This is a genomic window from Parendozoicomonas verongulae, from assembly GCF_009711465.1.
In the GTDB taxonomy this organism is placed as follows: Bacteria; Pseudomonadota; Gammaproteobacteria; order Pseudomonadales; family Endozoicomonadaceae; genus Sansalvadorimonas; species Sansalvadorimonas verongulae.
Genome location: NZ_SMME01000858.1, coordinates 1 through 57,136, shown reverse-complemented (window position 1 = coordinate 57,136; position 57,136 = coordinate 1). Strand labels below are relative to the sequence as shown.

The following is a 57,136-nucleotide window of genomic DNA, read 5'->3' as shown; positions in this document are numbered from 1 at the left end:
TATGCGAAAGCAATGGTCCGGGTACTTATGTACTAATTCAAACGCCCTTCACTGGATAGCAGCCAGATCATCATGGTTTCACCGATTTCCGCCAGTTCCTTACGTGTGAGCTGGAGGTTTTCCATCAAATCAGCCGGATGATCGAGGTTGACGAAGTTTTTCTGAAAAATCCACTCGGCAGGATCAGAGCCTTCCCGCTTTTTAACGGTGTCCATCATCATACCAAGCATGCCGTCAGGGCGCTCTTCCAGCGAGACGACTATTCCATGGCGAGCTTTCCTGGGTAATTCCTTTTTCTTTGACATATCCAGAGCGATTCCTGTAAACAGCAATCGCTCTGAGGACGGGTAAGGAGATTACTCTCCCCAACGCGGCATAAGCGACTGCTCAATGCCCAGCTGGTTCAGTATACGGGCGACTACAAAGTCCACCAGATCACCGATACTCTCCGGCTCGTTGTAGAAACCGGGGCTGGCCGGCAGTATCACTGCCCCCATACGAGTTAGCTTGAGCATATTTTCCAGATGTATTTCCGAGAATGGCGACTCCCTGGGAACCAGAATCAATTGTCGCCTTTCCTTTAAAGCTACATCGGCCGCTCGCTCGATGAGATTATTACTTGCCCCCGTCGCAATAGCTGAAACCACCCCCATGCTGGCTGGGCAAATCACTATTTTGCTGGGAGCACCACTGCCGGAGGCCACCGGAGACATCCACTGTTCTGGCCCGAACACCCGAATCTGCCCCTCTCTGGCCCGATAGCGATCTGTCAGAAAACTCTCCATCAGCTGTGGCCGTGCCGGCAGGGGCACATCCGTTTCCGTGGCCGACACCAGCTGTGCGGCCTTGCTGATCATAAAGAAGACATTACGATCCGCTGCCACAAGGCACTCCAGCAGCCGCCAGGCGTATTGAGCGCCGGAAGCACCAGTCATGGCGAGGGTCACAGTTTCTCTGTTATCTGTGGTCATCTGCGTCTCTGAGAGCGTCTGTCAGTTTTTTATGAATGCCACCAAAGCCGCCATTACTCATTATGACGATATGCTCATTTGGCTTGCGGGTGGCTACCAGATACTCCACCAGCTCATCAATATCCGAGACGGAATGGCTTGGAACCGGGCTCATGGCCATTTCCTCTTCCAGAGACCAGTTCAAACCCGGAGGCTCGTACCAGATCACATCCGTAGCTGCAGCAGTGGCCTGAGCCAGCTGGCCTTTGTGAATGCCCATCTTCATGGTGTTGGAGCGAGGCTCGATCACCGCACGAATCAGGCCGCTTTCACCGATACGGGCACGCAAACCTTTCAGCGTTGTGGCAATAGCTGTTGGGTGATGGGCAAAGTCATCATAAACCCGCACACCATCTTCACATTCTGCCAGAAGCTCCATACGGCGTTTGATACCACGGAACTTGCTCAGAGCTTCACAGGCCACTTCCGGGGTCACACCTACGTGGCGAGCTGCCAGAATCGCAGAGAGTGCGTTGTTGCAGTTGTGCTCGCCGGTCATATTCCAGCTCACGACACCGGCTTCTTTGCCGTCCATAAGAATACAGAAGGCGCTGTGATCGGGTTTTATCAATTCGGCGTGAACACCTTCACCATCACCAAAACGGCACACTTCACTCCAGCAGCCTTTGTCCAGAACATCATCAATATTCTTGTCAGAAGCGGGTGCAATCACCTGCCCACTGCCGGGAATAATGCGCACCATATGATGGAATTGCTTTTTGATATCGTCCAGAGAATCAAAAATATCCGCGTGATCGAATTCAAGGTTATTCAAGATCGCAGTGCGGGGATGGTAATGAACGAATTTGGAGCGTTTATCAAAAAAGGCCGTGTCGTATTCATCGGCCTCAATAACAAAGAAAGGCGTTTCACCCAAACGGGCAGAAACTTCAAAATTACCGGGAATGCCACCAATCAAAAAACCCGGTGTCATACCGGCATATTCAAGAATCCAGGCCAGCATGCTGGAGGTGGTGGTTTTTCCGTGGGTACCAGAAGCCGCCAGAACCCAGCGGTCCGGTAAGATATGATCCGAAAGAAACTGAGGCCCCGAGGTGTAAGGCAGCCCCTTTTCCAGCATGTATTCCACCGCCGGGTTACCACGGCTTATGGCATTGCCCACCACCACGAGGTCTGGGGCCGGATCCAGTTGCTGGGGGTCATAGCCGACATGAAGGGCTATCCCCTGCTCTTCCAGCTGGGTGCTCATAGGCGGATATACGTTCTGGTCTGATCCGGTGACGGTATGACCGGCTTCTCGGGCAAGCAGGGCAAGACTACCCATAAATGTGCCACAGATTCCTAAAATATGTACGTGCATCAGCCTATTATCATTTGCCATGGGAGAGCGTTGCAACACTCACGCTAAAAACGAACACACTCACACAGCACCAACCAAAAAGTTAAAAAATCGGTAACATTTACATTTGTCAGACCATGCGAAGCCGGAGACTTTCCAGTATGATGGCAGCCATTCTGCAGCATCAATAATAAAATACATATGGAACTTAGCTGCAGGCTTTGCTGAATTTTTCAGGAGTTTGCTCGGGATGACCGTCAAAAATGCTTTTTACGCCCAATCAGGTGGCGTAACAGCTGTAATCAATGCCTCTGCGTGCGGTGTTCTCGAAGCTGCCCGGCGCCACCCGGATAAAATTGGCAAAGTGTACGCTGGCCACAACGGCATTCTTGGTGCGCTGCGTGAAGAGTTGATTGATACCAGCCTTGAATCCAGTGACACTATCGCGGCTCTGCGTCACACTCCTGGAGGAGCCTTTGGTTCCTGCCGTTTTAAAATGTCTACCGTTGAAGCCAACGAAGTTCAATATCGTCGCCTGATTGAAGTTTTTAAAGCCCATAACATAGGTTATTTTTTCTACAACGGTGGTGGTGATTCTATGGACACTGCCCACAAGGTTTCTCTCTACAGCCAGAAAATGGGTTATCCCATTACCTGTATTGGTGTTCCCAAAACCGTAGATAATGACCTCCCAGCCACCGACACCTGCCCGGGCTTCGGCTCTGTGGCGAAATACGTGGCCACCTCTATCAAGGAAGCGTCCCGAGATATTGAATCCATGCATGAAACCTCTACCAAGGTGTTCATTATGGAAGTGATGGGCCGTAATGCTGGATGGATTACCGCTGCGGCGGCGCTGGCTATGGAAGAAGAAAATGATCCACCCCATATGCTGCTGTTTCCGGAAGTGGACTTCTGTCGTGAAACCTTCCTCGCCAAGGTTGAGCGTATTGTAGAAGAGCACGGTTACTGCGTAGTCGTAGCGTCCGAAGGTGCCCACTATGCCGACGGCACATTCCTGTCTGCATCCCGGACAACCGATGCTTTCGGCCATGTTCAGCTAGGTGGTACTGCACCGATTCTGGCGCGTATGGTAAAAGATTCCCTCGGTTACAAATACCACTGGGCGGTTATCGATTACCTGCAGCGTGCTGCTCGCCACCTGGCATCTGCCGTAGATGTGGAGCAGGCCTACGCCGTAGGCAGCACGGCCGTGGAAATGGCCCTGAGCGGTAAGAACGGCGTGATGGCCACTATTGTCCGTGAAGAGAGCGAGGGCGATGAGTATGTATGGAGCATTGGCAGCGCACCACTGGAAATGGTTGCCAACGTGGAAATGAAGATTCCGGATCACTTCATTGCTGGTGATGGCCTGCACATTACCGAAGAGTGCCGCGAATACCTGAAGCCTTTGATTCAAGGAGAAGACTTCCCTCCTTTCAAAAATGGTGTTCCTGTTTTCGCCAGGCTGAACAAGCAGTTTGTTGAAAAGAAGTTGGAAGCCTTTGATGTTTAACCAGTAATCGCATCCGGCAGGATATTTTCTCCTGCCGGTTTTAACGAATAAGAATAGATCCCACCACTGCTCCCCGAGTACAGCATCAATATCCCCGTTCTGTTCGCCCTGCAAATAAAAGACCACTGTCGTGTGACCCTTGGTACAGTAAGCTTCCCAGCAAAAAAAATTCGGCAAATTTTACGACAACCTTCTAGTATTCGTGCTCTTTCTTTGAGCAAATAGTGAGTCCTCTTTGAAGACTCCTAAGCACCCGAACTATTGCATTCTCATAATGATGGTGAGTGGATTTTTTCCCCCTTACTTAACTACCGCCCCTTCTTTAAGACGGTATGGCTATGACCACCCTTCGATTTCACTACATTACCTTTCTGTCACTCTTTTTGCTGAGTATTTTTCTGGTTATCCAGACTGTATACAGCGCTGAATATGAGACCTTTTCTGTACGTTTTGCCAAAAGGACACCAGGGGGGATGGAGCAAAGGGTATTCCCGGCTATTTCCGAACATCACCCCGATAAGGGTTACTTTATTGGCCCTCTGTTCATGGACAACGACCAGTCAACGCTCGCACTGGAAGTTACCCCCCACCAGGATGGCATTCTTGTCATGCTCAGAGTCTTGCCAGTAGATGAGCACACCCTTGCAACGATGCAAGCAGGAATACCAGTTACGGGGCTCTATCTGAAGCAGGACAAAAATAAAGTCAGATACCAGCCTGTTGATCTGTATGAACGTCTAACAGGCGAAAGAAAAGAAATTCATATTGCCACGGAGTATCAAGGGGCAAAACTTGCTGCAACAGCAGTCGGCAGACAAAGCACCATAGTGCCGGACCCAATAGCCGTGCTGAACTATCTGATTGAAAATCACAAAAGACGGGCCTTTGATGACACTTCGGTAAAGGATAAAGCTATTGCCGACTTTGGAGAGACGGCAGGAGACATGGTTGATGCTTTGGATACCATATTTTCTCAACAACCTTCTTCGGGTGAAGAGTTGCTCACCTTCCTTGCTGAAGGTGAGCTGGAGACGCTTCAGGTAGATGGCCACTACGTCCTGCCTGTACGTCATTTTGACTCCTCTTTGGCTAGTCCTGCTATTCAACAGAGAGATATAAGCCCACAGCCCAACAGATTGAACCCCACACCCAGAAAAATCATCACAACCTATTCACGTGATGATATGCCTGACCTGGGCCACCTGACCTCGTCTTTCAGTATTGAGGGCCCGGGCGATATTATGTTCTTTCGCGAAGATGGCACTTCCGCTCAGGGAGATCAGTACTTTTTCCAGGTCAAGGAAGATACTGCTAACAATGGGCTGGTTGTTGCCCTGCATCGTCTGCACCGTCCAACGGTTGAAGAGTCTGCAGAGTTTCAACCTGCAGACAGGGCACCCCTCTATTTATACATAAATGAGCACGGTGCCATCCTGAAAGGGCTTGATGAAAAAACCCATGATTCCATCATATTCAACAGGCCTTTCAGTAAGCTTCGTGAGGCAGTCACTTTCATCAATCAACTTGAAACCATTAACTACGTTCCCCTCGCCAATATGATGTCAGAGTGGGTGGCAACGCTTCAGGAACAGAAAAACGCGAAGCCTCCGGTTCTGGACGAAATACTGCTGCGGTACTGCTTTAGTGGTGGTTTCACTTCAACACAGAAACTCCACACCCGCATATCCTTCGATCCCCCTCCGGAAAAGGTAATGCTGAATATGGGCTTTAAGGATTCCCGTATTCACACGTCCATGCTCACCTACCCATCGCTGCCAGCAAAAGGCATAGTGCCCCATAGCATCTATATGAAAGATGAGTTCGGAAATCTCTCCGAGTACTCCATACATGTGCGGCAATACTCATCACAGTCGTACATTGCCACCCTGCACCAATGGGATAAAAAAGGACTCATCAAAGACCACGAAAGAAATCACTCCGAGCTGTTGATGAACGGTAAGAGTGATGCTCTGGCCACCCTGTTTGTGGAATACACTGGCCCGGGCGTCATGTTTGTTCATTTGGTGGACAGGGAGAATCAAACACAGATCGCAACACAGGTTGATACCGAGTGGGATCCAGAGATCGACAGGATCAGTTTATTGCCCGTAACGCTACCACCCGATACAACAGTCCGTGTCAACCTGCCTGCTCTGTCTCTGTGCACAAATATACTGGCCCACGCCTCAAGTGGAACGTTCAAAGGGATGATTGATACCAGCCAGCTCTCACACCTGACTCATCCGCAGCCCCTAACCGGCCACTCTGATTCACTCGGGGCTTACCAGACAGCAGTCTCCCGGGAAGTGGATGTTGTACCTCACTATCGCAACGTCATATCGCGAAATCTTTTGGGTGCAATAAAAGTCCCCTTTCGCTTCGCCAAAAGGCATCCAAAAACAACCCTTGCTACCGGGGCAGGCCTCACTGCAGCACTGGCGACAGGGGCGTATATGTATCCTGAAACCGTGGCAGCCGTTATGGAGGCAGCCAGTTATGCCACTGCCGCTGCAGGAACGACTGCTTATGCCTATGCTCAAAGTCTGCTACAGCTCGGGAAAGAAGGAGAACCACAAGGCCCTGTCGTGAAGGGAGAAGAACCACAGGACCCAGGCGTCAATGAAGGATGTGTACAGAGTTTTTTTTTACATGCTGAACATTCCTGCGTGAACTGGGAATGCAAATATGACCCTGATAGTGAGGCGGTTATTACCGTAAAGTATCTTCCCACAAGTGATATCCCTGTCTTCGACTCTGAGCCCAGAAGAGATATCGATGTCGATAAGCCTGTCGTCGCCTGTGGCAACGAAACGGCCTATGTCACTAATCCCTGCCTTCGGTGGGATCCGAAATGTCGGCAGAATCCCCCCCCAAAGATAATTGCCAGGTTGAAGACAAGACTTGAGGATGGCAAAAATATCCTGAAAACAGAAGTCTTGGAGGCTCAATTCCCAAACCGGTGTAAAAATAAGAGTCCCCGAATCAGTCGGTACACGCCACCCAACACAAGTACCAGCCCTATTCCTTATGCTACAGACACAGAGAGTATGCCGTATTCTGAGTCTGAAAACTCTGGTGTACCGTCTCCATCACGTCCAACGGAATCACTGACAGACATACCGCCTATCCATACGGAAGGCTGCCCCTTCATATCAGCACTTAAGGAACGTGTACAGGCACCAACCACTGATGCTGATGGCAACCCCCTGCCACTAACACCCATCGTTTTAAGACAGACGGACTGTCCTTTTGTGAGCCGAGAATTGAAGTCTATGTCGAGCCTTCTGGAATCCGGGTCTGCAGTCAGTACCATAATGCCACAACCATCCTCTACCTCTACTTTCGATGAAATGAAAGTCGTACCGAAGGAAACCAGTGCCCTCCCCAAAGGGGTTACACCGTAAATTAACAAGCAGCCCCTCAATCCGCTCCGTTATGGGGCGGTTTGGGTACTTATTGAATCAATGCGGGCCAGTACAAGTCGCCTTTTATGATGAAGCTGCGATAGCTCTGCATCCAGAGTTTTTGAATAGACTCGTCGTAGTTCAGATAGAGCTTGTCATCCACAATCCTCCAGTGTTTGGGGTCACCTTTAACCAGATCATTTTTCACAGCCACAGCCCAGGAGCAGTGCCCGCCATACTGAGGAGCGTATTTCTCTGGGTTTTCCCTGAAAAGGTTTAAGTGCGCCGGAGAAGAGAACAACCAATTCGCCCCCTTCCATTTATAAGAGTACTCACTGTTTCCCGGAACAGCCTCTCTTTGGGTAAAGAAGGCCACTGTATCGTAGCCCCCAACAGCATCATTATTCCACAGGCTGGTGTAGATTCTGTCGTCACTGATAGCTTGCTGGGTAAACAGGCTTGTCAGTATAAACAGAAAGGCTATTAATGCGGATTTCATGACTATGGCTCCTTTTATTATTTGATACGGCGAGTCCTTTTCACCGGATTCACACTCTGTTTGTCAGTTCACTTCCCGATCTATCCAGATAGCAATCTGTTCAGCGATCCTTTCCCACCCTGGCTCCGAGTGCAGTTCATGTGCATGGTCATTGAACAAATGAAAACTGGCACCATAGCGATCAGCCGTTTTATAACAGGTGGAAACAGACGTCAGCCGGTCTTCTTTCCCTGCCACCACAAGCATAGGAATATCCGGAGTAGACTCCACACGGGTACTTTTGTGAGGATCCAGCCACCAAAACGCGATTTCGCAGGCAGCCCTGCCGGATTCAAAAACCATATCCTGGTAATGAGCCACCTGCACTTCATCTGGTTGTCTGTTAAACAAACCATAAGCTGCAGCCTTTGGGGAGGGTTTGTGAGCCGTACGCCAGAAGCCCCGCTTCATAAGGATGGCAGCAAAGGTTTTTAGAACACTGTAACGAATTGCTAATAGCCCTGCAGGTGCTGCCGGTGCAAGCAATACAGCGCCTCTCCCCAAACCTTTTCCGGCCAGAAGGAGCGCTAGCAGGCCACCCATAGAGTGCCCGATCAGCAGCGGTTTGTCCGGGAGAGACTCGATAAAGCTAGAGAGATCCTCCACATAGTCTCGTATGCTGAGACGACCAACGTCGTTCAGATTCTGCGCAGTGTGATGATGTCTGAGAGCGGGAGTATGAACTTCATAGCCTTGCTGAAGGAAGAAGTCCCGAAAGTTGTGCCATACGCTGGGGGTTCCCCACATGCCGTGTATAAAAACAATGGGCGGGCGTTTCGTCATAACAGGGCTGAATGTTGTTATTCTCTAGTCCATATTAGTGAATAGAAATACACGTCGCAACACTGTTGCCTGTAGTTCTCTTCTGGTTATTTAGTGACACCTTCCCAGAAGGCTTTTGCTTTGTCACCAAAGTCCTCACCCACTTCCCTGGCATCGGCAGCGGCTTCTTTTGCTGTTTGTGCGCCACTGGATATGGAGCAGGATACACGCTCACCAAGGCATTGCGCCTTGCAGGTTTTCAGGCCGGACTCATCGTTAATGTTTGTAATCTGACATTGGGTCTCACACAGATTCTGCTTTTGTTCACAGCTCAGAATATCAGCTCCGTGAGCCCCAAATGGCACCAGTGACATACAAACTACAAGTGCTGGAAGTGCTGCCTTCACATTCACGACGATCATCCCCTGTAATGATTAAATACCAGACAATTCTCGCATAACAACTCACGGTTCAAGTACCCTGTTATTGATCCGATTTATGTTTGGCGTATAGTTCAAACTCTCCCGCCACATTGAAATCTGTTACGGAACACCGCGTGGAATACAAAACAGTCACAATGCCCGCTACTCGTAATATTGCCCTGGTCGCCCACGACAATATGAAGCAACCACTGCTGGAGTGGGTCACGGAACACCGCGAGCAAATTGCTCAACACACTCTGTATGCTACAGGCACCACCGGTAACATGATCAGCACCCGTCTGGGGTTGGAAATTGAAAAGCTGATCAGTGGCCCTCTGGGTGGGGATCAGCAGATTGGAGCTATGATTGCAGAGGGGAAGATCGATACTCTGGTTTTCTTCTGGGACCCTCTGGAAGCCCAGCCCCACGATCCGGATATCAAGGCACTGCTGCGACTGGCCGCAGTTTGGAACATCCCCGTTGCCTGCAATCGTGCCACTGCAGATCTGCTGGTGACTTCATCTCTGTTCAGCTCATCGTTTAAGCGGGTTGCACCAGACTATGAAGCCTATAAGTCTGGTCGTCCAAACTAACTCAGCCCTCTTATGAAAAACCCGACATGGTTTCTTACTCAGTGTCGGGTTTCACAATCATTTATTTGCCATTAACAGTGGCCTTTTCCCGAATACCCGGCGAATACTCTGCCCGCGCATCAGCAGATTAGGCAGAGCCACACCAATCGCCAGACACAGAAGAATAAACGCCGTTGTCAGACCATTGCTGATAATGTTCATCAGTAATGCCTGATCCATTTTCGCGGCGCGGGTAAACTCCAGTACACCCAGCATAGTTCTGTAGGCAAACACCCCGGGCACCATGGGAATAACAGCCGGCAAGGAAAAAACAGCCGTGGGCGTATGATAAAGCCACGCCAGAACCATACCGCAGAGCCCTACACACACCGAGGCAATAAAAGAGCCTTCAATCACACTCCAGCCAATGTGCATAAGAGAGAACTTGACAGTTATACCAAAAGCCCCCAGCGCTGCGGTAGCAAGTAAAGTTCTGGCCGGGACACTGAAAAAAACTGCAAAGGCCGCAGCTGTCATTGCAGCCATGGCCGCTGTTTCCCCAGACGACAGTAGATGATTAAGCCACTCACTCATATGGAAACACCCACAATCTGCATACCAAGAAGCATGCCGCAAGAGAGGGAAAACGAGATGGCCGACCCCATTACCAGACGAGCCAGACCAATGGTCATATAGCCGTTAATCAAATCCATAATACCGTTGATCAGCGGCACCCCGGGAATCAAAAACAGCACTGAAGACGCCACAGCCAAATCACTGCTCCTCCCCAAGTGCAAGCTGGTCGCCATACCACCCAGCACGGTTGCAGTCATGGCGGAAGCCATCACCACGAGAAAGAAATTCACATTCCATTTCGTAAGCTGCATGCGCACAGACAACGCAACACTGGACGCCACAACGGTTGCTATAACAACCAGCCACTCAGCGCCCGCAATCCGTGCAAGTGCGCCACATCCCAGACCAATCATCAACAAAATGATCCACCGGGGGTAGTGTGGCAACGCTTTAATCACCTCAAGCTCCTGATAAATCTCTGCAATACTTAGTCGCTCGCTCTCCACTCTCCAGGTTAGCCGGCTGATAGCAGCCAGTGTGGAAAGGTGCACACCGTGGGCCGATACTCGACCAAACAGGGTTGTAGACTGCTTATCTCCGTGAATAGTCAGAGTCAGGCCGGAAAAGGCCACAAATATATCGGGTTCATAACCAAACGCAGCAGCAACACGCTTCAGGTTGCGGATAGTTCGCTCGGTATGAGCACCAGATTTAAGCAACAAGACTCCGATATCTATCAGCAATCTGGCAACTTCACGGGCCGAAGCCGTAGACATGAGTTGTCTCCGAATAAGGAATTATTGAGTTTAAGCTCAGGGCGCACACAATATAACTAATGCATCCCTGAGCCTTTGACGTTTATCAATGAAGGAATTTAATGGGGGCGATCTGAGATTTGAGAGGTAGGTTGTACGCTCTGGCTGAGCGGCAATTCAAAGGTTTCATAGTCGATACGGGTAATACTTTCTGCACGGCCTATGAGTAAGCCCTGTGCGCGGTCATATCCAAGGTCTTTCAGAAAGGCCAGCTGTTCCTGGGAATCTACACCTTCCGCGACAACACGCATACCCATATCGTGGGCAAGACCGGTCATAGCTTTGAGGATGCCCTCTACCCGGGAGTCCTTACCGATTTCCCGAATGTAGAGCTGATCCACTTTCACCACATCCACTGGTAATTTACGCAGGTAATTCAGGGCAGAAACACCACTGCCAAAATTATCCAGAGCCACATGCACTCCCTGCTCTCTCAAAACGTTCAATGAGTTGATCAGCTTACCGGGAATATCGTTGACAATACGCTCAGAGATTTCCAGCTCCAGCATATGCGGTGCAACACCATAATTCGCAATGGCTTTTTCCACCATATCCTGAACATCCACATCCCGGCACTGGCTCAGTGCAAGGTTTACCGCAAAGAACACATCATCCCGGGAGCCATCACTGCCTCGCCAGCTCTTGCTTTCCCGGCATACATTATCCAACGTCCAGCCGCCCAGCTGGTTCATTAAGCGCAGCGATTCCACCATTGGTAGAAAATCATCCGGTACCAGTACCTTGCCTTCATAATTCCAACGCAACTGGGATTCGTAACCGGCCACGGCTCCCGTGTCCAGAGATACTATAGGCTGATAAACAATGCTGAAGCTGCCGTTGCGTACTGCATCCTTGAGAGCATTTTCCTGTTTTGCCCTGCGTTGGCCTTCAGCTTGCATATCCGCAGTAAAGAAGCGGTAACCTTTACGCCCCGCCTTTTTAGTCACGTACATGGCGATATCAGCCGCCTTGATCAGCTCATTGGCTTCCTTGCCACACTCCGGCCATGTGGAGACACCTACACTGGTGCTGACGTGTAATTCCCGACCTGCCAGCTGGTGAGGCTTGCTGATGGTTTCCACAATTTTTTCCGCTACCATTTTCACATCATCGGCACGGGCAACATCATCCAGCACAATGGAGAACTCATCTCCGCCCAGACGAGCAATCATGTCACCCTCACGAACACACTCATGCAAACGCTCAGCCACACTGATCAAAAGATCATCTCCCACATCATGGCCCAGTGTGTCATTTATCTGCTTGAAGTGATCAAGGTCTAGGAACATAACAGCCGTTCCCCTGCCTCGTCGCTCACTGCGGGCCAGTGATGCATTTAAAAATTCCATGAACAGGGTACGGTTTGCCAGACCGGTCAGATTATCGTACTTAGCCATTTTGGTGAGGTGTTCTTCAAGCTGTACACGCTCTGTAATGTCATGAAAAACCAGTACGCCACCAGTAACTTCGCCTTTCTTGTTGTGCACAGGCGACAGGTTGAACTCAACGGGCTTGCTGTCTCCTGTCAAACGCTTCATACGGCTGGTTTGGCGATACACGGGTTCCGAGGTTTCATTCTCTTTCCAGCTCTGGATAAACGATTCCACACCGGGATCATAAAACCAGGGAAAAACAGGCTTACTTTTCAGCTCGTTTTCATCCACATCCAGAAGTTCCCGTGCTGCAGGGTTAGCAAACTCCACCACACCGTCCGGGCTGATACCGATAATGCCTTCCCCGGCACTGTCCAGCAGCAACTGGTTCTTTTCGCTTAAATCCCGCAGATTATCGGTGAGGGCCTCCATCTCCAGCCGTTGCTCTTCCAGCTGCAAAAACACTTTCACCTTGCCCAGCAGAATATCCGGATTCACCGGCTTATAGAGATAATCTACGGCACCGGACTGGTAACCCATAGTCACATGACGGTCTTCCTTACTGATTGCCGTCACAAAAATAATGGGAATCGAAGCTGTGGCCTTGTTTGCCCGCATAAGCTGGGCAGTTTCAAAACCATCCATCACCGGCATCTGCACATCCAGCAGAATAACGGCAAACCGGTTACGCAGAACCTGAGCCAGCGCCTCTTCACCGGAATTGGCTTTCACCACGTCCACATTCAGCGGTTTAAGCAGTTTGCCCATAGCCAGAAGGTTTTCCGGCATGTCGTCCACGACCAGAACCTTTGGTAACTTATCCTTGTCAGTCATTGGCGAGTTCCACTAATTTTGTCGCCAGGCAATCCAGCTCCATGGCGTTTCCCTTGTCACTTTTCCCTAATGCAGCTCTTGGCATCACCGAGACTTCCGCTGTATCCGGGTTCTGCACGAATACCCGCCCCCCGGCTGCACGAATATCCTCCGCGCCTTTCGCGCCATCGCGGCTGGCTCCGGTTAACACAACACCGACAGCCTGATCACCATAGATAAAAGCAGCAGATTCAAATAACACATCCACCGCAGGCCGCGCGTGGGAAACTGGCTCATCCATAAGCAGCTCCGCTTCCCCGTGGCCGACCAGAAGGTGGTAATCTGGCGGCGCAAGCATTACGCTTCCCGGCCGGAAAGGTTCTTTGTCTTCGGCAATATGCACATCCAGTGCAACCCGACGGTTCAACCATTCGGCAATATTCTCTTCATCACCGGATTTGTGGTGCTTCACCACAACAATCGGTAACGGAAACGAGGCCGACAGATAACCAAGCAACTCTGCCAGAGCCTTGCTTCCCCCTGCTGATGCCCCTATTACTACGATCTTCATAACAGCCGGTCCTTACTGAGGCGATAGACCTTCCAGTCTGGGTTCACCGCCTCAAAGTCATCAAATACACTGGCAAAACGCAGTGTTTCCCGAGGGCCAAGGCAGAGCTGCCCGCCGGGAGCCAGACTGTCCCGAAACAGGGTCAGCACCCGATCCTGCAGGGAACGGCTGAAATAAATCAGTACGTTGCGGCAGAGAATCAAGTGCATCTCCCCGAAAGACTGGTCTGTCACCAGGTTGTGATTGGCAAAGGTGATGTGCTTTTGCAGGCGGCGATCCATTCGCAAAGAGCCATAGCGTTCAAGAAAATAAGGCGACAGATCCCCTTCACCAGCGCTGTCTTTGTAATTGCTCTGCCAGGTTTTCAAAAGTGCGGTTTTATAAATGCCACGGCGTGCGGTTTCGAGGGCTTCTTCGTTGTAATCCGTTGCGTATATCTGGCACCTGTCCAACAGCCCGGCCTGATGTAACAAAACAGCCATAGACCAGGCTTCTTCACCCGTCGCACAGCCCGCATGCCAGATGCGAATAAATGGAAAGGTCGCCAGCCAGGGAATCACCTGCTCCCGCAGGTACTGAAAAAACGGCGGGTCACGAAACATCTCTGTTACCGGCACCGACAAACTGCGCAGCAAGTCAGCAAACGCTTGATCGTCTGAGCTGATAGTGTCTTGCAGTTGTGCAAGGCTGCCAATCCGAAACTGCTCCATATGCCGCTGAAGACGACGATTCAGGGAAGCCGGTGCGTAACCGGTAAAGTCGTAACCATACTGCTCCGTCATGGTCTGCAGCAGGTTGTTTACCTCTTCAGGAGAGGAGGATGTACTTCTCGGGATCATGCATCGTCTCCGTGTCCGTTCTGCAGCCAGACTTTCAACATGCCCACCAGTTGATCAATATCCACCGGTTTGGTGAGATAGTCCGACGCACCGGCATTGATGCACTTGTCTTTATCCTCTGCCATGGCCTTGGCGGTCAGTGCGATCACCGGGAGGTTCTTAAAGCGTTCCTGCTCACGGATTTTGCGGGTCGCTTCATAGCCATCCATCACCGGCATCATAATGTCCATCAGTACGACTTCCGTATCCGGATTTTCCTCCAGCTGTTGCAGCGCCAGTTCCCCGTTATCGGCAATGGTGATATCCATTTCAAAACGCTGCAGAGCTTTGGAGAGCGCGAAGGTGTTGCGCAGGTCATCGTCCACCAGTAGCAGTTTGCGTCCTTTCAGCTGATCATCTCCTGAAGCGGGTTTGGCGGCTGGCTTCTTCCGCTTCACAGCCGGTTTGGCAACACTGTTCAAGAACAGGGACACTTCATCCTTCAACCGCTCATGAGAAGAGGATTCGCCTTTCACCACCATCGTATCCGACTCTCCACCAAGGGACGCGTAACGCTCACGGTCGATGGATACCGACGTATTGATAATTACCGGTGGCAGATTTTCACCGTGCTCCTCCCTCAGAGATTTGAGTAACGAATCACCGGGCTCATCGGGAAGATCCAGCTCCATAATGATGCTGGTGTACGTATCGTCTTTCAGCCTGGCGCGGGCATCTGCTGCGGATGTGACTGACTCCACTTCACAGCGACCATCCATAAATTTGCGTACCTGCTCGGCAACCTCCGCGTCAGCATCAATGACCAGCACTTTTTCAAATTGTGAGGTTTTCTTCAGCTCGCCAAACATGGTTGTCAGCTGTTTTGTGCCCACGGGCTTGATGAGGTAATCCACAGCTCCCAGAGCTTTCAATGTTTCATCCTCATCCCGGCCGGAGATGATATGCACCGGAATTTCGGCTGTAGCCTTCTGGGCTTTCAGTGCGGTCAGAACCTCTTTGCCATCCATATCCGGCAGGCCAAGATCCAGAATCACCGCTCTTGGGTGATACTTCTGACACAAGGCAATCGCCTCTTTACCCGTGTGGCTCACCAGACACGCCGCACCATTTATCTTGGCGAGCCGGTATACGATCCAGGCGAACTCTTCATCATCTTCTACCACCAGAACCGGGCGTTCTCCGTTCAATGCAAAGCGGTCGTCACGCCCATCACCCGTCTCTTCCAGCTCTATGGTTTGCTCTTCATCCTGCACAGGGTTGGGGGCACTGGCAACAGGTGCTGTATAAACGGCCTGTTCAAGAACCGTTTCAGCTGGCTGCGCAGCACTAGCCTCTTCAATGTGCGCAGGCAACAGCAGGCTAAAGGTTGAGCCTTTGCCGTCTTCACTGGTGACACGCATTTCACCACCCAGCAGGCGAGACATCTCACGGGCAATGGAAAGTCCTAACCCCGTACCACCGTATTTCCGGCTGGTTGAACCGTCGGCCTGCTGGAAGGCTTCAAAAATCGCACTCTGTTTTTCTTTGGGAATACCGATGCCGGAATCTTCTACCGCAAGGCTGATGGCACCGTGCTTCTGCAATTGTTCGCTGCTGTAATCTCCACCGGGAGGCAGAGTTTCTATGCGCAGTTTCACACCGCCTTCTTCCGTAAACTTAAAGGCGTTGGAGAGCAGGTTTTTCAAGATTTGCATCACCCGCTGGCTGTCAGTTTGCAGGTTGACAGCCGTCTCCGTCTTTCTCTGAATATCGAAGTAGAGGTTGCGTTCATTCGCCAGCGGCTTGAACTGGTTCTCCATGGATTCCAGAATGTTTTCCAGAGAAGTCGATTCCAGATGCACAGAGAGCTTGCCCGCTTCCACCTTCGAGAGATCGAGAATATCGTTGATCAGGTTGAGCAGGTCGTGGCCAACCTTGTGAATCACCGTGGCAGATTCCTGCTCGTCATCATCAAGGTTGCCATCCGCATTGTCAGACAGCATCTTCGCCAGAATCAGCATACTGTTCAGAGGTGTGCGCAGTTCGTGGGACATATTCGCCAGAAACTCTGACTTGTATTTACTGACCTGCTCCATCTCCTGAGCGCGCACCTCCAGCTCTTTGCGGGATTCCTCAATCTCCCTGTTTTTACCTTCGATTTCTTCCTTCTGGTGGAACAGGGATTCACTGGTTTCTTCCAGCTCGGCGTTGGCGCGCTGCAATTCATCAGACTGGGACTTCAGCTCCTCTTCCGACTCCTGCAGGATTGTGGTCTGGTGTTCCAGCTCCTCATTGGCCACCCGCAGGTCTTCCTGCTGCTGCTGGAGGGATTCCGCCTGATGGGTAGTTTTATCCAGCAGTTCCTGTATCTGCTCCCGGGTCTGGGACGAGTGAATGGCGATGGCGATACTTTCCATGGCCGCCCCCAGAAACGCTTCCGCACGCTCGTTAAGAGGCTCCTGCAAAGCAAATTCCAGAACAGCCCGCACTTCGCCTTCATAAATCACCGGCACCACATACACACGGTTGGGCTGCTGGCTGCCAAGGCCAGATTCAATGGCAAAGTAATCATCGGGAACAGTAATGGTGAGCGCCTGTTGCTCCAGAGCAGCCTGCCCGGGAAGCCCTTCGCCCAAAACAAACGAGCTACCAATTCGTTTGCGCATAGAGAGGGCGAAGCTGCCCATCATCTGTAGACGACGCCCATCTGCCATGACATACATGGCCCCCATGGGAATATCGAGGTAACGGCACAGGCTGGTAATAATGTTGCGGCACAGCTCTGCCATAGCCTGTTCGCCACGAATCGTTTCGTTGAGGGTGGCAACACCATCCTGGTGCCAGCTGCGCTCTTCATTGTCTTTACTGACTTTGCGCAGACGCTCCGTCATGATCTGGAAGCTGCGGGACAGTTCACCGATTTCGTTGTTCTGCTTCAAAGACTCGCCATCAACAAAATTACCAGACGCCACTTCGTTTACCCAGTTGGTAATCTTGCGAATGGGGTTAACAATCCGTCGGGTAATAATGCCGGCAATAATCAACACGAAGAAACTGGTGACACCCAGCACAAACACCAGCTGATCCCGGAAGGCTGTTGCCGGTGACATGGCCATGTCGTAATCCATCTCTGTCAGCAGTACCATATTGACGCCTGCAACAGTGATATTTCTGTAAACCCCCAGTACTTTTTGGTTCTTGTAGTTTCTATAAACACCGACATGAGTTTCTTCGTTACTGGCGGGGTCTTCTTCAAAGCCCTCTTCTTCCCCCAGCTCTATTTCATCTTCATGATGGCCCCCGCCTCCATGATCATCGTGAGCCTCTTCCTCACTATGATCACCATGGTCATGACTGTGATCCAGATGGGAGTCATGGTGCATATGAAAATCAAAAGCAGCCTTATGTTTCGCCATATCCTCATGGCCCGGAATATAAGTTCCGTTTTCATCCATATGGGTGAGCCACTCATTCACCGGCCCAAGGAAAAGAGGCGTTTCCGGGAAGTTTCCCCCTTCCGGGAAAAAGCGTATACGTTTGTCTTCCCCCACCACATAAGCTTTCACATAATCACTGGTGCCTATGTTCTGCCCCAGAATGAATGACACATCATCCCGAGCCCAAATCTGGGCGGCGATAAAACCTGTGGTTTGCTCTCTGTCATCCACGAGAGGGAGAACAAAAAAGCTTACCTTTTCATCGCCAGCAGGCGGGTAAATTTCCTGATCGGAATAGAGGCGGTCGTCTTTTTCAAGGGCTTCCCGGACAGTTTGAGCGAACAGCGTTTCCTTTAACTCTCCCTCAAAGAGGTTTTCACCGAAATCACTGTAGCGCCCGACGGAATAGAGGATATTGCCTTCAGCGTCCCCAACGATGACATCGGAGTAATCGTAAAAGCGCATCAAATCAATGAAATCAATGCTGTAACGATCAGAGATCTGGTAATACTCCTCTGTCTCCAGAATCTCCCTTGCGCTTAGCCCGCTCTCCTCCTGATAGGTTTTAAAATCCAGCAGAAAATCAATGGCTTTACCACTGCGAAAATGGATGTTGACAATAATGTCGTCGAAGTAATCCCCAATCTGGCGATTGAGCATCAGATTCACGGTAGCCAGCTCTTCGTGGCGACTTTCAATGATATTGTGTTTGGTGCTCTGATATTCGATCCACCCGACGATGGTCAGAGGAAGCAGAGACAGCAGCAAAAACCAGCTGAATATTGTGCGCGCCAGACCAACACGCACCTTCCTGAGCTTTTCTTTCTTTGGAGACGCTTCTGCAGACATAAACCGGGCTTCCTGCTGGCCAATTTCGTATTCTGCACCCGGTTCGTCAGTTGATTGACGTCCACAGCCTTATCATCCGGGAACAAGGGCAGATATCTGAATTGTCATCGGCCAGAGGGGAGAGAACTGCATGACGAGATGGAATTTGTAAGTATTCCGTGAATCCATAACTCCCCCGCCACCGGCTGTTGGCCGGTAGCGTATATTATTCAGTATCATTTTCCGCACAGGCCTGCAGGTATTCACTCAGCCAGGCCGTAAGCTCCCCGCTCCAGTCACTGCCCGCACCATAGAAGTTTTTTCGCCCAACAACCGGTGAGCGAAGAATCAGTTTGGCTGGCGCCGGGGTGGTGGTGATGGCGGGTGTTTGCTTGCACTGGCAGGTTTTGAGATAACGATGCCTGCGGTAACGCCGGATATGGGGCTGAACTTCCACCTCAACAACATCGCTGTCTTCTGTGCCAAAAGGCTTGAAGGGCAAGGGCGTTGTCGCGAGGCAGGGTCTGAAGGAAGTCCAACGCAAATTTACGGTATGCACTACCGAACAGATATTTTAAGAACCCGCCGTAATCCGTATGGCTGGTGGTGTGGGAGGAGCGGAACCGTGAGGTTTCGCCCTATCCCGATTATGTCTCTCTGTGCCAGCCTGAACTTCTGCTATGCTCATGATCCAATCAAAAAGAAATAGGCAGTAGGCATGAGTTTGGAAGCCAGGGTAGAGCAGCTTGAGTCCCACTTTGACTCGCTGGATAGTGCCGTTCGTAGTCTCGTAAAGATCACTGGTGAAACACACCAAGAGATACTTGCCACAAGACAGGAAATGCGAGAGTACCAACAAGAAAATCGCCTCCGATTTGCACATCATGACCGTGAAATTTCAGGAGTTAAAGCGGATGTCTCTGCCTTAGCAGAAGCTATGCTTGCAGGCTTCAAGAAATCAGATGAACAACACAATGAGTTTGTAAAAGAAACCCGTGAACGCTTTGACCAGCAGGATCGCAGGTTTGACCAACAGGATCGCAGGTTTGACCAGCTTGAACTACTCATTCGTCAATCTCTCCCCAAGAACTAACACGTCACATAACAACCGCATAGCTGGGACACCTTCGGTGCCCCACATGCCTATCGGTTAGATGCTATACCTGCGCTCTACACGTTTCTGTATTGTTGAAGACAGGGCGCTTTTTAATGACTTTCTAGGGTTGCTTTTATCTGCGTTGCTTCTCGTTGTTCTGCTGGGCTACTGTTTTGTAATACATTCTGTAAGCGTCGTGTTGCCTCAGCTAAGAGGGCAGTGCGCCCAGAAAAAACTACATCAGCCCTGGATGTTTGCAAATTCAACCTTGCCGCTTCCAGTTCTTGTTTGATCCATTGAGGAGTCGGTGTTGCACTTATTGTATTAATCCAGCTTATCCAACTACAGGCTCATAATAAACACAGCCATCGGATTTCACCCTCCAGCCAATAATCCCATTGTTGTGGTAGTGCAACGAACCAATACCCCGAACAGCAACCAATTCCTTCACCCAAGGCTGGCGATAACCTGTTGAGTCGGTTACCCGGCTTAACAGTAAGGTGTCTTTGCCCTGCCAGTGCCATGGGAGAGAAAAACGTGTGTGGGCCTTATCCAAAACCGGACCATGAAGTGTAGCCGGTTGCCAATGATCCCCGCCATCCACGCTGACCTCAACCCGTTTTATGCTCCCCCGGCCGCTCCAGGCCAACCCTCTGATTTCATGCCAGCCCTTTTCCAGTTGGGCTGGGTAAACAGGGCTGGTAATTACGGAGCGGGCATCCATGACAAAACTGAACTGGCGCGCCGTATTGTTTAACAGTGGTTCGGTATATTTGGCTGTTTCCTCTCTGGTCATCCAGGGCTTGTCGCCCACCTCAAGGCGCCTTAACCACTTCACACAACTACTGCCTTCCCAGCCGGGTAATAGCAGCCGAACGGGATATCCCTGTTCTGGCCGTATCGCTTCACCGTTTTGGGCGTAACAGATCATGGCATCATCCAATGCTTTCCCTAAAGGAATACTGCGGGTCATCAGTGCGGCGTCTCCCCCTTCGGCCAGCAACCATTTAGCCTTGGATTTGAGGCCGGTTTCCCGCAGCAGGGTGGGCAGAGCGACACCTGTCCATTCACTCTGACTGGTTTGTCCTGCCAGCTCTTGTGGTGTTGTTTGCGGGCCTTTTTTGAAATAGTCCTGACAGTTTCCCGAACACTCCAAAAAGGTGATGCGGGAGCAGCTGGGAAAACGTTTCAACTCCGCTAATGTGAATGTGAGGCTGTTTTCTACAAGTCCATGGATGAGTAGTTTGTAGCTGTCGGGAGATATTGCAGGTGTGCCGGAATGGCTTCTCTCAAAGTGCAGGTCGGAAGGTGTCATCATACCGTGCAGCTGATGGATAGGTGTGCTGGCATAGGTAAGCATCTGACCGCCTACGCGCTTGCGGAGTTGCTCAAACGGTGAGCGGGTGCCTTGCTCGCAAGCCGGTAGGCCAGGTTGCCGTATATCTGCAATAAGACTGGCACTGGCGTATCCGGCTGTAGAGATTACAGCTGATTTCAGAAAGGTACGTCTTCCTATACGACGTTCGTCATTCATTAGCGGATTTCCTGTTTTTCCAGGCGGTTATCAGAAACAAAACGATTGCGGGCTGGCATCACAATGTCCGGCAAGGTTGTGGCGCTGAGGATGAAGTTTTCGGGAATAATACTGTTGAGGTGCAGGAGATAGGCTGTCAGAGCATACACCTCGTTATCACTCAGGCTGCCCGGCTCTGTGTAGGGCATGGTTCTGCGAATGTAATCAAATACTGTTGTTGCCCAGGGCCAGTAGTTGCCGATGGTTTTCCTGGGGGCATCTTTTTCTGCGAAGGGGAAATGATCCTCTGACACCCTCCCCACCAGTTTATCGTTTGGGCCTCCCTGCCCATCAATGCCATGACAGTACTGACAGCGTTGTTGATAAATCCTGTGGCCGTCAGGTGGGGTACCTGAGCCCGGTGGCAGACCTTTGCCGTCTGGGCGGATGGCCGTGTTCCACTTTGCTACTTCCTGATCTGTAGCCGGAGTGCCGAGGTGAAATTGCGGCAATTCGCTGAATGACTGTGAAGACAGACTCCATAGTGTCAGACAGAAGATTGGTATTGTTGGTTGCATATCTGGAAATTGGCTGGTGTGGAGCGCTTATATAGATAGTGCAGATATCTTTTGCCAGTTGAGAATATGGAACCGTTAAAAACCTTCTCTCTTGTCTACCAGTAGCTGCCGGTCTGTTATTGCGCCGGATACCTGAAAGGACTTACTGCAGGACGCAGGATATGAATTCACTGAAAACAAAAAAATCCCTACATTCTCAAATGCAGGGATTTGGGTTTACGGCAAACGTTGCTGTTTAGGGTTGATTTCTCAACTTATTTTTCAAAGCCCGGATAGAGGCTGAGTTCCTGTGTCGCGCTCATGCCCTTGCTGGTGTGGGCAACAAGTTTTACAGGGCCGGGAGCCATGAGGCTGCCGATCACAACACGACCTTTGCTGTTGGCAACGTATTCGTTACGCATTACGCCGTCGGCGCCATACATCTTTACTTTTGCACCTGCAGCTGGCTTACCGTCCTGGAAAACTACCACACGCACAGTGGATGTTTGAGTGTGCTGGGTGTACATCGCAGGGTTTCCAGCCTGAGCGTTCAGGCTCAGGAAAGGAGTGGCCGCCAGTACAGAGAAAAGCGTGGCTTTGATTAACTGCTTCATGGTATTCATCCTTGTTGTAATCACGATCGTGTCTGGGAATTTCCCAGTGTATGTATCGTTTTCACTACAAAGAATTTGAGTTTTTCACTGAAAATTGTGGATGGATGTAAGGAATCAGCAGCTTGCTGACTCCCTCTGAAAATAGATGACAGCCTGGTGGCAAGTGTGTCAAAAAAGTGGACGATGTGGGTTATGATTGGGCAGGAACGATTTAGGACATACCATGATCCAGCTAATAACTTTCGATTTGGATGACACGCTCTGGGATAACGGCCCCGTCATTCGCAAGGCCGTGAGTGAGTGTTACAACTGGCTTTTGAAAAAGTGCCCGGAGCTTGTTGGGGTTTACGATGCAGGCACCCTGAATCAACTCAAAGACGATATAAAAAACACTGTTCCTGAGTTGGCTCACCGTGTGAGTGAGGTGCGTGTTGTGGGTATGCAAAGGGCCTTAGAACAAGTGGGTTACCAATCCGGTGATGCAATTAAGTTAGCCCGTGAAGCGTTTCAGGTTTTTCAACACTGGCGTCATGAAGTAGAACTTTTTAATGGCGCGGAAATCATGCTTGCTGAATTATCAGCCAAATACCCTCTGGCTGTAATTACTAATGGCAATGCTGATGTCAGTGCTCTTGGGCTGGGTCATTACTTTCGTTTTTCTGTCAGCGCAGAAGACTTGAACCGCAGTAAACCTGATCCGGTTGTGTTTCAACACGCATTAAAAGTAGCAGGGGTAAATGCCAGTTGTGCTGTCCATATTGGTGATAATTTAATCACGGATGTTCAGGGGGCAGCGGAAGCAGGAATGCGAACAGTCTGGTTTAATCCTAAGGGGGCAGCCGCCCACTTAATGCAAAAAAATGCAGAGCCAGACCAAGTTGTCAGCAGCTTGGCCGATATTCCGGCGGCAGTTGAAAGTATCTTTGTCAGCAACCATTGAGTCACCGAAAAGAGCACGTTCTGTAAATTTTTATTTCCTTTACGGTTAAATAATCTTGTGTTGATCTGAACCTGTTGTATTGAGTTACTAACAACAAACATTATACTCTCGCTCAAAAAAATACACACCCACCCATAAGGATTAAAAATGCGAACTGCTTTTAAGCTGGCCGCCGGTATCGCGATGAGTGCTATTGCAGCTGTCTCTCAGGCACAAATCAAACCCTCTGTTATTTATGATATGGGCGGTAAGTTTGACCGTTCTTTCAACCAGGCCAGCTACACTGGCGCGGAAGCCTTCAAACAGGAAACCGGTATTAACTACACCGATTTCGAAATTACCAATGAAGGTCAGCGCGAGCAGGTTATGCTGCGTTTCGCTCAACGTGGTTTCTCCCCAATCGTAGTTGCTGGTTTCCAGCAGGCACCTATCGTAGAGAAAGTTGCCAGGCAGTTCCCAAAGGTTCACTTTGTTCTCATCGACTCTGTGGTAGACCTGCCTAATGTACGATCTGTTGTGTTTAAAGAGCACGAAGGTTCCTTCCTGGTAGGTGCTCTGGCGGCCATGAAGAGCAAGACTGAAGCCGTTGGCTTCATCGGTGGTATGGATATCCCTCTGATCCGTAAGTTCGGTTGCGGCTATGAGCAGGGTGCCAAGTACATTGATAAGGACACCAAAGTATTCGCTAACATGACTGGCGCTACACCTTCTGCCTGGAACGATCCTACCAAGGGCGGTGAACTGGCCAAGGCTCAGTTTGATAACGGTGTTGACGTCATTTTCGCAGCCGCTGGTGGTACCGGCGTGGGTGTTTATCAGGCTGCTGTTGACGCTGATAAATACGCTATCGGCGTAGATAGCAACCAGAACTACCTGCACCCCGGCCACATGCTGACCTCCATGGTTAAGCGTGTAGACCTGATTACAAAAAAAGCATTCGAAGACGAAATGAACGGCACATTCACCTCTGGCCTGCAAGTTGTTGGCCTGAAAGAAGGTGACATAAGCTGGGCTCTGGACGAGCACAACAAAGACCTGCTTTCCAAAGAAGACATTAAGCGTGTGAACGATATCCGTGATGCCATCATTGCTGGTGATATCAAGGTTCATAACTGGGAAGACACTCAGTCCTGCGTCTACTGATTCTGTAGATCTTTGCCTTAGAGATTTGTGCCGGGCTCTCGCTTTTTACGAGGGAGAGTGCCTGCGCGTGAAACTGGTGATCAGGTATGACTGCACCTGCAATAGAACTCAAAACCATAAATAAGCGGTTTGGCCCCGTTTGGGCAAACCGGGACATCAATCTCAGGGTTATGCCGGGCACTGTGCACGGTATTGTCGGCGAAAACGGTGCTGGCAAATCGACTCTGATGTCTATCCTTTACGGCTTTTATATCGCTGACGATGGTCAGACTCTGGTGAATGGACAAGAGCTGACTATTCAGAACAGTCAGCAAGCTATTACCGCCGGTATTGGTATGGTGCACCAGCACTTCATGCTGGTTGAGCCGTTTACTGTTCTTGAAAACGTGATGCTGGGTATGGAAGGTCAGGGCCTGCTTTCCCGTGCTCGTGGCAAAGCCCGCAAGGCACTGAACGACATCGCCTCCCGTTATGGTCTGAATATTGATCCGGACGCCATCGTAGGTGACCTTCCTGTTGGTTTGCAACAACGGGTGGAGATTCTCAAGGCACTGTATCGTGGTGCAAAGATCCTGATTCTCGACGAACCCACCAGCGTTCTTACCCCCCAGGAAGCCGGACAGCTGTTCGAGATTCTGGAGTCTCTCCGCTCTCAGGGCGTGACCATTTTGCTGATTACTCACAAGCTACGGGAAATCATGGCCATCACTAATCATGTCTCTGTGATGCGTGCGGGGCAGATGGTCGCTCATCGGGATACAGTGAAAACGAATCCCGAAGAGCTGGCAGAGTTGATGGTAGGCCGCAAGGTTCTGCTGACAGTAGACAAAGAGCCTGCCAGGCCCGGCGAAAACCGCATGACTGTAGACAAGATTGGTTATGTGGACAGCCGGGGCGTGAAGTGTCTCAAGGATATCAGCTTCAGCCTTCGTGCTGGTGAAATTCTGGGCGTGGCCGGTGTGACAGGCAACGGCCAGACCGAACTTATGAAAGTGCTCTCCGGTGCACTGTCGCCCACCAGTGGCAGTGTGAAGCTGGAAACCCGGTCTGGCGTTCAGGTGCTCAAGGTAGGCGAATGGCCGGATGCAGGTCAGATGCGTGATTACAGCATAGGGCACGTTCCTGAAGATCGTTTGCAGCAGGGCGTGGTGAAGTCCTTTGACGCCAGTGAGAACGCCATTCTCGGTTATCACAATAAACCGGAATACGGTCAGCCGTTGTTAAACCCTGAGAAGGTGGTTAAAGCCACCAGAGAGATGATGGATGCCTACGATGTGCGCCCCCAACTGCCTTCCATGAAAACCGCCAACTTCTCCGGTGGTAATCAACAGAAGCTGGTGCTGGCGCGGGAGATGATGAAAGAGCCGGACATTCTGTTGATTGGCCAGCCAACCCGCGGTGTAGACATCGGTGCGATTGAGTTTATTCACCGCAATATGATTGAAGCCCGGGATAAGGGCGCCGCTGTTCTGCTGGTGTCTGTGGAGCTGGATGAAATCCTGTCACTCTCCGACCGCATCATCGTTATGAACGATGGGGCAATAACTGGCGAGGTGGTGGCCAGCGAAACCAATGAAACTGAACTGGGTGTATTGATGACCTCTTCTGCAGATGGCGATGAGCCCAAGCTCCAGAAACATGGGCTCCAGAAAGAGCCCGAGAAAGAAAAAGAGGAGGTCGTCGTATGAGTCAGTTAGCTGCGGTTGAAAGCCCACGTTGGGTGCGCATTGGCCTGATCCCTCTTCTGCAACTCGTGCTGGCACTGGCGGTGTCCAGTTTGGTTGTGCTGATGATTGGTGAAGACCCGATTCGGGCATTCAAAATCATGATTCAAGGTGCCATCAGCACCGAGTTTGGCGGTTTAAGCAATACGCTCTATTACACGACGAACTTCATATTTACCGGCCTTGCAGTAGCCGTGGCTTCCCATGCCGGCTTGTTCAACATTGGTGGTGAAGGTCAGGCTTACGTCGGTGGTCTGGCAGTGGCTATTGTCTGTCTGGCGCTGGACAGCACTCTTAATGTCTGGCTGATTGCTCCGCTGGTGGTGGTTGGCTGTGCGGCATTTGGTGCATTCTGGGGTGTGATTCCCGGCTACCTGCAGGCCAAAAGGGGTTCACATATTGTTGTAACCACCATCATGTTTAACTTTATTGCTATGGCGTTTATGAGTTATGCGCTGGTAGTGTGGATCTCTCCCCTGGGTGGTAACTCCACAGATAGTCGTTATTGGGCGGCAGATGCCGTTCTTCCCAAGTGGCATGAAATGGCGTCCAGCTTTGGTATGAACGCTTCGTTCTCCCTGTTGAATCCGGTTCTGCTGCTGGCTCTGGCCTGCTGTGTGCTGGTGTGGGTTCTGATCTGGCGTACACGGCTGGGTTACGCTATCCGGACCGTAGGCAGTAACCCTCACGCGGCGACTTATGCGGGTATCAACGCCAACCGTATCATCATTATCACCATGGCTATTTCCGGCGCGCTGGCAGGCATGATGGCGGTGAATGAAGTGTATGCAGCACAGGGCCGTTTAATTCTGAACTTTACCAGCGGCTTCGGCTTTATGGGAATTGCAGTGGCACTGATGGGGCGTAACCACCCTTTCGGTATTGTGCTGGCTTCTCTGCTGTTTGGTGCGCTGTATCAGGGGGGCACCGAGCTACAGTTTGAAATCTCTTCTATCAGCCCACAGATGGTTCTGGTGATTCAAGGTCTGGTAGTGTTCTTTACTGGCGCTCTGGATCGTCTGGTTCGTGAGCCTGTGGAATCGCTCTTCCAGCGTCGTGCAATTGTCGCTGCCAATGCTTCAACAGGAGTGGCTAAGTAACATGGATATGTTGGATCACATCTTTTCCCTGCTGGGCGCATCTATCCGTATGGCAACGCCGCTGATTTTTGCGGCTATGGCCGGCATTTACTCTGAACGTTCCGGCGTTGTGGATATTGGCCTGGAAGGCAAGATGCTGTTCGGCGCATTTGCAGCGGCGGTCGCGAGCTTTGAAACCGGTAACCCTTTCCTTGGCCTGCTGGCGGGTATCGTCATTTGTGTGCTGTTGTCTCTGATGCATGGCTATGCGTCTGTGAAAATACGTGGTGATCAGGTGATTTCTGGTCTGGCAGTGAACTTTCTGGCTTCAGGTTTGACGGTCACTCTGGGGCATGCCTGGTACGGACAGGGTGGTTTGACTCCTGCCCTCACTAACAGCCAGCGCTTCACGGGTATTACTCTGCCCGGTGCAGAGTGGCTGGGTGCTCATGTGCCTGTGATTGGCCCGTTCTATGAGCAGGTTATCTCAGGTCATAACCTGCTGGTTTACGCCGCATTTGCCGTTGTTGCGCTGACTTACCGGGCACTGTTCAGTACCCGCTTTGGTCTGCACTTGAGAGCGACAGGTGAGGAGCCAAATGCTGTAGATAGCGCGGGTATCTCCGTAGCATGGGTGCGTTACCGCGCTGTGCTGATTGCCGGTGTGCTGTGTGGTTTTGCAGGTGCTTATCTCTCCATCGCTCAGAACGCGGCCTTCCAGCGTGAGATGACTTCGGGCCGGGGTTATATCGCACTGGCGGCGGTTATCTTCGGTAAGTGGCATCCTAAAGGTGCTCTGGGGGCGTGTCTGTTGTTTGGTTTCCTGCAGGCTATGGAAACCCGTATGCAGAACGTGCAGATTCCGATGATTGGTGAGCTGCCGAGTCAGCTGTTCTCTGCGATTCCGTACATCATCACCGTTGTACTGCTGGCAGGCTTTATTGGTAAGGCTGTGGCGCCGAAAGCGATTGGTGTGCCTTATGTGAAGGAAAGATAGTTACACTATTTCTCTGAGTTCGAGCTTTGGCAGACAGCAAGCCACTGCCTGCCAGGCTCTGCGAGATTTGTGTAACAAGGAAGGGGTTAGCCTTCGTAACCCTGCTCCCAAAATGCAATTTCCATCCGGGTGGCATCGCGGAATATTTTCCGGACACGTGCCGCCATATGGCTGTCTTCAGGGATATCCGCCAGCAGCTCGTTCAGTTGATCGACAGAGTCTTCTACAGAGTCCAGATACTCTGCACCGCTGTAGCACTCAATCCAGTCCCGATAGGGGTTTCCTTCCAGTACGGTATCCGGGTGGTTAATCAGCCACTTGCCAATCACGCCGTAGCCAATAGAACAAGGGGCCAGCGCAGCATACAGGTCTGTCAGTGAGCCGGACTGTCCTGCATCAAGCACCAGTCGTGTATAAGCCACAGTGCCCGTTGCTTCGGGAATATTCTGCATATCCTGCTCGGTCAACCCCCACTCGGCACAGAACTCCACATGGAGGCGGCTTTCGTGATTGATCAGGCCGTGCAGGGCTTCCAGAGGCTTCTGCATGGCGAGAAAGTTCTCGCTCTTGTATACCGCCAGTGCGTAAGCGCGGGCGAAGTGGATAAGGAACAGGTAATCTTGTTGCAGGTAGTGCTTGAACGCGGCTTCTGGCAGGGTGCTGTTACCCAGCTCTTTAACGAAGCGATGTTGGGTGTACTCCGTCCAGTCTGCTTCGCAGCTGGCAATCAGATCAGAAACATTCATGGCTTATTTTTCCACAGGGCATGAAAGTGATGAACCGGGCCGTGGCCGCTGCCGATGTCCAGTTCATCAGCGTGGGCGATAGCCTGGGCGATGTAATCCTTGGCTTGCTTCACCGCTTCCGTCAACTCAACGCCCTGAGCCAGCAGAGCGGTGATAGCGGAAGAGAGGGTGCAGCCGGTGCCGTGGGTGTTTTCGGTTGGGTAGCGTGGAGAGGTGAGGCGGTGCAGTTTTTCGCCATCGTGGAACAGGTCCACGCTCTCTTCGCTGCCGAGGTGGCCACCTTTAATCAGTACGGCGCGGCTGCCCAGGGCCAGCAAAGGCTCCACCATAGCTGCCATCTCTTCGATACTTTCCGGAACTTTGGTATCCAGCAGTACAGCAGCTTCCGGCAGATTAGGAGTAATCACTGTGGCTTTGGGAATCAGGCACTCTTTCAGGGTGTTAATGGCATTGTCCTGAAGCAGTTTGTCGCCGCTGGTGGCGACCATCACCGGGTCAACAACCAGCAACTCTACGCTATGTGCATCCAGACCTTCTGCCACGGCACGAATCATAGGCTCCTGACTGAGCATGCCAATCTTTACTGCATTCACCGTAAGGTCGGAGAACACCGAATCCATTTGCATGCGCACAAATTCCGGTGTGGTATCAAAAATGCCCTGCACGCCCTGAGTATTTTGGGCGGTCAGAGCTGTGATAACAGAGCAGCCATAAGCACCAAGGGCGGAGAATGCTTTAAGGTCAGCCTGAATTCCGGCACCGCCACCACTGTCGGAACCGGCGATTGTGAGGGCAATAGGGGTGTGGTTCATCAATGCTCCATCAGGTTTGTAGGATCGCAGAAATGTGGGAGATTCTAACCCATGAATTTGTATAGTGGGTGAAATGTCATGGATAGGAATGAAGACGGCAAGCAGATAGACAATGCCCCGCATAAAGCGGGGCATCTGAAAGAAATATGACTGTTATTATTCTTGTTGTGAGTCTTCTTCTTATTTGATTGTCTAATTTTCAGGCGCTGTTCTTCTTATTACTTTTATTCTTATTTGCCTGATGGGAGGATTCTCTTGGTGGAACCTTTTTCCCGTTTACACCTTAGATATAGCATAAGGTGTGCCATAAATACGTATTCCCTTTGGTGCCAATGCATGGGGCCAAATTTCATTATTTATGTTTATAAAAGAAGTGTTACATAACCCTATGATATAAGAGTGAGTGTTACCGAATGTGTTACTTTGTCGTGTAACGGGTAACACATTCGTGAAGGTGTTGAAGCTAACTGGGTATATCAGGATAGCAGCCAGACTGAATACCCCCAGCTAGAAGAACAGAACTTCAATCCCGGTAAAAATAGCGAAACCTGACATAATTCCTACCCCTTCAGTCCGTCATATGAGCGCCCTTTTGGATCCCAGAAAACTGCAGGCGCCTTTTCATCAAACATGTTTCCATAGCCATGCCATAAGTCCATTTGCGCCATAAATTTATGCAAAGGACCAGGCAGTACAGTATTCAGACGGTCGATCAGCCTGTGATGCCAGAAGTCGGGTTTGTTGTATGGGCAGGCCGCAATGCAAGTACCACACCCGGTACCAGAATCTATCCAGTAATCGTGACATTTCTGCGCATCAAAATGCCATTTTTTAACCCCTGGGTTAGTAAAGGGTCTGTCTTTGACATCCTCTGCTGTATAGATCCTGGTTTTTATATCGTGGGTCAGAGCGTTGGAAGGACATTTGTCTGCACAGTGCATGCAATTTTCGCAAAAGTCTTGAATCCCGTAGGAAACGGGCTTGTCGAGATACTCGTCAAATTCCAGATCCGTATACAGCTTTGCAATACGCAGCCGAGGGCCGTACTTATAGTTTTGCAGCAGGCCCATTCTATTGGCTTCCCCCAGCCCTGCCGCGACTGCATAAGGCACATTAAGACCCAAACCATTCAGTGCTGGGGCCGCCTGGTATCCCAAGTGATTAAGATACGCGGTCATTTGCGTTAAAACATAGGTCAGGCCGGAATACGCATTGTTCGCTGTGGCGTCAGAGATTTGGCTGGGGGCCGTTGCCAGGGCTTCGTATCCCATTTCCCAGCCAAGCACAATCACCGTTTTGGGTTCAAAGCCAGGAAGGGCTTCCTCCCAAGGTACGACATCAACATCAAGGTTCCAGTTATCTGCGTAAACATGGGAGTAATCCCAGCGCTCATCTCGACGGGTTATCCCGACAACATCAGCACCAAATAGCCGGGCAGCCCGTTTAATCTGGGCATGGGCAGTGGCATTGTCTGGAAATTTGTAAGGTTCAGGCAGTGAATCATGAGGCTGGTGAACAACATTCATAGGAATACTGGGACTTAACCAGACGGCTGTGGATGCCATAGATAATGCATAGTCAGAAGAACTGAAACCGGGCCGACTATCGTCATAAAAAGGTTTATCAAAGGGAATACCTTTGCGGTAGTCACTGCTAAAGACAGAGTTGTATTCACTAAAACGTTTATAGTCCGGGCTGACTTCATAGGGGAAGTCGTCATAGACGGTCGTGCCAATACCTTTTTCGCTCGCCTTGGCTGCAGGTGTGGATGTCGTAACCAGGGCCGCTGTTCCTGCGACACCTAACTTTAAAAGGCTGCGTCGGTCAAGCTTGGGTTCCTGCGTTCCGGCATCAACATTTTTCAGCTCCACGGGGTAAATCCTTTCGCAAACATTATGATTTGAATCCAGCAATATGTCTCTCGTTGGTAAGGAACCTTTGAGAAAACCTGTTTAGCGTAAGGGTTTCGTATGAATGGTGCCGTGACTTGTATCATAAGGCCGGCAAGTTCCATTTTTGATAAACGTAAGTACGTTACAAGTTTATGGATAAGGCTTGTTAGGAGCCTGTGTTCGGGACCATACATGTTCCGTACTTAGGTGTCAGGCTCATCGGTAATGTGGTGGAAGTTGATAATTTCTTCCTGTTCCCCGGCATGCTCGTCGTCAAATACACTCCGATCAAACTCTCCTTCACTCTTGGCCACGATGCAGGTGACAGTACAGTCTCCAGTAACGTTCACAGCCGTTCTTACCATATCCAGCAGTCTGTCTACTCCCATAATGATGGCAATGCCTTCCAGGGGCAGGCCAACCTGCTGGAGTACCATGGCCAGCATAATCAGGCCAACTCCCGGTACACCTGCTGTTCCTATGGAGGCCAGAGTTGCTGTTACGATGACGGTAAGGTAGTCCATCAAGGTCAGGTCTATTGAGAATGCCTGAGCGATGAACACGGTGGCGACACCTTGCATCATGGCGGTGCCGTCCATATTGATGGTGGCTCCAAGGGGAATTGTGAACGATGCAACCCGGTTACTGGCTCCCAGGCGGCGTTTCACGGTTTCCAGGGACACAGGAATTGTTGCACTGCTGGAGGAGGTGCTGAAGGCAAAGAGAAGAGTATCTTCCATCTTTCTTAAAAAACGCAGAGGGCTTAGTCCGCCAACAAAGCGCAACAATGTAAAGTAGGTTATGAATACATGAAGAATCAGTACCCCCAGTAACAGGAAGAAGTACTGTAAAAGGTTAAAAATAGCGTCAAACTCAATGGTGGTGAACAGGTGTGCCATAAGGGCGAAAACGCCGTAGGGAGCAAGATTCATAAGCAGTGTCACCAGCTTCATAATCACTTCGTTAAGGCTGATGAACATATCTGCGACAGGCTGCCCCTTTTTCCCGGATGCGGCGATAGATATACCGAACAGCAGAGCAAAAACAATGATCTGTAGAGCATTGCCCTTAGCCATAGCGTCAATAGGGTTGCTTGGAAACAGGTTGATTAGCACCTGACTCAGCGGTGGTGCTTCCTGAGGCGTAAAACCCGTCGTGCTTGCCAGATTCGCACCCACACCCGGCTCAAAGATAAGAGCCAGCGCAATGGCCATGGAAATGGCGATACATGTTGTCAGGATATACAGGCCAACGGTTTTTAAACCAAGGCGTCCAAGGGTTGAGGCATCCTGCAGGGTGCATGTGCCACACACCAGAGAAATAAAAATCAGTGGCACAACCAGCATTTTCAGGCAGGTGATGAATATTTTGCCAAGAATCAGCAATACGCCTTCGGTAATATAAGTCGTTACAAACGGGTTTTCAGGGAACAGTGCCCGCAAGAGGAAACCAACCAGAATACCGGTCACCATGCCGATAACCACTTTTGTGGTCAGGGAATATTTACCCTGGTCCATGACAACATCCTCAGGAAACAAACTAAAGGAGTATAGGTGTCAGTTTTTGTGTGATGGCAAGTACGTATGGCTGGATGGTGGGTATTCGCTAAGTCTGGTCGCTGATCAGAAGAAGGCGCTGCCGGTTGGCTACGCCTTTTTTGTAAGTACCCCAGCCTGACAAGGCTGTTAGTTGCGTAAGCGAATTAAGGGACGAATAAGAACTTCATAGTGGCACCTTAGTCAGAGCGTTCTCAGATTGTTATAAGAGAGTGGGGTTATGGTGGCGCTTTTAAAAATCTTTTGGCCCAGGACTGTGTTGTTTGTCATTTGCGTGTCCTGGCAGGTTGCAGCAGAGGACAACAGCTGCCCGGCCAATGGAGAAGACTGTCGTGCAGGGAGCCACTTGTTTTATGGTGGCGTGGTTCGTGGTCAGCTTGAATCCACGCACAGCCTTGAAAACCCTCAGGCGATTAGCCGGGTTTCCGAGTTTATACATCAGATTGATACAGAGTATTGTGCTCAGTGGCAGAGTGACTGGTTAGAGAGTGATGAGCCTTTTGTCGAAGAACTTAAGGAGCAAAGTGATATTGGCACTTTGGCTCATACCATATACCTGAATAGTGTTATCTGTCACCCTGAGAGTGCGGAGATGCCTCGTTCTGTCAGCTTGCAGGACATGACGCATTATAAAAATTATCTCTTAAACGTCCGCCTGCCACTGGCTGTTGCGGGTGGCCGTAAACCGGAAATGATGAAACTTCAGTGGCTTGGGGGAGCAAGTGCACAGGCCTGTACCAATATTCTGCCAACACCCTTGCTTAACAAGCTTCATCATATTTATGATCCCATATCACTCTTTCCTCTTCTGATTGAGTTAGGGCACGAGCTTCGTACACTGGGGCAAGTACTCCTTCCCGAACTTGATCTTGCTTCTCCTTCTCGCCCTTTGACTAGCCAGCCCATTTTTTTCACGGATGCAAGAAAACGGTTTGAATCGCTGTCTATCCATTGGCAAACCGCGTATCTAACGGGTCAGGGGCCTGCGTGGTACGAATCCCTGTATATTCCCGTATCAACGCTGGTCCCGGCCGATGTCAATGTTATCCAGCAGCCAGGGGGGGATGCCCGGATAGAGCGTGTAGAACCGATATATCGAAAGCCGGCGGTTGATTCACGCTGGAAGGAGGCATTTGAGCTGCTGGATTTTGTGATTCACCAGAATTTGCAGGATGTTGTCAGTGATCGAACCCCTTACTTTTTGGGTTTTATCCCACCGGAGCGCGCTATCAAATACGCCAGCACAACAGGGTTTTACGATCTGACCCATCTGGCGGGCCATTTTTCCCATGGTACATTTCCCCATATGTTCCAGTTAGCCCACCTGAAACGGTTTGGTATGACGGACAAGCACCTTGGCCGCATGAGTTCCAGATGCTGGGACGCTGTACTGGATTCCACGCCTGTTATCAGCTGGTCGTTTGCTGCAGGTATTTTCATTGAAAGTGGCAATCAGGACCTCAAAGAGGAGCGCATTATTGTTCATGATATTCCCACGTTGGACGCACCAGAAGTACTTCAGCGACTTTTGACCTATAAAGTGCTTTCAAGGCTGATTCTGAATGTTGAGGAGCACGGCAGTGAACAAGAGAAGGCGTACTTCAAGCAGCATTGGCTCAACACCGAAAAAGATCTGATTAAGGTCGCTGCTGATGTGGAAGCACTGGAAAATACCGTACTGGCAGAGCAACTGTCCCACTGGGACCTGATTCTACATTATTCAACATTATTACAGCTCCATGGACGCATCCATGGCAGTGAGCTGTTTTTTGAACAGAGTAAGGTCTCAAGTGGTGCACAACGTGACCTCATTGAGTCATACAGGCAACGGGGTTATCGGATAGAAGAGATTGAACAGTCTTATATCTTCTTTCCACCAGATTATGACGAAAGTTGGTATGAAGCCTGGAATTCTATGGAGATACCCACAGACACTGCCAAATAAACGTTAAGAATCTGGCAGTGTTGTCTCGGGGAAGAAGGCGCGAGAATTAAAACCCTTCCTCACTGGGGAAGGAGCAGCCAAGGCAGCGCTTGAAGGTGGCATCAAAAGGTTTTTTCACTAATGTATCTGCCGCTCCGCTTATGTTGCCCCCCATGGCTGAGAAGGGAGAGCTGACAATAAAAATAGCACCGCCAACAATAGTGGTTGCCAGCATCAGCGGACGGGCAATGAGCATGTCACCGGTCATAGCGAAGAAACTGGGGTTTTCAGTCTGTGCCTGAGTCTGCCCGCTGGAGGCAAAAGCAGGGGCGGTGCTGAGGGTAATAGCTGTTACCAAAGCCGTAGCGGTTTTTTTCAGACGAGTGATTCCCGTTGCCATAATTATTGTCCCTCTGACAGATGATCTTTTTTACAACTATATCAGCTCCTGCCTGAGTTGCACTTTAGGCTGTGCTTGCAAAGGGGTTAGCGGTGCTAACGAATTATGAAATATGTGAAGCTGTTTGCAGTCTATTAGCCCATGTTCATCAGAATATATAGGCATATGAACCATGCAAGCTGCTTCTTCCTCTTCGTCCCAGGTCGTTGTTACCAAATCGGCACTCGCGCAAGTGCAGCGCGAAGTAATTTACCAGCATAAACACAAAAAAACTGAAAATTTGCTGGTGGAAGTTGTCCGGACTCCAGCTTTTGGCCGATTCGGAAAAGTGGAGACGGTGATTACCAAACGTCAGTTTATATACGACCGCCCCATTACTCCGGTGTGGAGGCGCCTACAGCAAGAAATCGATATTCTGAAGATGCTGGGTTCACACCCAAGGATTGTGAGTTACCTTAGTCATACACAGTCTGTGAGCTCCAGTCATCCCTTTATGGTGGAGCTTATGATGACCGACGGCGGGAGGGATCTGGGAGAGTATTATGATCAGAACCTTAGCCTTGGTGTTAAGGGGGTGGTCAATGTATTTCAACAGGCTGTGGAAGGTCTTATCTACATTCATGAAAAAAAGGTTCTACACAGGGATTTAAAGCCGGATAACCTTTTGATCGACTCTCAGAAGAATATTCGTATCTGTGATTTTGGATTTGCAGTTGTTTTAGACAAAGACACGCTACCACCAAGGAGTATGGATGGAACGCCTGATTATTTTGCTCCGGAAGTGATTCGCCGGCAGGTACAAAGCTTCCCTGTTGATGTGCACTGCATGGGGGCGACAATACACCAGATACTGGGATGGGAAGGGCTGGTTGTGAATTTGCCTCTTGATACAAACCGGATAAAAAGCTATAGGAAGACATTATCTATCGCTTTCTCCCCCAAAGGCCTTAAACAGAAAAAATACGACCGAAAACTGAGTGAACTTGTTTTGCTGCTTAGGGAAATGGAATTGAGCGATCCTGAGGAGCGCCCTGCTACAAAGGACTTAAAGGGGAGGTTAGAGAAGATTTCAGAATTGGTGAATGAACCTATGCCAGGCCCATCTAAACGAATCTCAAAGTCCTATGAAGGGAAACGCTACCAGCCTGGTTACAAACAGGCTGAAGCCTCATCCCGGGCAGGAAAAAAAGTCTGATCCACTTCGATGTCCGACACACTTTGCAGTCCAGAAGCACCAGCGGAAAGTCAAACTGTTCCTTCAGCTCTTGCAGAAAATCCAGTTTCTACAGCCTTTTCATTCACGTCCAGGCTTCTAAAAACTGATCCGCTTCCGCTCGGGAAGGAATAGAGGTCTGGGCACCGGAGCGGGTCACAGACAGAGCGCCACAAGCGTTACCAAAGCGAATGGCATCAGTCAGAGATTTGCCTTCCGCCAGCGCAACCAGCATACCACCGTTGAAGGTGTCCCCTGCGGCTGTGGTGTCGGTGGCTTTTACGGAGAAGCCATTGATCAGTTGGGTTGCGATACGACTTTCGGATTTCTCGGAGATCAGAGCGCCTTTCTTACCCATGGTGATGACAACGGTAGCAATGCCTTTGTTGTGCAGGGCAGCGGCCGCTTTGATAGCGTTCTCTTCCGTGTTGGCAGGTATGCCCGTCAGCACTTCAGCTTCGGTCTGGTTGGGGGTGATGATGTCGATGCAGGCCAGCAGCTCGTCAGACAGGGGACACGCAGGTGCAGGGTTCAGTACAACGGGAGTGTGGTTTTTCTGAGCGATTTGTGCAGCCTTCAGAATGGCCTCAACAGGGGTTTCCAGCTGCATCAACAGGTAATCCGCTTCCGCAATAGCCTGAGTTTGACGTGCCACACGCTCAGCGGTGAGCTGACTGTTGGCTTCTGCAGCGATACCAATACAGTTCTCGGCATTGTTATCCACAAAGATCATGGCGATGCCGGTCCTCATGCCTTCGATCTGCTCGATCAGGCTGGTTTCTATGCCATCATCCTGGAACGTTTCAATGACTTTGGTTCCGAATACGTCCTGCCCCAGGCAGGCCATAAATCGAGTTGTGCCGCCAAGGCGGGCACAGGCTACGGCTTGATTGGCCCCTTTGCCACCGGGAATAATGTCATAGCGGGAGCCGGTAACGGTTTCACCGGGGCGGGGGAAACTGTCGACCATGAGCACATGGTCAGCGCTGGCGCTACCAATAACAAAAATCTTTTTTGTCATAATAATCAGCCCGTATATTGGGCTGCGCCTTTATCAAGGCGCAGCCCGCAAGTCCGCAGGTGGATGTTTTATTTCAACCTTCAGTACTTTATCAGCCACTTCAACGCCGATAGCGCCAATTATGCCAGCTTGCTGGACAACGATTGCAGCTAAGTCACATCGGGTAGCCAGTCGAAAGAAGTGAAGGCAGAAAGGTAACTTTGTGCGCCATCTAAATCTACGTAAGCAGGATGAGCCTTAAGGGCGTATTCAAGCTCGGCTTCTCTTGCCTTAACCATGCTTTTAGCCCTATCGGGGAAATACATTGCCTGATAGTAGCGGCTGGAAATGTCACAGTAAGCAGCATTCACAAAAGCTCTTTTTCCGTTAGCCGTGCTTTTGGGCATTTTTTCTATGAAAAAACTGGCATCTTTTAACCATTTCTTGGCAGCCTCTACATTGATCTTCGCCGGGTTATCTTTTGGCGTCACCGCTCTTGCTTCTTGTACTGCAGTTTCTGCAAGCAGTGCATTCAGGTCGGCCGTATGAGGTTTGCATAGCTCTCTTATGCTGCGTAATTCGTTGTAAACCGATGCCCAGCTTTTTCCCCGCCTTCTCATATCTGCCATCACGGAGGCTGCAAAAATTTCAATGGGCTTTAACATTGGACACTGAGGGATTTTCTCCGAGAACAGTGCAGGCTCTTGTACTGTTAAGGCGCTATCAATGACTCTATGGCAGGTTTTGAAATGCGATATAACCTTTTGTTGTTTCTCCATATCCGATTTGTCGGCATACTGTTTTAGCTGGGTATTACACACTACCAGGCCTAAGCTGGCCAATCGTATTCTGGCCCGAGGGTTGGAATACGGCAAAGATCTGAGAGCGTTCTCAATGGCTCGTAAGGCAGTCTCATAGTGCCCGATTGCACTGGCTGCAAAAGCAATATCTTCAAGAATTTTGTTGGTGGATGATAATAGTTCACTGTCATCGAAATGATGGTCGCGAAAAGTAACAGATAGCGGTACATGGCCAGACTCTTCCGGCAGAAATATTTGAGCGAAAGTATCCTTAGGAAGGAGCTTTTTAACTGAATCCAAATCGCCACTTGTAGCGCTATAGCCCAGAATGGCCTTGCTAATTGCCATATCTTTCGTTTTCTGGGGTTCCTTTGGTGGAGCCAGAAAATGCCCGCCACGCTCAATGGCTTCCAGTAATTTCAGCGCGTCAGCAGGTCTGTTCATCTGGATGAGGTGCTCAACAGCATCACAGGCTTTTTCAAAGGAGAATTGCGGTATAAATTCGTGAGCAGAAACATCCTGTGCCAACAGTGTTTGCAGGTGCGCAGCGGTTTTTTGTGTTTCAACCTGCCTTGCTTGCCGTATCAATATGCCATCTTTTGGGTACATCTCTGCCAGAAGGTTGAGTTTGAACATGGCGAGCTCAATGTGGTCATTCGTGTTTATCTCCGTGCTGTTTGCTTCCAGAGTAAGGAGCTCATCATAAATCTCCTTGATCTCGTTATAGGTTGCCGCGGGTACAAACTTCAATTGCAGTGAGACTATCTCCCAGCCAACGTTGCTTGCCTGCGGAGTAGGAGTACTCATAATCATGTCACGGGGCGACAGGCTGGCTACAGAGGACACGTCCGAATAAGTGCTACTGGGTGATGGTTCAGCCCCAGAGTGAGTAGGACGGACATAGGGTGTGGTGTAGGCCTTAGGTGGCCTCTCTTTTACATAGCCTTGTCTAACCAGCCTTCCGCGGTGGACACTGGAGGACTGTGGTTCTGGTGATTTCTCCCCTGTCACGCTGCTAACGAACATTTTGGGGAACAAAGGTGGGATATCTGATTTTGGAGAGGCCATGGCTGTCATTCCGGTATTTTTCCAAGCTTGCAAGTAAACGGGAAAAAAACCGGAAAATGACTGTCATCGTAGTTAGTCAGAGTGACGGTTTAGCTTTTGCTCTATTTAACTCTGGCACAACTTAACTTTGACATTTAGGGCAAAAGCATGTGCTGCGGTTATTCAGGCGGATCTCTTTAATGGACGTACCGCAGGTCTGGCAGGGCTCTCCGGCCCGGCCATACATTGTGAGTTCAATCGCGAAATAACCGGGTCTGCCATCTCCTCCCACAAAGTCCTTCAGGGTTGTACCGCCCACTTCTATAGCACGAGTCAGTACTGTTTTGATGGAATTTGCCAGCACATCATAACGTTTACGTGAGATGCGGCCGCAGGCTCTGTCCGGACGGATGCCCGCCATAAACAGAGCTTCATTAGCGTAGATGTTTCCTACACCCACGACGTTATGGCTATCCATGATGAAGGTTTTAACTGGCTGCTTACGGCTGCGGGAGCATTGGAAGAGCAGTTCTCCAGTAAAGGCGTCCGACAGGGGCTCAGGGCCGAGTTTAGTCAGCAGCTCGTGTTCTTCTATTGGTTTTTCTGTCCACACCATGGCTCCAAAGCGCCGAGGGTCAGTCAGGCGTAAAAGCTGGTTGTTGTTGAATACAAGGTCAACATGGTCGTGCTTCTGGGCGGGGCTGTTTGCAGGGAGAACACGCATGGACCCGGACATTCCCAAATGTCCAATTAACGTACCTTTAGGAAAGTGCAGTAAAAGGTATTTGGCTCTTCGGGAAATCGCAGTGAGCTGCTGACCTTCCAATAACTCGGATAAATCATCCCGTACTGGCCAGCGCAGCTGTGGCTGGCGCACAACAACTTTAGTAACGGTGTGATTCTGTACGTGGGGGGTGATGCCACGGCGGGTTGTTTCTACTTCAGGCAGTTCTGGCATAGGGCTGCTTAGGGGGATGATGATTCTTTGACTGCAACACTAACATCGAAATGGGAGTGCTTCACAGAAAAAAGTGCCAGGGCTCACGTTGTATAACGTAAATGCTGAGGCGATAGCTTGTGATCCCCCATAGGCTTACATCACATCTGGCTCAACATATCGGTTGATACCGTTGGTAAACAGATCATAAAACCTGTCTTTGTCTGCAGTGGTCGCGAAGCGGACAGCTCTGCCTGATGAGTTACGTGTAAGGGTACCTGCAGCATTAGAGTCCATATGCGTATCAATAATGAGAGTTGCGTCTTCCCAGGTCACGACCTCAGGGTTGGATACGGCAACAGCGGCAAGGGGATCCCAAAAAGACCAGGTATATTTCCCATCGCGGTTCTTCCAGCTTTTAAAGCTATCAAGGGCAAACTGTAAAATGGGAGATGGCGGCTGCTGACTGATGCGCTGGAAGTACTCCTCGGTCATGGGTACAAAATTTGTGGCGTCCAGTGGAATCAAGTCAATCGGAACTGAGTTTCGAACAACTCTCTCAACAGAAACGGGATCAAGATAAAAATTCCACTCCGCTGTGTTGTTTTTTTTATGGTGGGCGGGAACCGTGTGGACATTGCCGGGCACATCCACAGCACCGCCCATGGCAATAATGCGTTCAGTTTTCCCCGCTATGGCTGGAGCTTTTTCAAAGGCGTGGGCAATGTTTGTCCAAGGGCCCAGAGCGACAATAGTGACAGGGATATCGGAAGCTTGCAGGGTGTCGATTATCAACTGTGGCGCATCGGGCTGCGGCTCTGGCCGACGTGAAGGGGCTGCCCAGCCTGCCAGCTGGTCGGCGCGCTCTCTCAGATGGTCTGGAAAGTGATTGATACCTTGTATGGGCGTCTCGCTGCCCGTTGCAACGGGTATGTCGGGAGCCTTGGCGAGATCAAGGAGTGTTAATGCGTTCAAACCACCGGGTATGGCATGGGCCTGCCCTGAGCCACTGACGGTAATGGCTTTTACATCAACCTTGGGGTCGGCCAGCAGATAAAGGATAGCGAGCCAGTCATCGCCAGTCATATCCGTGTCGATAATCAGAGGTGTACGGGCCATGCTGGGTTCACTTTTCTCGGCGGCTTTCCCGGAGGTTGCTATAAGTGGCAGGCATAGAAGAAGGGCTATTTTCAGAATTGAGCGATACATTGCTTTAATACCCGACCTTATACGCAGAGGCAGTAAAGGTAGACTACATCAGATATTTGGAAAACTATCACAAAGTGGTTTCTGAAGAGTTATTAAGGCCCATTTATAGCGCCTGCCATCGCAGTGAGCCGGGTGTTCGACAGGTAATGGAGAGTGACAGCTTTTCTGACGTATTTAAATGCTCTGTAGCGGCTCATTACACCGGTACTTTGCGATCGCTATTGTCTTCGCCAACCCAATATTTGAAGAATCCTTTATACCTCTCATCAGAGGAAGTACTGGTCAGCCTGTTGATTCACGGTCACCAAAAGCACTTGGCGGTTGAACTTCTCAGCTCAGAAGTGAATCCCGTACGCTATCGGCCCGGCTTAAGCTGATTTCAGTTGCTGCAAGCCCTTTGTTCCTTATAATCATGAACCTTTGCAGGCGAGAGTGAATCCATACTCTGCGCCGATACTGAGACAGACGGTCCTCTATGAGCACAATCAAGACTCTGACCGGCATTAAGCCCACCGGTACTCCTCATCTGGGCAACTATGTGGGTGCTATCCGACCCGCTATCGAAGAAAGCCGCCGGGACGATATTAAGTCCTACTACTTCCTGGCTGATTATCACGCGATTATCAGCAGCTGGGATCCTGATCAGGTTCACGAATCCACCCGTAACATTGCTGCGGTCTGGCTGGCTCTGGGGCTGGATACAGACCGTGCGACTTTTTACCGTCAGTCCGACATCCCAGAAATCCCCGAACTATGCTGGATGCTGAACTGCATGGCGGCCAAGGGCCTGATGAATCGTGCCCATGCTTACAAGGCCGCAATGGATGCCAACGTAGCTGAAGGCAATGATCCGGATAAAGGCGTGACCATGGGTTTGTATAGCTACCCTGTGCTGATGGCAGCGGACATCCTGATGTTCAACGCTAACCGTGTGCCTGTTGGCCGTGATCAGGTTCAGCACATTGAGATGGCTCGAGATATTGCTGCCCGCTTTAATCACATCTACAAAGGCGAACATTTTGTTCTGCCAGAAGCGATTGTCGGTGAAAATTCGGCTGTTCTGAGTGGTCTGGACGGACGCAAGATGAGTAAGAGTTATGGCAACGTTATTCCGCTGTTCTGCCCGGAGAAGAAATTCCGCAAGTTCATTATGAAGGTTGTGACCAACAGCCTCGAGCCCGGTGAACCCAAGGATGCAGATACCTGCACCCTGTTCCAGATTTTCTCTGCTTTTGCCAGGAGCGAATCAGAGATTGCCGCTAAGCGTAAACAATACGAAGACGGTGCTGGCTGGGGTGCCCTGAAACAGGAGTTGTTTGAGTATTTGAACGAAGAGCTGAAAGGCCCTCGTGCTGAGTATGATCGCCTGATTGCTGATCCTGCCTTTATTGAAGCTGAGCTGAAGAAAGGTGCGGATAAAGCCCGTGAAGAGTCTGCACCATTCATTACTCGTTTGCGTGATGCAGTAGGCCTGCGCTCTCTGGTGTAAGGTTCTTGCTGAAATAAGTCGGGGTGTCTGCCCCGGCTTATGGGGGGGATTGCAGGAAGCTGTATGTAAAACTCGTATTGCTGAAGAAGGTGCGAGGGATAAAAATCGCGGCTTAATGAGTAGAGCGATTTTTAATCATAATGTCTGTTCTTTTTGCGATTGCCCTGACCACTGGCGTTCTGTCCGGCCTCTGGGGCTGGGTTTCTATTCTTTTTGGCTTGTCCACCTGGGCAGGTTTTCTGGGTTGTACAACCTACTTCGCCTCCCCTGATGATGGCTTGAAAGGCCTTACTATCAGTATGCTGACTAACCTGAGTGGCGTGTTCTGGGCAAAGGTAATTATCGAATTATCCTCATTCATCAACATTGATGTAGCCGGTTACATTGTTGTTGCGCTTGTTTCCTTCATGATGTGCATACAGGCAAAGAGACGCTGGCTAAGTTTCATTCCCGGTACATTTATAGGGTCGTGTGCCACGTTTGCTGCAGGTGACAACTGGGTGATGGTTATTCCTTCGCTTCTGGTGGGTGTGATTTTCGGGTATCTGATGAAAACATCCGGTCTCTGGATACACAGTCTGCAGAAGAGCCGGGGAAGACTCTTCTTTACAGAGAAGTAATATCTTATCTGGGGCTCCTGATTTCCTCAGCGATAGCCTCGGGGCCAACCTGAAAGTCTGACAGTATCGGCTGCCACTCTTCATTGGCAACCAGGAAGGATGTTTTTGGTATCTCAACACCAAAATGTTCTCTAATGGTGTCCGACAGGTGATGGACCCACTCCTCGACCCTGGTTTTCCGAATTTGCTCCGGGGACATCGTAGTGTTGTTCCTCTCTGCCTTTGATAAACCGATATTTTCGGGAGCCCCTGTTAAAACAATACGGAATCGCTCTATATTCATCCGACCATTGACGTCTTTAGGTAAGTGGCGGAGCAGAGCAAAAAGGGCCTGCTGTGTTGATTTGCGGAGCCGGGTTTCTGATATGGGATGTGTCAGAAGACACAGGTTTGCCGCAGGAATCTGTTCAGGCAGATCGGCTATCTGATTACTGGGAATCATCGCGCCCTGTTCGTCGAAATCTGTGATCTCTGGCATATTCACAACAGTCGTGTCGTTAGACGGGGAAAGGTTGTCTTGTAATTCTTCCTGAGAGTCACCAAAAATGAGTGTTGCACCTGCATAGACTGCTGGTTGCCGGGAGGACTGTTCCAATGAATTTCGAAACTCCTGAAAAGCACTACGCTCCTGAGATGCCAAGTGATTCTGTGCCTGCACCTGAGAGTTGATGATCTGCGGGGGTGTAGAAGTCTGCGCTGTTCTGTTCAGAAGCTTTATGCCTAATAATTTTCCTGCATAGTGGAGAAGGGCTTTACAGGCATTCATGAAACTTTCTATAAACGTGGGCTTTACACGTCTACCTTGCCAGTTTCTGTCTTCTGTACCTTGAGTGTGGTTATTGACTTGCTCATCTGGATGCTGGGTTGGGGGTGGGGCAGACTTTCCATGCTGCTCAGTTCTCATTGCTATCTCATCCCTGTTGAAATATTTGTGTATGACGCTTCTCAGCCGGGCTTGCGGCAAAGCTTTTGACATTGTAGCAGTACAAGAAACAGGGGAATCTGAAGAGGGGAAGGAGAAAGAGGCCACCTGTATAGATCAGGTGGCGCACATGGTGATTGAAGACAGCGTTTCAGATAGCTTTGGCGTCTGTCAGGCTGACTGTCTGGTACGACGGGTGTGGGTTGTCATATCCACAGTTTCAGCAGGTGGTTTGATGGCTTTCTCTTTCACCACCAGTTCTCCCAGCTGATCCCAACGGTAGGTGGGGCCATCTACGCACACCAGATCTTCTGCTACGTAGCAGTGTCCACACAGGCCAACACCGCAGTGCATCCGACGTTCCAGCGACAGCCACAGACTATCAGCGGATTGCCCCAGCCCCATCATGATTTTGCACACAGCTTCCATCATGCCTTCAGGGCCACAGGTGATTACGTGATCAAACGGGCCTTTCTCTTCCAGAATCTGGGCGAGGTTGTCTGCAAGCTTGCGGCCGTGCATGAACTGACCACCGTTTGTTTTTACGGTGCTCTTGCCTGTCAGACTGTCGAGGTCGTCTACGGCCTGATACAGATCACACTTATCCATCCAGTCATCACGCTCGTTGCGCAGTACCAGCATGGATTCATTACGGGCTGCAAAGTACACCGTAGGGGCAGACTCTTTTTCGATCAGGCTGTAGATTTCCGCAGCCACAGGCGCAAGACCCAGACCACCGGCCACAACCAGTACGTTCTGACCTTTGAAATCTGGCCAGCCTTTACCCATAGGGCCACGACCGCCAAGAATGCTGCCCACTTCTGTCTTGAACAGCTGGCGGGTCAGGCAGCCGATGTTGCGGATCAGGGCAACAAAACGACCATTCTCGTCTGGTGTATGGGTGTAGGTGAACGCTGCTTCCCCTTTACCGGGAATACTCAGCATAAAGAACTGACCGGGTTCCACCTTCTCCGGGTTACACACATCCGGGAATCCCTTAGTGGCATCTACCGGCTCAAATGTGAAGTGGCCAACGTCGTCGCCATCTTCGTAAAACTCAACCAGGCGAATGGCATCGGGAGTGAGGCTAAGCATTGGCAATTTTCTCCATGATGGAATGAACCCCAATCATGCCCGGGCAGGTCGCCTCACAGCGGCCACAGCCAACACACATGTAACGACCCGCGCGGGCTGCTACATCATCGGAGAATTTGTGGTACCAGTAACGGTACACACGCTTACCGGCTTCAGCCGCCGGGTTGGCGCCACTGGCTTCTTTCTGGAAACCCACCATCAGGCAGGAATCCCAGATACGCTCACGGGCAATAACACCTTCTGCTTCTGGCACATCACGGGTGGCGTAGCAGCTGCAGGTTGGGCACATCATGCTGCAACCAGAGCAGCTGATGCACTGGTGAGCAAAACGCTCCCAGGCTTCATCAGGCACGGCCCGGCCGTTAATGCGCTGGATACCGTTGATGATGTGGGTATCTTTCGGGAAGGTGGCTTCCGCGTGGCGACGTGCCATATCCCGCCAGTTTTCCCAACCCGGATCAGCCGGAGCCAGACCAAGGCCGGCAATCGCAGCCTGACCTTCAGGGCTGGCGCAGATCACCCACCAACCGTGCTCGTCATCTGCCATATGAGGCATAGGAGTGACAACCAGATCGGCGATATCAGTGTCCACGTGTGGGCCCGCATCCACAGAAGCACAGAAGCCGTTTTCACAGGCCTCCTGGCAGTCGATACCGATCAGCAGGGTGTTTTTGCGGCGAGCCTGATAATAAGGGTCATCCTTAAAGTGGTTATCCTGATAAGCAATGGCTGTCAGGTCACAGGCCTTGAGGCCGAACAGTACCTGTGGCTTTTGTTCTGGCAGAGTCTCCCGGAATAGAGTGCCATCAAATTTCATGACAGTTTCACGCTCGGCGAAGAACAGCCCTTTGGGAGACATATCCGGACGCAGATCCATGTCAAAAGGCACCACGTCACCATGCTTTACCACACCCCAGTGGCCGTTGCCGCTTTCGTCGGCAATCGGGCGCAGGACTTCGTTCTTCAGGGTCAGCCAGTTTCTCAGGTGCTCGAGGCGCTCAAGCTCATATACGTACATAGTCGGCTCCTGCTTCCTCTACTGCTGGCTCGTAGTTCTCGTTCCGGAGAATCTGAATAGGACGAGGCCGCATATCCCGGGCCAGTGGCTCTACACGCACGGCACAGGCTTTCAGCTCAGGCATGCCTGTGGTTGGGTCCTGAGCGTCGTTAGTCAACTGGTTGGATGGCGTATCGCTGAAGTGATACGGCAGACTCACCAGCCCGGGTGGTACCTGATCGGTAAACTGCACCCGTGTTTCCAGATAACCACGGCGGGAACGCACACCCACAGGAGCAAAGTTAAACAGGCCCTGGTTGGCGCCATCCCGTGGGTTCATGAACAGCAGTCCTTCCGGAGATTCACGCTCAAGAATCGGGGACTTGCGAGTCATGGAGCCACAGCCGTAATGGAAGTGCAGACGAATCGTGGTCAGATAGAACGGGTAATCGTCATCCGGGTTTTCTTCGGGCGGCAGGTAGTGCACAGGCATTAAGCGTGCCTTGCCCAGCGGGAAGCTGCGTTTGTGCAGAACAGAATTACCATCGGGGTGATGGGAGGTGCACGGCCACTGCAGACCATTCGCTTCATCCAGACGCTGGTAGCTCATCTGGGAGTAGTTCGGTGTCACTTCAGTGATTTCGTTGAATACGTCTTCGTGGGTTTCCCAGTCAAAACCGGGAGTCCCAAAGCGCTTAGCCAGTGCCTGCAGCATCTGCCATTCGCCCATGCATTCACCGGGTGGGTTCACCGCCTGATTCACCCGCTGTACACGACGCTCGCAGTTTGTGAAGGTACCGCCTTTTTCCGCGAAACTGGCTGCAGGAAGAATGACGTCTGCCAGTTTGGCTGTTTCGGTCATCACCATTTCCACAACGACCAGACAGTCCATGCTGCGCAGGGCGCGGGCAACGCGGTTCTGATCCGGGTCGGTCACCACAGGGTCTTCACCGAAGATCATCAGGGCATTGAATTTCCCTTCCAGAGCCAGTTCGTTCATGTTCATGGAGGTGATACCGGGCTGGTCAGCCACCGGTGTGCCCCACGCACGCTCAAACTTGGCACGTACATTTGGATCGTTCGGGCTCTGATAGCCGGGCAAGTCACCGGGCAGACAGCCCATATCGCAGGCACCCTGTACGTTGTTCTGACCACGCAGTGGGTTCATGCCGGTACCGGGGCGGCCAACGTGACCACAGGAGAGCACCAGATTCGACAGTGCCAGTACGTTGTTGGTGCCGCTTACGAACTGGGTGACACCCATGCCGTAAGCCAGGAACGCCGCACGGGCTTTGCTGTAAATGCGTGCGAACTGCTTCAACTGATCCATAGGTACGCCGGTGATGTCGGCAACCTTGTCCAGCGGGTAATCTTTTACGTGCTTGCGTACACGGTCGGCGTGCTCGCAGCGTTCTTCCAGGAACTTTTTGTTTTCCCAGCCATTTTCAAAAATGGTGTTTACCAGACCGTTCAGCAGGGCGATGTTGGTACCAACACGCAGCTGAAGGTGTACATCGGCCATTTTCGCCAGACGTGTACGACGCGGATCGACAACCAGCAGAAGGGCACCCTTCTCCTTGGCTTTCATGATCTCACTACCGATGATGGAGTGACTCTCGGTTGGGTCACAACCGAAGATAACAATAACGTCAGCTTTGCTGATGTCGACGATGCTGTTGGTCATAGCACCAGAACCCATGGTTTGTAGCAGACCTGCTACTGAAGGGCTGTGTCATATTCGGGCGCAGTGGTCGACGTTGTTTGTCAGCAAGGCAGTACGAGCAAACTTCTGAATGGCATAGTTGTCTTCGTTGGTTGCCCGGGCACAGCTGATCATACCAACAGACTGGGGGCCATTCTTCTCACGGTAATAGCTGAATTCGCTGTGGATCTTGTCCAGAGCTTCATCCCAGCTTGCACGACGGAGTTCGCCGTTCTCACGGATCATGGGATGGGTAATACGGTCTTCATGGCCGATACCGAAGGCAGAGCTCCAGCCTTTTGAACACAAGCGCCCTTTGCTGACAGGGTGATTTTTGATGGGTTCAACACCGATGACCTTGTCATTCTCTGTTCTAACTCCCAGACCACAACCTGTGCCGCAGAAAGGGCAGATGGTCTGTGTCGTTTTTATTGCCATTGGTGACCTTGTAAGAAAATTTTGACTGATAGCTTTTGTAGTATTTTTGCCTGCTTTGTTCAATCGTGTTGTTTTTTGTCAGGGTTAGGGGTGTTTACTGTGAAATGTAGAGTATGCGTATAAAAAAGGTGGGGAGTGTGATACTCCCCGTCAGGTGCTTTGTGGAAATACTTAGATCATTATCTTTTCGCCAGATTTAAGAGCTTTCGGTAATGTCTTCGATGTATCGTGATCTTCCTTCAGGAATCGCACCATGGAGAACATACTCAGGAAGAGTACGAACACGAATGGGAAGGCTGCTACGATAGAGATGGTTTGCAGTAGGCTTAAACCATTGTCACTGCCCAGCATCAGCACTAATGCCAGAGCCGACTGCAGTATCGCCCAGGTAATCTTCATTTTATTGGAAGGCTCTGCACTTCCGTTAGACGACAGACTACCAAGAACATATGTGGCACCATTGGCGGAAGTGATAAAGAAAGTGAATAGCACAAAAATAACCAGCACAGAGATAATGCTACTCATGGGATACTGGGATAGAACAACAAATAATGCTGTGGATGTGTTCTGGACAGCTTGTGCCGCCACTTCAATTCCAGCATGTAAGCCCATAGTTCCAAAGATAGAGAACCACACAAAAGAACCTAATGATGGCGCAATCAAAACACCTAAAACAAACTCACGAATAGTACGACCTTTGGACACTTTGGCAATGAAGGGCGCACAAAAAGGTGCCCAGGCAATCCACCAGGCCATATAGAACACAGTCCAGCTGGAGTACCAGGGGTCGTTGCTGATGGCGAGGCTGTCGCCAAACCAGTTCTGCACGTAGTTGCCCAGAGTGCTGACAAAGGTGTTCATCATTTCGGTGGTGGGGCCGAAGATAAAACTGGCGGTGAGAATGGTGCCGGCAATCACTAGGTTCAGGTTAGACATATATTTAATGCCTTTCTGCATACCGGTTACGGTGCAGGCAATCACTAGCATAGTGATAATGCCGACCATAATAATCTTCACCATACCGGTATCGGGGATACCGAAAACATACGACAATCCGCCGTTAATCTGATTGGCTCCCATGCCGAGGGATGTTGCAATGCCACTGCTAGCGGCGAACAGGGCAAGGATATTTATCAGTTTACCCCATCCGCTGTGGGGACCTTCTTTACCCATAAAAGGGATCAACAGATTACTGATTAGACTGTCTTCCTTGCGACAGTACATTATGTACGCCAAAGGAAGGCCAAGGACGCTGTAAATCGCCCAAGGCTGCAACCCCCAGTGGAGAAATGCCTTGCGCATGGCAAACTCTGCCGCGGCAGTGCTTCCACCTTCAATTGTGCTGACAGGGTGGAGCCAGTGATTGAGAGGTTCTGCAGCACCCCAGAACACCAAACCAATACCCATACCGGCAGAGAAGAGCATGGCAAACCATGTGGCGGTGCTGTATTCAGGCGTATCACCCTTATCGCCTAAGGTGATATGGCCGTATTTGCTCAGCCCAATACCAAGACAAAAGATAACAAATGAAAAGGCTGCAGCATTGTAGAGCCAGCCAAAGCCTCCAGTGATAAAGGACATGGCAGCACCGCCAGCGCTGCCAAGAAAATTCGGGAAGGCCATACCAACAAAAACAATAATAAGAACCAGAGCCAGCCCGATGATAAAGACAGTGTTGTCTTTATTCGGTGTGTTTTGCATAGGTTTATTCCCCTTGGAAAAGGAGTGGGTGTAGAGAATGTCACCAGCCCGGCAGCTGGCGACACTTATACGACTTTATTCTTCTAAGGCTGGAAGGTGGCTCAGTGACAACCGCCTTCCTGCCGGACTCACGGTTTGTGCGTTATATTTTCACCTTAAATACAGTCTGTTCTTCGATAGGTGTCGTCAGAGCATCAAGACACACTTCAATGCGGTGGCGGCGCATCTGGTGCTGCTGTTCTTCCGTCATTTCAGGGTTGCCCAATGGATAAGGGATAGCGAAGCCAGGAACAATCCGGTTGGTACCAGTGGTTTTGGCGACAGGAACTAGGTTTGCCAGTTGTACGACAGGCATACCGGTTTTCTCGATTTCCTTCACGATCGTTGCACCGCAACGAGTGCAGGTGCCTCAGGTAGAAACCAGTAGAACGCCGTCCACGTTTGCTTCCTGAATAGGCGGAATCATTTCCTGCGCCATGCGGGCTGCTTCTTTCTGAGTGGTGCCGGTGCCTACGGTGGAGTAGAAGTATTCGTGAATCTTGCCGATCTTGCCTTCTTTCTCCATCTCCCGCAGAACGTCCAGAGGAAGGATAACGTTGGGGTTGCCGTCAGCCATCATAGGGTCAAAGCCTGCGTGGATGGTCTTGAATTCACCACCTTTCAGGCGATCCATTTTGCTGATGTCGTAACGGCCCCAGCGGGTTGCGGAGGCAGACTGAATGCGGTCTGGGTTATCAACCGGTACGATGCCGCCTGTGTTGATGATAGCGATGGTGGCTTTGGACAGATCCTTGATAGGCTTTGCGATAGGCACAAAATCGGTTTTGGGAATTGGCAGCTCGGTAGTAAATGGCTGGGCGCCCAGTTTGGCGATGAGCATTTCCACCGCACGGTCTGCGGCAGGCTTCAGGCTTTCGTCGTATATCATGTGACGTTTGCCACGGCCGAAGTAGCCTTCTTCTTCAGCAGAACCCACAGCTTCACCGGCGATAACACGGCTGGCGTAAGCAGCCATCTTCTGAGCATCGGTACGCATGGCAGCTGCGCTCTTGCCACCCTCAAAGATCACCATGTCCTTGCGGAACATTTCCGCGCCGGGGTTTTCGTCGTTCATGGAGGAGAAAGCAGGTACGTCGAAACGCTCCTGAACAACCTTGCTGATTTCTCCACAAGCTACGCCGTAACGGCCGGCACGGAAGGCTGGGCCTGCAAAGAACAGGTCGAACTCTTTGCCTTCCAGCATGCCGCAGATTTGTTGAATCGCATCTTCACGGTGGGAGCCCATGAAGTTGTCGCCGCAAATCACGGTGTGAGTGACTTCAATACCTTGCAGGGCAGCGTTGATAGCCATGGAACCGCCGACAACACCTTCACGGATTTCAGGCGCGTGATCCGCCTTGTCTTCGCCACCGATACCGGCAAAGAACTGGTTGATGTAGCAAATTGCTTTTTTCATCGTTGTAATCCTTATCTTCAGCCGATTAGAATTCGCGAACAGTTTTCTGGGCCCAGCCAATCACTTGGTCGCCGCAGAACATCGCATTATTTTCCATGATGATGGAACCATCTTCACGAACTGAGGGACCGAGGATTTCGTCGCCTGCCCAGCCGCCGGACAGACCATCACGGCCGAGAGCTTCCAGCTCGCCAATCACTTCTTTCATGGCTGGCAGTTCGATCAGCTCCGATACGTTGCCGCAGGATACGATGGCGTCAGACTTGGGATCCATGGACACCAGAGACTGGGAGCGACCATCACGACCAGTACATTCGTTGGTGATACCCACGGTCTTCACACCAGCGTCTTCCAGTGCTACGTAGCAGGCGGTGAAGTCGGCATCGGGGTTGCCGTAGCCCTGCTCGGCGAGGATGGCGCCGTCGGCTCCCAGAGTTTTAGCGATCTGAGCCACGTACAGGGCAGAGCGCTCCTTCTGGATCAGTGCCACGTTCAGGTTGGAGGTAATCACACCCAAGAAGTTCAAGGTTTTGCCATGCTGTGCTGCCAGAGATTTTATGGTGGGGCAGTTTTGGTAATCGTAGGTCGCCCATTTGGAGGACGTTGGCATAAAGGAACCGCCGATCAGGGAACCGTCCAACACTTCGTTGGGGTGCATCAGGGTAGGGATAGACTTGTTCAAATCCCAGCCGTAGGCCAGATCGTTGTAGCCTTCCTCTTCCATCTGGGTCATGGTCTGGATGACGTAGACGACAGATGGCAGGTCATTCACAGAGGAGTCACGTTTGGTAATAGGCGGCAGATCGTAGGTTTCGATCTCTTCCGGTTCCAAGCCTTTTACACAGTTACCCAAGTACTCAGCCAGACGATGGGTTGCCCAGCGAATAGCATGATTCTTCTTCTGCTGCTCGTGACGTTCAAACTCTTCGTCGGTATCCGCTACCAAACAGATATTGGTGATTTGAGAGAAGTAACTGTACTCTGCACCCTTGCCAGACATATCAACCAGACCGTCACCGAAGCTGCCCCAGTGTTTGCCAACACCCATTACGCTGCAGCCTTTCAGGGCGTGGGAACGACCATCACCAACCTGATAAAGTTCAGTGCCGGTTACACCAGGGAAATAGTTGTTGTGTTTGCTGTTGACACGGCAACGTGGCTCAACAGCCTCTTTAACGGGAACAATGCGCTTTTCTTCACCGGGACGGGCAATAACAAGATCCGCATCAGTAATGTGTTCATCTTCACGAACAACGGCGAGCGCCTCTTCTTTGTTAATAGTGAGAACACCATCTTCAAAGCGAGTTGATTCGCCGAAGGTGACTTCCTTCACATGGAAGTGACCCAGCTCAAGTTTCATAGCTGACCTCTGAATGATTTCAGGTTTTGATAGGGATATCTAAATTCAGGCTTCACCAGCTTGTAATCATTGGAACTGCATACAGCATTAAAGTGAACGCTATTTTTTCGAGTATGGTTTTAACAAGTTGTTGTGTTTGCCTGTAATATTTGTGAAGTGTTAACTAACGATGAGACGCTCCAATCCACCATGTAATAACGTAAATAATGGATTTGAATGCATAGAGTAAACAAAATGGTACAAATTCTATTTGGGTAGTTTTTCTCAGACTGTTTTTCAAAATGGCTAACGGGCTTTCCAGCCAGTTGCGGTGGATGATTGTGTAGTAGCCATTGTTGATTTGAAAAGTATCAGTCATAGATATGTCTATAGATTGACGAGGGTCTGTAGATTAAATTAACTCTATTCTTGTGATCCTTAATTGGCGTGGGTCAATTTATTGGTTGATTTTAAAGGAGATGTAGGTTTTGTTTTTCGTGGTTGATAAGTTATTTATTTGTATAGAAGGTTTCTTTTGTGGGCTGTAGTCAACTTTTTTATCCTGTGTGTGGGTTTTTATCTTCTCTGATCCAAGTCCGATTTGATGTGCTTTATGGAGAAGGGAGCTGGCACCTTGCACCCTGCACAAAAACGTAGCTTTTGTACTTGTTGCAGGATTTACAGGAGCTGCTGGCCTGTTAAGATTGCCCGCCTTATTCTCCTGTCCGATGACTGATCGCAATGTCTGACTCCCGCTTTTCCTCTTTGGCCCTTTCCAAAGAGATGCTTGCCAACCTGGAATCCCTTGGCTACAAAGCTATGACGCCGATTCAGGAGCAGAGTATTCCCCATGTTCTACAGGGAAAAGACCTGATCGCCCGTGCCAAAACCGGTAGCGGGAAAACGGCGGCATTTGGTATTGGCCTGTTGTCGCGCCTGAACGTACGTAAGTACCGGGTGCAGACGCTGGTGCTGTGTCCTACCCGTGAGCTGGCGGATCAGGTGGGTAAGGAACTGCGTCGTCTGGCTCGCTTCACCCATAATGTGAAAGTGCTTACTCTGTGTGGTGGCATGCCTTTCGGCCCCCAGATTGGCTCTCTGGAGCATGGCGCTCATATTGTAGTGGGAACGCCAGGCCGGATTCAGGAGCACGTGCGCAAGGGCACTTTAAAGCTGGACGATATTACCACTCTGGTGCTGGATGAAGCTGATCGTATGCTGGATATGGGCTTCCGGGATGCCATTGCCGATCTGGCCAGCCAAACCCCATCCAACCGCCAGACCCTGCTGTTTTCTGCCACCTATCCAGAAGGCATTCAGGACATTAGCCGCGAGTTCCAGCGCAAGCCAGTGGAAGTGAGTGTGGAATCTCACCATGACGATACCGTGATTGAACAGCGCTTTTTCCTTACCACCCGCAATGGTCGCCGGGAGGCTCTGATCAAGCTGATGTGTCACTATCAGCCAGAGTCCGCAGTGGTGTTCTGTAATACCAAGGCTGAGTGTCAGGAAGTGGCCAATGCGCTAAGTGATGAAGGCTTTCATGCACAAGCGATTCACGGGGATCTGGATCAGCGAGATCGTGACCGTGTGCTGGTACAGTTCGCCAACAAGAGCAGCTCAGTGCTGGTAGCTACCGATGTGGCGGCACGGGGTCTGGATATCAAAGACCTGCAGGCAGTGATCAACTACGAAGTCACTCGGGATGCAGAAGTGCACATACACCGCATTGGTCGAACAGGCCGTGCGGGCAGCAAAGGTCTGGCCCTCAGCCTGTATACCGAGAAAGAGCAGTACAAAATCGAAGATATTGAAGCCTACCAGATGCGTCCGGTGGAATACGGTGCTTTAGCAGAATTGAAAAACCAGCCTGTGGATATCCTTCCGCCTATGGTCACTCTCAATATTGATGGGGGAAAGAAGAACAAGGTGCGGCCCGGCGACATTCTGGGTGCTTTGACGGGAGATGCCGGCATTCTGGGCAAATATGTGGGTAAGATTGATATCTTCGACTTCTGCGCGTATGTGGCGATTGATCGCTCTGTGGCTAACCGCGCTCTGAAACATTTACAGAGTGGCAAGATCAAGGGGCGGCAGTTCCGCGTGAGAAAATTACGATAAATCTCATCGGCTTACGAGTCTTCTATTATTAGAAAGGTAGCAAGACAGACAGCAGGGATAAGGATGTTGCATGCGTAAGTCGATAGTTTCTATAAACCTCAATTCGGATCAGGTTCTTCAGTTCTATAAAAGGCAGAAGGAACGTGTACGTGCTGTTGCAGACGATGGCACCAGCATCAGTTTGCCTTTCGATATCATCGCCAGGTTTGTGACCCACCACGGCATTTATGGGCGATTTGAAATCAGCTACGGCAGCGACGGTAAGTTCAAAGGTATCAGGCGTGTAGGCTGAGAGCCTGCTCACTGAGCCTTAATAGATTCTTCAACCGACCCTTCCACAGTAACTCATTGCATCCCCGCTCCCTGTCTGCCAGCACGTGATAAAGCTGGCAGGCGGCCAACCATCCAAATTCCTCTTTCAGCTCTTCAAACGGTGTACCCATGCGGGCGTGCAGGTGGTAGGTTTTCAGGCTGCGTTCGGTATCGGGGAAGTTGCCTGTGGATAGCAGCATAACCAAATCCCAGGCCGGGCGGTGAATGGTGGCCAGATCAAAATCGAACAGCAGGGGGGACTCCCTGGCATCCAGTGGCATCCAGAAATGATGGAGGAAGCAATCCCCATGGCAGATAGCTAATCCCTTTCTGGCTGCAAATTTGGGGCGCAGAACGGTTTCCCAGTAATGCACAGCCTGGGGGAGAAGCGTTTTCAGCTTTTGGTGATCTTCAGGGGGCACAATATGCTCGGGGAAGTCCTTCACCAACGCACTACAGATGGAAATGTGTTCCAGCAGTGGTCGTGGTAAATCACGGTACCGTCCAAAGCCGAGTTCTTCGGCGTGTTCGACCAGTGGCTCCATGGCTTTATGGAAATCAGCCAGTGTTTTCAGAAGCGTGGTTTGCAGGGGCTGACTGATTTGTGAGCCTGTGAAGGTTTTCATAGGGGAGAATAGTTGCCGGTGTGTTATTGTCTGATCTGGCATCAGAAGAAAGCAACTGTCATCCGATAATGCGCCAGATGCCAGAACCGGGGCGGCAGGACTATCTGAGGCTGCAGATGTAAGCCGATGAAAAAGCAGCTCGTAATAACCGCTATAAGCGTTTGGCTGTTTCAGTATGAGTGGTGGGGTGGATTCTATTCTACCAATCCAGGCACTGTGCTCGCCTTCTATCTCAGTGACTTTACAGTTCTCATAGGGGGCCAGTATGGGGCTTTGAAAGAGTGGCGGCAATGAGGAGGTTTGCACGTTCCGTGTATTCCATAAGAAGGGTCCTTTTAGCCTAGCAGGGGAAGTCCGTATAATG

At 50.7% G+C, this 57,136-nt stretch carries 49 protein-coding genes and 1 pseudogene; 15 read left to right on the top strand and 35 right to left on the bottom strand.

The window, feature by feature from the left end; genetic code table 11:
- Positions 1 to 32: 32 nt before the first annotated feature.
- Genes E1189_RS16805 through mpl form a run of 3 tightly spaced genes read right to left on the bottom strand, consistent with a single transcriptional unit; the run spans position 33 to position 2,331 of the window.
- Positions 33 to 305 (bottom strand): hypothetical protein, encoded by a 273-nt coding sequence (locus E1189_RS16805; RefSeq protein WP_155161730.1) that lies wholly within the window; start codon positions 303 to 305, stop codon positions 33 to 35.
- A 51-nt stretch (positions 306 to 356) separates the two neighbouring features.
- Positions 357 to 971: a flavin prenyltransferase UbiX gene (locus E1189_RS16800; RefSeq protein WP_155161728.1), complete on the bottom strand. Its 615-nt coding sequence runs from the start codon at positions 969 to 971 to the stop codon at positions 357 to 359.
- Positions 958 to 2,331, bottom strand: coding sequence for a UDP-N-acetylmuramate:L-alanyl-gamma-D-glutamyl-meso-diaminopimelate ligase (gene mpl / locus E1189_RS16795; RefSeq protein ID WP_155161726.1), 1,374 nt, complete (start codon positions 2,329 to 2,331; stop codon positions 958 to 960). Before mpl ends, E1189_RS16800 begins: the two co-directional genes overlap by 14 nt.
- A 229-nt stretch (positions 2,332 to 2,560) precedes the next feature.
- Between mpl and E1189_RS16790 the strand changes: the two genes are divergently transcribed.
- Both E1189_RS16790 and E1189_RS16785 read left to right on the top strand, forming a co-directional pair.
- On the top strand, positions 2,561 to 3,826 hold the full coding sequence (locus tag E1189_RS16790) for a 6-phosphofructokinase (RefSeq protein ID WP_155161724.1): 1,266 nt from the start codon (positions 2,561 to 2,563) through the stop codon (positions 3,824 to 3,826).
- Between the two features lie 473 nt (positions 3,827 to 4,299).
- Positions 4,300 to 7,230 carry a hypothetical protein gene (locus tag E1189_RS16785; protein WP_230460473.1) on the top strand — a complete coding sequence of 977 codons (2,931 nt, stop codon included), beginning with the start codon at positions 4,300 to 4,302 and terminating at the stop codon, positions 7,228 to 7,230.
- Between the two features lie 49 nt (positions 7,231 to 7,279).
- Here E1189_RS16785 and E1189_RS16780 read toward each other — a convergent pair whose 3' ends face one another.
- From E1189_RS16780 to E1189_RS16770, 3 genes are all read right to left on the bottom strand, one after another.
- Positions 7,280 to 7,729: a YHS domain-containing (seleno)protein gene (locus E1189_RS16780; protein WP_155161720.1), complete on the bottom strand. Its 450-nt coding sequence runs from the start codon at positions 7,727 to 7,729 to the stop codon at positions 7,280 to 7,282.
- 63 nt (positions 7,730 to 7,792) lie between these two features.
- Positions 7,793 to 8,551 carry an alpha/beta hydrolase gene (locus E1189_RS16775; RefSeq protein WP_155161719.1) on the bottom strand — a complete coding sequence of 253 codons (759 nt, stop codon included), beginning with the start codon at positions 8,549 to 8,551 and terminating at the stop codon, positions 7,793 to 7,795.
- 86 nt (positions 8,552 to 8,637) lie between these two features.
- Entirely contained in the window at positions 8,638 to 8,904 is a 267-nt protein-coding gene (locus E1189_RS16770; protein WP_155161717.1) for a hypothetical protein, read from the bottom strand.
- Positions 8,905 to 9,107: 203 nt separating this feature from the next.
- Between E1189_RS16770 and E1189_RS16765 the strand changes: the two genes are divergently transcribed.
- Positions 9,108 to 9,545: a methylglyoxal synthase gene (locus E1189_RS16765; RefSeq protein WP_155161734.1), complete on the top strand. Its 438-nt coding sequence runs from the start codon at positions 9,108 to 9,110 to the stop codon at positions 9,543 to 9,545.
- A 57-nt stretch (positions 9,546 to 9,602) separates the two neighbouring features.
- Here the strand turns inward: E1189_RS16765 and E1189_RS16760 are convergent, their stop codons facing one another.
- The 7 genes from E1189_RS16760 to E1189_RS16730 all read right to left on the bottom strand — a co-directional run bounded on the left by E1189_RS16760 (position 9,603) and on the right by E1189_RS16730 (position 19,257).
- Positions 9,603 to 10,118, bottom strand: a complete 516-nt coding sequence (locus E1189_RS16760; protein WP_155161715.1) for a threonine/serine exporter family protein — start codon at positions 10,116 to 10,118, stop codon at positions 9,603 to 9,605.
- A complete protein-coding gene (locus tag E1189_RS16755) occupies positions 10,115 to 10,876 on the bottom strand; it encodes a threonine/serine exporter family protein (RefSeq protein WP_155161713.1) in 762 nt (253 codons plus the stop codon). The genes E1189_RS16760 and E1189_RS16755 overlap by 4 nt, the downstream gene beginning before the upstream one ends.
- Positions 10,877 to 10,974: 98 nt before the next feature.
- Entirely contained in the window at positions 10,975 to 13,122 is a 2,148-nt protein-coding gene (locus tag E1189_RS16750; RefSeq protein ID WP_155161711.1) for a GGDEF/EAL domain-containing response regulator, read from the bottom strand.
- A complete protein-coding gene (locus E1189_RS16745) occupies positions 13,115 to 13,672 on the bottom strand; it encodes a chemotaxis protein CheB (protein WP_155161709.1) in 558 nt (185 codons plus the stop codon). Before E1189_RS16745 ends, E1189_RS16750 begins: the two co-directional genes overlap by 8 nt.
- Positions 13,669 to 14,511: a CheR family methyltransferase gene (locus tag E1189_RS16740; protein ID WP_155161706.1), complete on the bottom strand. Its 843-nt coding sequence runs from the start codon at positions 14,509 to 14,511 to the stop codon at positions 13,669 to 13,671. Before E1189_RS16740 ends, E1189_RS16745 begins: the two co-directional genes overlap by 4 nt.
- On the bottom strand, positions 14,508 to 18,776 hold the full coding sequence (locus tag E1189_RS16735; protein ID WP_155161704.1) for a response regulator: 4,269 nt from the start codon (positions 18,774 to 18,776) through the stop codon (positions 14,508 to 14,510). The genes E1189_RS16740 and E1189_RS16735 overlap by 4 nt, the downstream gene beginning before the upstream one ends.
- A 205-nt stretch (positions 18,777 to 18,981) precedes the next feature.
- Complete coding sequence (locus E1189_RS16730; RefSeq protein ID WP_155161702.1) at positions 18,982 to 19,257, bottom strand: hypothetical protein; 276 nt, start codon at positions 19,255 to 19,257, stop codon at positions 18,982 to 18,984.
- A gap of 216 nt (positions 19,258 to 19,473) precedes the next feature.
- Between E1189_RS16730 and E1189_RS16725 the strand changes: the two genes are divergently transcribed.
- Complete coding sequence (locus E1189_RS16725) at positions 19,474 to 19,848, top strand: hypothetical protein (RefSeq protein WP_155161700.1); 375 nt, start codon at positions 19,474 to 19,476, stop codon at positions 19,846 to 19,848.
- Positions 19,849 to 20,185: 337 nt separating this feature from the next.
- On the opposite strand, the gene soxC is transcribed toward E1189_RS16725, so the two are convergent.
- The 3 genes from soxC to E1189_RS16710 all read right to left on the bottom strand — a co-directional run bounded on the left by soxC (position 20,186) and on the right by E1189_RS16710 (position 22,535).
- Positions 20,186 to 21,385 carry a sulfite dehydrogenase gene (gene soxC, locus E1189_RS16720; RefSeq protein ID WP_155161698.1) on the bottom strand — a complete coding sequence of 400 codons (1,200 nt, stop codon included), beginning with the start codon at positions 21,383 to 21,385 and terminating at the stop codon, positions 20,186 to 20,188.
- Positions 21,385 to 21,876, bottom strand: coding sequence for a c-type cytochrome (locus tag E1189_RS16715; protein WP_230460472.1), 492 nt, complete (start codon positions 21,874 to 21,876; stop codon positions 21,385 to 21,387). The genes soxC and E1189_RS16715 overlap by 1 nt, the downstream gene beginning before the upstream one ends.
- 320 nt (positions 21,877 to 22,196) lie before the next feature.
- Positions 22,197 to 22,535: a hypothetical protein gene (locus E1189_RS16710; RefSeq protein WP_155161694.1), complete on the bottom strand. Its 339-nt coding sequence runs from the start codon at positions 22,533 to 22,535 to the stop codon at positions 22,197 to 22,199.
- A gap of 223 nt (positions 22,536 to 22,758) precedes the next feature.
- Here E1189_RS16710 and E1189_RS16705 point away from each other — a divergent pair, with 223 nt between their 5' ends.
- The 5 genes from E1189_RS16705 (at position 22,759) to E1189_RS16685 (ending at position 28,418) form a co-directional block, all read left to right on the top strand.
- Entirely contained in the window at positions 22,759 to 23,475 is a 717-nt protein-coding gene (locus E1189_RS16705; protein WP_155161692.1) for an HAD family hydrolase, read from the top strand.
- Positions 23,476 to 23,622: 147 nt separating this feature from the next.
- Positions 23,623 to 24,618, top strand: coding sequence for a BMP family lipoprotein (locus tag E1189_RS16700; RefSeq protein WP_155161690.1), 996 nt, complete (start codon positions 23,623 to 23,625; stop codon positions 24,616 to 24,618).
- Between the two features lie 86 nt (positions 24,619 to 24,704).
- Complete coding sequence (locus tag E1189_RS16695) at positions 24,705 to 26,306, top strand: ABC transporter ATP-binding protein (protein WP_155161687.1); 1,602 nt, start codon at positions 24,705 to 24,707, stop codon at positions 26,304 to 26,306.
- Positions 26,303 to 27,442: an ABC transporter permease gene (locus tag E1189_RS16690; RefSeq protein ID WP_155161685.1), complete on the top strand. Its 1,140-nt coding sequence runs from the start codon at positions 26,303 to 26,305 to the stop codon at positions 27,440 to 27,442. Before E1189_RS16695 ends, E1189_RS16690 begins: the two co-directional genes overlap by 4 nt.
- Before the next feature lies 1 nt (position 27,443).
- Entirely contained in the window at positions 27,444 to 28,418 is a 975-nt protein-coding gene (locus E1189_RS16685; RefSeq protein WP_155161683.1) for an ABC transporter permease, read from the top strand.
- Between the two features lie 86 nt (positions 28,419 to 28,504).
- On the opposite strand, the gene tenA is transcribed toward E1189_RS16685, so the two are convergent.
- From tenA to E1189_RS16665, 4 genes are all read right to left on the bottom strand, one after another.
- Positions 28,505 to 29,164 (bottom strand): thiaminase II, encoded by a 660-nt coding sequence (gene tenA / locus E1189_RS16680; RefSeq protein ID WP_155161681.1) that lies wholly within the window; start codon positions 29,162 to 29,164, stop codon positions 28,505 to 28,507.
- Positions 29,161 to 29,976, bottom strand: coding sequence for a bifunctional hydroxymethylpyrimidine kinase/phosphomethylpyrimidine kinase (gene thiD, locus E1189_RS16675; RefSeq protein ID WP_155161679.1), 816 nt, complete (start codon positions 29,974 to 29,976; stop codon positions 29,161 to 29,163). The genes tenA and thiD overlap by 4 nt, the downstream gene beginning before the upstream one ends.
- A gap of 560 nt (positions 29,977 to 30,536) precedes the next feature.
- Positions 30,537 to 31,847, bottom strand: coding sequence for a reductive dehalogenase (locus E1189_RS16670; RefSeq protein ID WP_155161677.1), 1,311 nt, complete (start codon positions 31,845 to 31,847; stop codon positions 30,537 to 30,539).
- 224 nt (positions 31,848 to 32,071) lie between these two features.
- Positions 32,072 to 33,385, bottom strand: coding sequence for a dicarboxylate/amino acid:cation symporter (locus E1189_RS16665; RefSeq protein ID WP_155161675.1), 1,314 nt, complete (start codon positions 33,383 to 33,385; stop codon positions 32,072 to 32,074).
- Between the two features lie 298 nt (positions 33,386 to 33,683).
- Here E1189_RS16665 and E1189_RS16660 point away from each other — a divergent pair, with 298 nt between their 5' ends.
- Positions 33,684 to 35,369: a hypothetical protein gene (locus E1189_RS16660; protein WP_155161673.1), complete on the top strand. Its 1,686-nt coding sequence runs from the start codon at positions 33,684 to 33,686 to the stop codon at positions 35,367 to 35,369.
- Positions 35,370 to 35,415: 46 nt separating this feature from the next.
- On the opposite strand, the gene E1189_RS16655 is transcribed toward E1189_RS16660, so the two are convergent.
- Positions 35,416 to 35,748: a hypothetical protein gene (locus tag E1189_RS16655; RefSeq protein ID WP_196221488.1), complete on the bottom strand. Its 333-nt coding sequence runs from the start codon at positions 35,746 to 35,748 to the stop codon at positions 35,416 to 35,418.
- Positions 35,749 to 35,980: 232 nt separating this feature from the next.
- On the opposite strand from E1189_RS16655, the gene E1189_RS16650 reads away from it, so the two are divergent.
- The gene (locus E1189_RS16650) at positions 35,981 to 36,943 is read left to right on the top strand and encodes a protein kinase domain-containing protein (RefSeq protein WP_329602092.1); all 963 of its coding nucleotides are present in this window, start codon (positions 35,981 to 35,983) and stop codon (positions 36,941 to 36,943) included.
- Between the two features lie 103 nt (positions 36,944 to 37,046).
- Here the strand turns inward: E1189_RS16650 and rbsK are convergent, their stop codons facing one another.
- The 4 genes from rbsK to E1189_RS16630 form a co-directional block, all read right to left on the bottom strand.
- The gene (rbsK, locus tag E1189_RS16645) at positions 37,047 to 37,982 is read right to left on the bottom strand and encodes a ribokinase (protein ID WP_155161669.1); all 936 of its coding nucleotides are present in this window, start codon (positions 37,980 to 37,982) and stop codon (positions 37,047 to 37,049) included.
- 149 nt (positions 37,983 to 38,131) lie between these two features.
- Positions 38,132 to 39,568, bottom strand: coding sequence for a hypothetical protein (locus E1189_RS16640; protein ID WP_155161667.1), 1,437 nt, complete (start codon positions 39,566 to 39,568; stop codon positions 38,132 to 38,134).
- 382 nt (positions 39,569 to 39,950) lie between these two features.
- Complete coding sequence (mutM, locus tag E1189_RS16635; protein ID WP_155161664.1) at positions 39,951 to 40,766, bottom strand: bifunctional DNA-formamidopyrimidine glycosylase/DNA-(apurinic or apyrimidinic site) lyase; 816 nt, start codon at positions 40,764 to 40,766, stop codon at positions 39,951 to 39,953.
- Between the two features lie 135 nt (positions 40,767 to 40,901).
- A complete protein-coding gene (locus E1189_RS16630) occupies positions 40,902 to 41,954 on the bottom strand; it encodes a nucleoside hydrolase (RefSeq protein WP_155161662.1) in 1,053 nt (350 codons plus the stop codon).
- Positions 41,955 to 42,429: 475 nt separating this feature from the next.
- Here E1189_RS16630 and trpS point away from each other — a divergent pair, with 475 nt between their 5' ends.
- Positions 42,430 to 43,443 carry a tryptophan--tRNA ligase gene (trpS, locus tag E1189_RS16625; RefSeq protein ID WP_155161659.1) on the top strand — a complete coding sequence of 338 codons (1,014 nt, stop codon included), beginning with the start codon at positions 42,430 to 42,432 and terminating at the stop codon, positions 43,441 to 43,443.
- Between the two features lie 140 nt (positions 43,444 to 43,583).
- The gene (locus E1189_RS16620; RefSeq protein WP_155161657.1) at positions 43,584 to 44,063 is read left to right on the top strand and encodes a DUF1097 domain-containing protein; all 480 of its coding nucleotides are present in this window, start codon (positions 43,584 to 43,586) and stop codon (positions 44,061 to 44,063) included.
- 4 nt (positions 44,064 to 44,067) lie between these two features.
- Here the strand turns inward: E1189_RS16620 and E1189_RS16615 are convergent, their stop codons facing one another.
- From E1189_RS16615 to E1189_RS25595, 9 genes and pseudogenes are all read right to left on the bottom strand, one after another.
- Positions 44,068 to 44,967, bottom strand: a complete 900-nt coding sequence (locus E1189_RS16615; RefSeq protein ID WP_196221486.1) for a hypothetical protein — start codon at positions 44,965 to 44,967, stop codon at positions 44,068 to 44,070.
- 189 nt (positions 44,968 to 45,156) lie between these two features.
- Positions 45,157 to 46,080 carry an iron-sulfur cluster-binding protein gene (locus E1189_RS16610; RefSeq protein ID WP_155161653.1) on the bottom strand — a complete coding sequence of 308 codons (924 nt, stop codon included), beginning with the start codon at positions 46,078 to 46,080 and terminating at the stop codon, positions 45,157 to 45,159.
- On the bottom strand, positions 46,073 to 47,098 hold the full coding sequence (locus tag E1189_RS16605; RefSeq protein ID WP_155161651.1) for a 4Fe-4S dicluster domain-containing protein: 1,026 nt from the start codon (positions 47,096 to 47,098) through the stop codon (positions 46,073 to 46,075). Before E1189_RS16605 ends, E1189_RS16610 begins: the two co-directional genes overlap by 8 nt.
- Complete coding sequence (gene fdhF, locus E1189_RS26290) at positions 47,085 to 49,088, bottom strand: formate dehydrogenase subunit alpha (protein ID WP_408014756.1); 2,004 nt, start codon at positions 49,086 to 49,088, stop codon at positions 47,085 to 47,087. Before fdhF ends, E1189_RS16605 begins: the two co-directional genes overlap by 14 nt.
- Positions 49,083 to 49,217, bottom strand: a pseudogene (locus E1189_RS26285) (hypothetical protein); the annotation flags it as partial. The gene fdhF and the pseudogene E1189_RS26285, both read right to left, overlap by 6 nt.
- Before the next feature lie 171 nt (positions 49,218 to 49,388).
- Positions 49,389 to 50,918, bottom strand: coding sequence for a BCCT family transporter (locus E1189_RS16590; RefSeq protein ID WP_155161644.1), 1,530 nt, complete (start codon positions 50,916 to 50,918; stop codon positions 49,389 to 49,391).
- Positions 50,919 to 51,060: 142 nt separating this feature from the next.
- The gene (locus E1189_RS16585; RefSeq protein WP_155161642.1) at positions 51,061 to 52,374 is read right to left on the bottom strand and encodes a glycine/betaine/sarcosine/D-proline family reductase selenoprotein B; all 1,314 of its coding nucleotides are present in this window, start codon (positions 52,372 to 52,374) and stop codon (positions 51,061 to 51,063) included.
- A 25-nt stretch (positions 52,375 to 52,399) separates the two neighbouring features.
- The gene (locus E1189_RS16580; RefSeq protein WP_155161640.1) at positions 52,400 to 53,734 is read right to left on the bottom strand and encodes a glycine/sarcosine/betaine reductase component B subunit; all 1,335 of its coding nucleotides are present in this window, start codon (positions 53,732 to 53,734) and stop codon (positions 52,400 to 52,402) included.
- 436 nt (positions 53,735 to 54,170) lie between these two features.
- On the bottom strand, positions 54,171 to 54,455 hold the full coding sequence (locus E1189_RS25595; RefSeq protein WP_230460471.1) for a hypothetical protein: 285 nt from the start codon (positions 54,453 to 54,455) through the stop codon (positions 54,171 to 54,173).
- Between E1189_RS25595 and dbpA the strand changes: the two genes are divergently transcribed.
- Entirely contained in the window at positions 54,455 to 55,834 is a 1,380-nt protein-coding gene (gene dbpA, locus E1189_RS16575) for an ATP-dependent RNA helicase DbpA (RefSeq protein WP_155161638.1), read from the top strand. The two genes, E1189_RS25595 and dbpA, sit on opposite strands and share 1 nt — an antisense overlap.
- 70 nt (positions 55,835 to 55,904) lie before the next feature.
- Positions 55,905 to 56,126 (top strand): DUF2835 family protein, encoded by a 222-nt coding sequence (locus tag E1189_RS16570; protein WP_155161636.1) that lies wholly within the window; start codon positions 55,905 to 55,907, stop codon positions 56,124 to 56,126.
- Here E1189_RS16570 and E1189_RS16565 read toward each other — a convergent pair.
- Positions 56,110 to 57,078 carry a phosphotransferase gene (locus E1189_RS16565; protein ID WP_155161634.1) on the bottom strand — a complete coding sequence of 323 codons (969 nt, stop codon included), beginning with the start codon at positions 57,076 to 57,078 and terminating at the stop codon, positions 56,110 to 56,112. The two genes, E1189_RS16570 and E1189_RS16565, sit on opposite strands and share 17 nt — an antisense overlap.
- Between the last annotated feature and the right edge of the window lie 58 nt (positions 57,079 to 57,136).

Coding starts and splice junctions, on each gene's coding strand:
- E1189_RS16570 (WP_155161636.1), top strand. CDS start 55,905: ATGCGTAAGTCGATAGTTTCTATAAACCTCAATTCGGATCAGGTTCTT.
- E1189_RS16705 (WP_155161692.1), top strand. CDS start 22,759: ATGATCCAGCTAATAACTTTCGATTTGGATGACACGCTCTGGGATAAC.
- E1189_RS16755 (WP_155161713.1), bottom strand. CDS start 10,876: ATGTCTACGGCTTCGGCCCGTGAAGTTGCCAGATTGCTGATAGATATC.
- thiD (WP_155161679.1), bottom strand. CDS start 29,976: ATGAACCACACCCCTATTGCCCTCACAATCGCCGGTTCCGACAGTGGT.
- E1189_RS16760 (WP_155161715.1), bottom strand. CDS start 10,118: ATGAGTGAGTGGCTTAATCATCTACTGTCGTCTGGGGAAACAGCGGCC.
- E1189_RS16610 (WP_155161653.1), bottom strand. CDS start 46,080: ATGCTTAGCCTCACTCCCGATGCCATTCGCCTGGTTGAGTTTTACGAA.
- E1189_RS16685 (WP_155161683.1), top strand. CDS start 27,444: ATGGATATGTTGGATCACATCTTTTCCCTGCTGGGCGCATCTATCCGT.
- E1189_RS16700 (WP_155161690.1), top strand. CDS start 23,623: ATGCGAACTGCTTTTAAGCTGGCCGCCGGTATCGCGATGAGTGCTATT.
- E1189_RS16800 (WP_155161728.1), bottom strand. CDS start 971: ATGACCACAGATAACAGAGAAACTGTGACCCTCGCCATGACTGGTGCT.
- rbsK (WP_155161669.1), bottom strand. CDS start 37,982: ATGACAAAAAAGATTTTTGTTATTGGTAGCGCCAGCGCTGACCATGTG.
- E1189_RS16590 (WP_155161644.1), bottom strand. CDS start 50,918: ATGCAAAACACACCGAATAAAGACAACACTGTCTTTATCATCGGGCTG.
- E1189_RS16805 (WP_155161730.1), bottom strand. CDS start 305: ATGTCAAAGAAAAAGGAATTACCCAGGAAAGCTCGCCATGGAATAGTC.
- E1189_RS16690 (WP_155161685.1), top strand. CDS start 26,303: ATGAGTCAGTTAGCTGCGGTTGAAAGCCCACGTTGGGTGCGCATTGGC.
- trpS (WP_155161659.1), top strand. CDS start 42,430: ATGAGCACAATCAAGACTCTGACCGGCATTAAGCCCACCGGTACTCCT.
- dbpA (WP_155161638.1), top strand. CDS start 54,455: ATGTCTGACTCCCGCTTTTCCTCTTTGGCCCTTTCCAAAGAGATGCTT.
- mpl (WP_155161726.1), bottom strand. CDS start 2,331: ATGCACGTACATATTTTAGGAATCTGTGGCACATTTATGGGTAGTCTT.
- E1189_RS16665 (WP_155161675.1), bottom strand. CDS start 33,385: ATGGACCAGGGTAAATATTCCCTGACCACAAAAGTGGTTATCGGCATG.
- E1189_RS16740 (WP_155161706.1), bottom strand. CDS start 14,511: ATGATCCCGAGAAGTACATCCTCCTCTCCTGAAGAGGTAAACAACCTG.
- E1189_RS16620 (WP_155161657.1), top strand. CDS start 43,584: ATGTCTGTTCTTTTTGCGATTGCCCTGACCACTGGCGTTCTGTCCGGC.
- mutM (WP_155161664.1), bottom strand. CDS start 40,766: ATGCCAGAACTGCCTGAAGTAGAAACAACCCGCCGTGGCATCACCCCC.
- E1189_RS16745 (WP_155161709.1), bottom strand. CDS start 13,672: ATGAAGATCGTAGTAATAGGGGCATCAGCAGGGGGAAGCAAGGCTCTG.
- E1189_RS16630 (WP_155161662.1), bottom strand. CDS start 41,954: ATGTATCGCTCAATTCTGAAAATAGCCCTTCTTCTATGCCTGCCACTT.
- E1189_RS16780 (WP_155161720.1), bottom strand. CDS start 7,729: ATGAAATCCGCATTAATAGCCTTTCTGTTTATACTGACAAGCCTGTTT.
- E1189_RS16770 (WP_155161717.1), bottom strand. CDS start 8,904: ATGTCACTGGTGCCATTTGGGGCTCACGGAGCTGATATTCTGAGCTGT.
- tenA (WP_155161681.1), bottom strand. CDS start 29,164: ATGAATGTTTCTGATCTGATTGCCAGCTGCGAAGCAGACTGGACGGAG.
- E1189_RS16790 (WP_155161724.1), top strand. CDS start 2,561: ATGACCGTCAAAAATGCTTTTTACGCCCAATCAGGTGGCGTAACAGCT.
- E1189_RS16580 (WP_155161640.1), bottom strand. CDS start 53,734: ATGAAACTTGAGCTGGGTCACTTCCATGTGAAGGAAGTCACCTTCGGC.
- E1189_RS16750 (WP_155161711.1), bottom strand. CDS start 13,122: ATGACTGACAAGGATAAGTTACCAAAGGTTCTGGTCGTGGACGACATG.
- E1189_RS16725 (WP_155161700.1), top strand. CDS start 19,474: ATGAGTTTGGAAGCCAGGGTAGAGCAGCTTGAGTCCCACTTTGACTCG.
- E1189_RS16655 (WP_196221488.1), bottom strand. CDS start 35,748: ATGGCAACGGGAATCACTCGTCTGAAAAAAACCGCTACGGCTTTGGTA.
- E1189_RS16775 (WP_155161719.1), bottom strand. CDS start 8,551: ATGACGAAACGCCCGCCCATTGTTTTTATACACGGCATGTGGGGAACC.
- E1189_RS16615 (WP_196221486.1), bottom strand. CDS start 44,967: ATGAGAACTGAGCAGCATGGAAAGTCTGCCCCACCCCCAACCCAGCAT.
- E1189_RS16640 (WP_155161667.1), bottom strand. CDS start 39,568: ATGAGTACTCCTACTCCGCAGGCAAGCAACGTTGGCTGGGAGATAGTC.
- E1189_RS16735 (WP_155161704.1), bottom strand. CDS start 18,776: ATGTCTGCAGAAGCGTCTCCAAAGAAAGAAAAGCTCAGGAAGGTGCGT.
- E1189_RS16765 (WP_155161734.1), top strand. CDS start 9,108: ATGCCCGCTACTCGTAATATTGCCCTGGTCGCCCACGACAATATGAAG.
- E1189_RS16605 (WP_155161651.1), bottom strand. CDS start 47,098: ATGTACGTATATGAGCTTGAGCGCCTCGAGCACCTGAGAAACTGGCTG.
- E1189_RS16710 (WP_155161694.1), bottom strand. CDS start 22,535: ATGAAGCAGTTAATCAAAGCCACGCTTTTCTCTGTACTGGCGGCCACT.
- E1189_RS16695 (WP_155161687.1), top strand. CDS start 24,705: ATGACTGCACCTGCAATAGAACTCAAAACCATAAATAAGCGGTTTGGC.
- E1189_RS16785 (WP_230460473.1), top strand. CDS start 4,300: ATGGAGCAAAGGGTATTCCCGGCTATTTCCGAACATCACCCCGATAAG.
- soxC (WP_155161698.1), bottom strand. CDS start 21,385: ATGAATGACGAACGTCGTATAGGAAGACGTACCTTTCTGAAATCAGCT.